The organism is Streptomyces sp. SID5469 (genome assembly GCF_009862865.1).
GTDB lineage: Bacteria > Actinomycetota > Actinomycetes > Streptomycetales > Streptomycetaceae > Streptomyces > Streptomyces avermitilis.
On the sequence record NZ_WWIN01000001.1, the window covers coordinates 5,035,952 to 5,093,622 of the forward strand.

41 protein-coding genes, 9 tRNA genes, 1 pseudogene and 1 riboswitch (2 of these 52 running past the window's edge) are annotated in these 57,671 nt (G+C 70.9%); of the genes and pseudogenes, 25 read left to right on the forward strand and 26 right to left on the reverse strand.

Going from position 1 to position 57,671, the window contains the following annotated elements; translation table 11 throughout:
- Positions 1-104, reverse strand: the 5' end (the start) of a protein-coding gene (locus GTY58_RS21450) for an NAD(P)/FAD-dependent oxidoreductase (RefSeq protein ID WP_037647602.1). 1,261 nt of this gene lie to the left of the window's left edge; only the first 104 of its 1,365 coding nucleotides appear in the window; its start codon is at positions 102-104; its stop codon lies off the left edge, out of view.
- A gap of 379 nt (positions 105-483) precedes the next feature.
- On the opposite strand from GTY58_RS21450, the gene GTY58_RS21455 reads away from it, so the two are divergent.
- On the forward strand, positions 484-1,242 hold the full coding sequence (locus GTY58_RS21455; RefSeq protein ID WP_010985539.1) for a TetR/AcrR family transcriptional regulator: 759 nt from the start codon (positions 484-486) through the stop codon (positions 1,240-1,242).
- Between the two features lie 285 nt (positions 1,243-1,527).
- Here the strand turns inward: GTY58_RS21455 and GTY58_RS21460 are convergent, their stop codons facing one another.
- Positions 1,528-4,905: a BTAD domain-containing putative transcriptional regulator gene (locus GTY58_RS21460; protein ID WP_037647604.1), complete on the reverse strand. Its 3,378-nt coding sequence runs from the start codon at positions 4,903-4,905 to the stop codon at positions 1,528-1,530.
- A gap of 169 nt (positions 4,906-5,074) precedes the next feature.
- Entirely contained in the window at positions 5,075-7,156 is a 2,082-nt protein-coding gene (locus GTY58_RS21465) for an asparagine synthase-related protein (RefSeq protein WP_037647606.1), read from the reverse strand.
- A gap of 681 nt (positions 7,157-7,837) precedes the next feature.
- Here GTY58_RS21465 and GTY58_RS21470 point away from each other — a divergent pair.
- From GTY58_RS21470 to GTY58_RS21485, 4 genes are all read left to right on the forward strand, one after another.
- Positions 7,838-9,262: a hypothetical protein gene (locus GTY58_RS21470; protein ID WP_010985542.1), complete on the forward strand. Its 1,425-nt coding sequence runs from the start codon at positions 7,838-7,840 to the stop codon at positions 9,260-9,262.
- Between the two features lie 169 nt (positions 9,263-9,431).
- On the forward strand, positions 9,432-10,640 hold the full coding sequence (lhgO, locus tag GTY58_RS21475) for an L-2-hydroxyglutarate oxidase (RefSeq protein WP_242432197.1): 1,209 nt from the start codon (positions 9,432-9,434) through the stop codon (positions 10,638-10,640).
- A 398-nt stretch (positions 10,641-11,038) separates the two neighbouring features.
- Positions 11,039-11,911, forward strand: coding sequence for a tRNA (guanosine(46)-N7)-methyltransferase TrmB (gene trmB, locus GTY58_RS21480; protein ID WP_010985544.1), 873 nt, complete (start codon positions 11,039-11,041; stop codon positions 11,909-11,911).
- A 64-nt stretch (positions 11,912-11,975) separates the two neighbouring features.
- A complete protein-coding gene (locus GTY58_RS21485; protein ID WP_010985545.1) occupies positions 11,976-13,337 on the forward strand; it encodes a PrsW family intramembrane metalloprotease in 1,362 nt (453 codons plus the stop codon).
- A gap of 39 nt (positions 13,338-13,376) precedes the next feature.
- On the opposite strand, the gene GTY58_RS21490 is transcribed toward GTY58_RS21485, so the two are convergent.
- From GTY58_RS21490 to GTY58_RS21505, 4 genes are all read right to left on the reverse strand, one after another.
- Entirely contained in the window at positions 13,377-14,321 is a 945-nt protein-coding gene (locus GTY58_RS21490; protein ID WP_010985546.1) for an aldo/keto reductase, read from the reverse strand.
- Between the two features lie 149 nt (positions 14,322-14,470).
- Positions 14,471-15,514 carry a M23 family metallopeptidase gene (locus GTY58_RS21495; protein ID WP_010985547.1) on the reverse strand — a complete coding sequence of 348 codons (1,044 nt, stop codon included), beginning with the start codon at positions 15,512-15,514 and terminating at the stop codon, positions 14,471-14,473.
- A gap of 11 nt (positions 15,515-15,525) precedes the next feature.
- Positions 15,526-15,683, reverse strand: a riboswitch (cyclic di-AMP (ydaO/yuaA leader).
- Positions 15,684-16,018: 335 nt separating this feature from the next.
- Positions 16,019-16,092, reverse strand: a tRNA-Met gene (locus tag GTY58_RS21500).
- 112 nt (positions 16,093-16,204) lie between these two features.
- A complete protein-coding gene (locus GTY58_RS21505) occupies positions 16,205-17,335 on the reverse strand; it encodes a dihydrofolate reductase family protein (RefSeq protein ID WP_010985548.1) in 1,131 nt (376 codons plus the stop codon).
- 51 nt (positions 17,336-17,386) lie between these two features.
- Between GTY58_RS21505 and GTY58_RS21510 the strand changes: the two genes are divergently transcribed.
- Both GTY58_RS21510 and ribA read left to right on the forward strand, forming a co-directional pair.
- Positions 17,387-17,887: a MarR family transcriptional regulator gene (locus GTY58_RS21510; RefSeq protein ID WP_010985549.1), complete on the forward strand. Its 501-nt coding sequence runs from the start codon at positions 17,387-17,389 to the stop codon at positions 17,885-17,887.
- 302 nt (positions 17,888-18,189) lie between these two features.
- The gene (gene ribA / locus GTY58_RS21515) at positions 18,190-18,897 is read left to right on the forward strand and encodes a GTP cyclohydrolase II (RefSeq protein WP_010985550.1); all 708 of its coding nucleotides are present in this window, start codon (positions 18,190-18,192) and stop codon (positions 18,895-18,897) included.
- 107 nt (positions 18,898-19,004) lie between these two features.
- On the opposite strand, the gene GTY58_RS21520 is transcribed toward ribA, so the two are convergent.
- The 5 genes from GTY58_RS21520 to GTY58_RS21540 all read right to left on the reverse strand — a co-directional run bounded on the left by GTY58_RS21520 (position 19,005) and on the right by GTY58_RS21540 (position 25,237).
- Entirely contained in the window at positions 19,005-19,319 is a 315-nt protein-coding gene (locus tag GTY58_RS21520) for a hypothetical protein (protein WP_037647610.1), read from the reverse strand.
- A gap of 218 nt (positions 19,320-19,537) precedes the next feature.
- Positions 19,538-19,610: transfer RNA gene (locus GTY58_RS21525), tRNA-Lys, on the reverse strand.
- Positions 19,611-19,753: 143 nt separating this feature from the next.
- A complete protein-coding gene (locus tag GTY58_RS21530) occupies positions 19,754-21,289 on the reverse strand; it encodes an amino acid permease (RefSeq protein WP_010985551.1) in 1,536 nt (511 codons plus the stop codon).
- A 226-nt stretch (positions 21,290-21,515) separates the two neighbouring features.
- Entirely contained in the window at positions 21,516-23,726 is a 2,211-nt protein-coding gene (locus GTY58_RS21535; protein WP_037647613.1) for a DEAD/DEAH box helicase, read from the reverse strand.
- Between the two features lie 1,160 nt (positions 23,727-24,886).
- The gene (locus GTY58_RS21540; RefSeq protein ID WP_010985554.1) at positions 24,887-25,237 is read right to left on the reverse strand and encodes a metallopeptidase family protein; all 351 of its coding nucleotides are present in this window, start codon (positions 25,235-25,237) and stop codon (positions 24,887-24,889) included.
- Between the two features lie 111 nt (positions 25,238-25,348).
- On the opposite strand from GTY58_RS21540, the gene GTY58_RS21545 reads away from it, so the two are divergent.
- The 8 genes from GTY58_RS21545 to GTY58_RS21580 all read left to right on the forward strand — a co-directional run bounded on the left by GTY58_RS21545 (position 25,349) and on the right by GTY58_RS21580 (position 32,624).
- On the forward strand, positions 25,349-26,986 hold the full coding sequence (locus tag GTY58_RS21545; protein ID WP_010985555.1) for a metallophosphoesterase: 1,638 nt from the start codon (positions 25,349-25,351) through the stop codon (positions 26,984-26,986).
- 149 nt (positions 26,987-27,135) lie between these two features.
- Positions 27,136-27,208: transfer RNA gene (locus GTY58_RS21550), tRNA-Glu, on the forward strand.
- Positions 27,209-27,255: 47 nt separating this feature from the next.
- Positions 27,256-27,330 (forward strand) — tRNA-Asp (locus GTY58_RS21555).
- 24 nt (positions 27,331-27,354) lie between these two features.
- A tRNA-Phe gene (locus tag GTY58_RS21560) sits at positions 27,355-27,428 on the forward strand.
- A 186-nt stretch (positions 27,429-27,614) separates the two neighbouring features.
- Entirely contained in the window at positions 27,615-27,938 is a 324-nt protein-coding gene (locus GTY58_RS21565; protein WP_010985556.1) for a hypothetical protein, read from the forward strand.
- A gap of 161 nt (positions 27,939-28,099) precedes the next feature.
- Positions 28,100-32,077 carry an ATP-dependent RNA helicase HrpA gene (gene hrpA / locus GTY58_RS21570; RefSeq protein ID WP_010985557.1) on the forward strand — a complete coding sequence of 1,326 codons (3,978 nt, stop codon included), beginning with the start codon at positions 28,100-28,102 and terminating at the stop codon, positions 32,075-32,077.
- Between the two features lie 94 nt (positions 32,078-32,171).
- Positions 32,172-32,246 (forward strand) — tRNA-Asp (locus GTY58_RS21575).
- A gap of 186 nt (positions 32,247-32,432) precedes the next feature.
- Positions 32,433-32,624, forward strand: a complete 192-nt coding sequence (locus tag GTY58_RS21580) for a DUF6274 family protein (protein WP_010985558.1) — start codon at positions 32,433-32,435, stop codon at positions 32,622-32,624.
- Positions 32,625-33,141: 517 nt separating this feature from the next.
- Here the strand turns inward: GTY58_RS21580 and bldC are convergent.
- Complete coding sequence (gene bldC, locus GTY58_RS21585; protein WP_003949541.1) at positions 33,142-33,348, reverse strand: developmental transcriptional regulator BldC; 207 nt, start codon at positions 33,346-33,348, stop codon at positions 33,142-33,144.
- 600 nt (positions 33,349-33,948) lie between these two features.
- Positions 33,949-34,794: a hypothetical protein gene (locus tag GTY58_RS21590; RefSeq protein ID WP_010985559.1), complete on the reverse strand. Its 846-nt coding sequence runs from the start codon at positions 34,792-34,794 to the stop codon at positions 33,949-33,951.
- Positions 34,795-35,021: 227 nt separating this feature from the next.
- Between GTY58_RS21590 and GTY58_RS21595 the strand changes: the two genes are divergently transcribed.
- Positions 35,022-36,107 (forward strand): Glu/Leu/Phe/Val dehydrogenase dimerization domain-containing protein, encoded by a 1,086-nt coding sequence (locus tag GTY58_RS21595; RefSeq protein WP_010985560.1) that lies wholly within the window; start codon positions 35,022-35,024, stop codon positions 36,105-36,107.
- 299 nt (positions 36,108-36,406) lie between these two features.
- On the forward strand, positions 36,407-36,658 hold the full coding sequence (locus GTY58_RS21600; RefSeq protein WP_010985561.1) for a DUF3073 domain-containing protein: 252 nt from the start codon (positions 36,407-36,409) through the stop codon (positions 36,656-36,658).
- A gap of 147 nt (positions 36,659-36,805) precedes the next feature.
- Here the strand turns inward: GTY58_RS21600 and purM are convergent, their stop codons facing one another.
- The 7 genes from purM to purS all read right to left on the reverse strand — a co-directional run bounded on the left by purM (position 36,806) and on the right by purS (position 44,811).
- Positions 36,806-37,900 carry a phosphoribosylformylglycinamidine cyclo-ligase gene (gene purM, locus GTY58_RS21605; RefSeq protein ID WP_010985562.1) on the reverse strand — a complete coding sequence of 365 codons (1,095 nt, stop codon included), beginning with the start codon at positions 37,898-37,900 and terminating at the stop codon, positions 36,806-36,808.
- Positions 37,901-37,932: 32 nt separating this feature from the next.
- A complete protein-coding gene (gene purF / locus GTY58_RS21610) occupies positions 37,933-39,459 on the reverse strand; it encodes an amidophosphoribosyltransferase (protein ID WP_037647620.1) in 1,527 nt (508 codons plus the stop codon).
- An 85-nt stretch (positions 39,460-39,544) separates the two neighbouring features.
- On the reverse strand, positions 39,545-40,420 hold the full coding sequence (locus GTY58_RS21615) for an META domain-containing protein (protein ID WP_010985564.1): 876 nt from the start codon (positions 40,418-40,420) through the stop codon (positions 39,545-39,547).
- Positions 40,421-40,576: 156 nt separating this feature from the next.
- Positions 40,577-41,374: a maleylpyruvate isomerase family mycothiol-dependent enzyme gene (locus GTY58_RS21620; RefSeq protein WP_010985565.1), complete on the reverse strand. Its 798-nt coding sequence runs from the start codon at positions 41,372-41,374 to the stop codon at positions 40,577-40,579.
- Positions 41,375-41,588: 214 nt separating this feature from the next.
- Positions 41,589-43,847 carry a phosphoribosylformylglycinamidine synthase subunit PurL gene (purL, locus tag GTY58_RS21625; protein ID WP_010985566.1) on the reverse strand — a complete coding sequence of 753 codons (2,259 nt, stop codon included), beginning with the start codon at positions 43,845-43,847 and terminating at the stop codon, positions 41,589-41,591.
- Entirely contained in the window at positions 43,844-44,548 is a 705-nt protein-coding gene (gene purQ, locus GTY58_RS21630) for a phosphoribosylformylglycinamidine synthase subunit PurQ (RefSeq protein ID WP_010985567.1), read from the reverse strand. The genes purL and purQ overlap by 4 nt, the downstream gene beginning before the upstream one ends.
- Positions 44,545-44,811: a phosphoribosylformylglycinamidine synthase subunit PurS gene (gene purS, locus GTY58_RS21635; RefSeq protein ID WP_010985568.1), complete on the reverse strand. Its 267-nt coding sequence runs from the start codon at positions 44,809-44,811 to the stop codon at positions 44,545-44,547. Before purS ends, purQ begins: the two co-directional genes overlap by 4 nt.
- Positions 44,812-45,170: 359 nt before the next feature.
- Between purS and GTY58_RS21640 the strand changes: the two genes are divergently transcribed.
- The 8 genes from GTY58_RS21640 (at position 45,171) to GTY58_RS21675 (ending at position 49,903) form a co-directional block, all read left to right on the forward strand.
- A complete protein-coding gene (locus GTY58_RS21640; RefSeq protein WP_010985569.1) occupies positions 45,171-45,488 on the forward strand; it encodes an Lsr2 family protein in 318 nt (105 codons plus the stop codon).
- A gap of 200 nt (positions 45,489-45,688) precedes the next feature.
- Positions 45,689-45,760 (forward strand) — tRNA-Gly (locus GTY58_RS21645).
- Between the two features lie 79 nt (positions 45,761-45,839).
- A tRNA-Gly gene (locus GTY58_RS21650) sits at positions 45,840-45,915 on the forward strand.
- A 170-nt stretch (positions 45,916-46,085) separates the two neighbouring features.
- Positions 46,086-47,099 (forward strand): ATP-binding cassette domain-containing protein, encoded by a 1,014-nt coding sequence (locus tag GTY58_RS21655; protein ID WP_010985570.1) that lies wholly within the window; start codon positions 46,086-46,088, stop codon positions 47,097-47,099.
- Positions 47,096-47,875: an ABC transporter permease gene (locus GTY58_RS21660; RefSeq protein WP_010985571.1), complete on the forward strand. Its 780-nt coding sequence runs from the start codon at positions 47,096-47,098 to the stop codon at positions 47,873-47,875. The genes GTY58_RS21655 and GTY58_RS21660 overlap by 4 nt, the downstream gene beginning before the upstream one ends.
- A gap of 28 nt (positions 47,876-47,903) precedes the next feature.
- Positions 47,904-49,160, forward strand: coding sequence for a histidine kinase (locus GTY58_RS21665; RefSeq protein WP_010985572.1), 1,257 nt, complete (start codon positions 47,904-47,906; stop codon positions 49,158-49,160).
- A complete protein-coding gene (locus GTY58_RS21670; RefSeq protein WP_042493364.1) occupies positions 49,157-49,804 on the forward strand; it encodes a response regulator transcription factor in 648 nt (215 codons plus the stop codon). Before GTY58_RS21665 ends, GTY58_RS21670 begins: the two co-directional genes overlap by 4 nt.
- A gap of 23 nt (positions 49,805-49,827) precedes the next feature.
- Positions 49,828-49,903: transfer RNA gene (locus GTY58_RS21675), tRNA-Gly, on the forward strand.
- Between the two features lie 51 nt (positions 49,904-49,954).
- Here the strand turns inward: GTY58_RS21675 and GTY58_RS21680 are convergent.
- The 5 genes and pseudogenes from GTY58_RS21680 to GTY58_RS21700 all read right to left on the reverse strand — a co-directional run.
- Complete coding sequence (locus tag GTY58_RS21680; RefSeq protein ID WP_010985574.1) at positions 49,955-50,854, reverse strand: phosphoribosylaminoimidazolesuccinocarboxamide synthase; 900 nt, start codon at positions 50,852-50,854, stop codon at positions 49,955-49,957.
- Positions 50,855-51,057: 203 nt separating this feature from the next.
- Positions 51,058-52,602, reverse strand: coding sequence for a N,N-dimethylformamidase beta subunit family domain-containing protein (locus GTY58_RS21685; protein ID WP_010985575.1), 1,545 nt, complete (start codon positions 52,600-52,602; stop codon positions 51,058-51,060).
- 162 nt (positions 52,603-52,764) lie between these two features.
- A complete protein-coding gene (locus tag GTY58_RS21690; RefSeq protein ID WP_202498211.1) occupies positions 52,765-54,738 on the reverse strand; it encodes a hypothetical protein in 1,974 nt (657 codons plus the stop codon).
- 406 nt (positions 54,739-55,144) lie between these two features.
- Entirely contained in the window at positions 55,145-56,398 is a 1,254-nt protein-coding gene (gene purD, locus GTY58_RS21695) for a phosphoribosylamine--glycine ligase (RefSeq protein WP_010985577.1), read from the reverse strand.
- Positions 56,399-56,573: 175 nt separating this feature from the next.
- Positions 56,574-57,671 (reverse strand): annotated as a pseudogene (locus tag GTY58_RS21700) (DNA polymerase III subunit gamma and tau); it runs 1,348 nt beyond the window's last position.

Below are 57,671 nucleotides of genomic sequence, written 5' to 3' on the forward strand. Positions count from 1 at the left end.
CCCCGCTGGAGTTCCGGTTTGAGCTTCCGTTGCAGGCGCAGAGCCGTGTACAGCCCCACGTAGCCGCCGCCGACGATGAGAATGCGCACAGGTTCCTTCACCATCCCATGACGCACCCGCCACCGGCGTTTGTCCACAGGCCCGGCAATTTGTGTGACGGGGCGCGGGGGCCGCGCAGGGTTGGCCGAATTGCCGGGCTGCGGGGAAGGTGCGCAGGTCAGTGGCCGTGAGCAGGGGGCCATCGAGGGGAACGATCGAGACATAAACGACTCGTACTCCGATCGGGGGGCGCTCTGTGCGGAACCTGCCCCTTCTGAATTGACCCCCTCTCAACTATGTTCGTGTGACGACGGGGTGTAGGGGGATGCACTCGACGGGTCCGCGACGGGCGGCCTCGTTCGTGATCCATCTCGTTCCTTGCGCTCCGGCTTCCAATGGCGGGGAGAGTCTCCGGGGGGAGACGTCATTACCGGGGGAACGCTTATGCACATTCAGGAATCTCATTGGTCTACCGCGTCTGCCGTCGCACCCGGCGGAGTGGTCGGCGCGGCGGCGGGCAACGGACGCGGGGACAGCTCGCGTACGACGCCGCTGCGCGTGGACGCACAGCGCAATCTGGAGCACGTACTGCGCGCGGCGCGCGAAGTCTTCGGCGAGCTGGGATACGGCGCGCCGATGGAGGACGTGGCGCGGCGTGCCCGGGTCGGTGTCGGCACGGTGTACCGGCGCTTCCCGAGCAAGGACGTCCTGGTCCGGCGGATAGCCGAGGAGGAGACCTCCCGGCTGACCGACCAGGCCCGGACGGCGCTCGGCCAGGAGGACGAGCCGTGGTCGGCGCTGTCGCGCTTCCTGCGCACCTCGGTGGCCTCGGGCGCGGGGCGTCTGCTGCCGCCGCAAGTGCTGCGGGTCGGCGTCGCCGACGAGGGCCTCGGCGAGGCCGTCGCGGACGAGGCACGGGTGCCGCAGCAGCGGCCGGCTCCGGACCTGCGGCTCGTGGAGCAGCGTCCGGCGCCGGAGGCGGAGCAGGACGACGTGGGTGCGGCGACGCTGCTCGAGGTCGTCGGGCAGCTCGTGGACCGGGCGCGCGCGGCGGGCGAGCTGCGGGCCGACGTCACCGTGTCGGACGTGCTGCTCGTGATCGCGACGGCGGCACCGTCGCTGCCCGACGCGGCCCATCAGGCGGCCGCCTCGGCCAGGTTGCTGGACATCCTGCTGGAAGGGCTGCGGTCGCGGCCGGTGTGATCGACACAGGTCGGCCGGTCTGTCGGTCGGCCTGTGTGTCGGTCCGCCTGTGTGTCGGTGGGCCAGCCGGTCGGTCGGTCGAGTGTTCGGTTGACCTGTTGGTCGGTTGGCCGGCCGGATCGTGGGGCAGCCGGTATGCCTGTCTCCTGGGCGTGGGCGCCGCACCGCCCACGTGCGGGGGATGCGCGTCGGCTTCCCCCGATCGAGTGACCGCCCGTACTCCTCTGCGGCGCCGGAATCCCGGTTCACCTGTCGGTGAGGGTGCCTGCGCGCCGCCTTCCCGCTCTACCCGTCGACGGGATACTCCTCGATCGCCTCGGCCAGGTCCCGTAGGACGTCCTCGGCGGTGAAGGACGTGCCCAGGGTGCGTTCGGACGCGAAGCGGTCGGCCCCCAGGGCCTGGCGGGCGGCGGCCTCGGCCCGGTCGGCCTCGGCGCGCTCCGGCATGGCGCGCGGGTGACCGCCGCGCCAGTGACAGGCGGCGGCCAGCAGCCGGACGGTGCGCGGATGGTCACCCAGCTGGGCGAGGACGCTCGCCGCGATGTCCACGAGCCCCGCCGTCACCGGCTCCGCGCACCGGCCCCGCACGGCCCGGCGCAGGGCGTCGGCCGCCCTCGGCAGACCGCGCTCCGGGCCGGACTCGGCGAGCGTCACGAGGGCGTCCATGCCGTCGAGCGCGGCGACGAAATGCGGCGGCGGTGTACCGCGCAAGGTCTCCGCCCGCGCCTCCTCCCACCACACGCGCGCGTGGGCCGTCTCCCCCGCGTCCAGCGCGATCTGCGCGCGCAGCAGCCGGACGTATGCGCGGGAGTCCGTCACCCCGTAGCGGTCGGCGGCGTCGCTCGCTTCCTCCAGCGCGGTCAGCGCCCCGGCCCGGTCCCCGTCGCGGAACGCGATCTCGGAGAGCCGGGCGATGAGGAACGGTGTCTCCGCGTACGCGCCCACCTCGTAGGCGAGCCGCAGCGCCTCCTCGTACTCGCTCTTCGCGTCCCCGAAGAGGCCGCGCGCCATATCCGTCTCGCCGGCCGCGCTGCACACCTGGGCACGCATCCAGCGGTCGCCGACCCGGCGGCTGAGCGTCCGCAGCTCCGCCAGGTCGCCGTCGATGCCGTGCAGTCCGCCGGGGGAGTCGACGACTATGTGCGTACGGAGCATCAAGGTCACGCCGATCTCCCAGTCGCCGCCGTACGCACGGCAGTTGGCGACCACCGCGTCCAGCTGGGGCCGCATGTCCACGTGAGGTGGCCTGTCCTCCACCGCGCCTATGTAGTACTCGGTCAGCGGCCAGACCAGGCCTGGCAGGGTCGCCGCGTCCGGGCCGCCCTTCGCGAAGGCGGACCGCACCCGGGCGACGTACGCCCGCGACCGCTCGTCCTGCATGGCGCCCACCGGCTGCGACTCGGAGAGCAGAAACAGTTGCAGCAGACGGAGCTTCATCCGCGTTCGGTGCAGCGGGTGGTCCTCCTCGGCGTCGGCGAGGTACGCGGCGACCGGATCTATCGTGGCCAGTTCGTCAAAAACGTCGGCGGTCGCGGGAGCGGTGCAGGGGTGCGACCTCCCGTTCACCGCCTCGGGGTCCGGGTTCGCCGCCGACGCGTCCAGGGCCACGCCCAGACGCAGCACGTGGTCCACCCACTCCGCGCCCTCGCGACAGTAGTTGCGCAGCCACCAGAACCAGCCCATGGCCAGGGCGAGGGCACTGCTCTGCTCCTCGTCGCCGGAGACCACCGCGTGGTACAGGGCCGCCCTGATGTTGTCGAGCTCCGTCTCCAGGCGCCGGATCCACGGGAGTTGCCCGGCGGAGCGCAACAGGGGTTCGGCCTCCTCGACGAGGGCGCGGGCCCACGCGCGATGGCGGCGCTCGGCGGCGGCGCGCAGCTCGGGAGCCTCGGCGGCGCGCTCGGTGGCGTACTCGTGGATCGTCTCCAGCATCCGGTACCGCATGCCGTCGCCGTCGTCCGCGCCGTACGGGGTCGCGACGATCAGGGACTTGTCGACGAGCGCCCCGACGAGATCGGCCGTCGGCCCCGTGCACACCGCCTCCGCCGCCGCGAGGTCCCAGCCGCCCGCGAACACCGACACCTCGCGCAGCACCGTCCGCTCCCGCTCGTCGAGCAGGTCCCAGGACCAGTCGACGACGGCGCGCAGGGTCTGCTGGCGGGGCAGCACGGTGCGGCTGCCGGAGGTGAGCAGCCGAAAGCGGTCGTCGAGGCGGCCGGCGATCTGCCGGGGCGTCAGCATCCGCAGCCGGGCGGCCGCCAGTTCGATCGCGAGGGGCAGTCCGTCGAGCCGCCGGCAGATCTCGTCCACGGCGTCGGACTCACGCAGGACGGTCTCCGGATCGGGGCGGACGGCTGCCGCGCGCTCCATGAACAGACGGCGCGCGGGATCCGGCGGCAGCGGCTCGACGGGCCGCACCGACTCGCCCGGCACACCCAAAGGTTCGCGGCTGGTGGCCAGGATCGTGAGCCCTGGGCAGTGCGTCAGCAGGGTCTCCGCGAGTTCGGCCGCGGCGTCGATCACATGTTCGCAGTTGTCAAGGATCAGGAGCTGCTCGCGCGGAGCGCAGTACTCGACGAGCAGGGCGACCGGATCGTCGAGCGGGGACGCCATCTCGCTGCCGATCAGGACGGTCTCGCGCAGGCCGAGGGCACTGACCACCGCGCCGGGCACCGCCTCCGGCCGGTCGAGCGGGGCGAGCTCGGCCAGCCACGCCTGCGGCAGCCCGGCGGCGGCTTCCTCGGCGAGACGGGTCTTTCCTGAGCCGCCCGGTCCGGTGAGGGTGACGAGGCGGGCCCTGTGCATATCGGAACGGATCGCGGCGAGTTCGGGTTCCCGCCCGACGAAGGAATTCAGCCGGGGACGGAGGTTGCCGGTGCGCTCCGCCGCCCGTTGCGCACGGATCCCCCCGGCCGGTGCGGCGGCGCGGGAGGCGCCGGCAGGCGTCTCCGGGGACAGCAACTCCGCGTGCAGGGCCTTGAGCTCCGGACCGGGATCGGTGCCCAGGTCCTCCGACAGGGCACGGCGTACGTTCTCGTACGCGGCCAGCGCGTCCGCGCCACGGCCCGTGTCGCGCAGGGCGCGGACGAGGAGGGCGTGGAGCGGTTCGTCGTACGGGTGTGCCGTGGTCAGTTCCTTCAGCTCCGGCAGGGCGTCCTCGGCGCGGCCCAGGCGCAGTTCGGCCTCCACGCGCGCGCGGGTCGCGTCCAGCCGGAGGGCCTCGGGGCGGGCGGCGGCGGTGCGGTCGGGGAGGTCCGCGAAGGCGGGACCGTGCCACAGGGCGAGGGCCTCGCCCAGGTCGCGTGCGGCGGCCCCCGCGTCGCCGCGCTCGAGGGCTGCCCTGCCGCGCTTGACCAGGTCCTCGAAGCGGAAGAGGTCGACGCTGTCGCGGGCGGTGGCAAGCCGGTAGCCGCCGGGTTCGGAGACGACCGCGTCCCTGCCTATGGCTCGGCGGAGCCGGCCGACGAGGGCCTGGAGGGCCGCCGGCGCGTCGAGCGGCGGTTCCTCCGACCAGACCTCGTCGATCAGGGTCTGCGGGGCGCTCGTGCGGTCGGGGCGCAGGGCCAGCGCCGTGAGCAGCGCACGGACCCGGGGGCCGCCGATGGGTACCAGGGCCCCCTGGTCGTCCTGAGCCTGGGTGACGCCCAGGATTCCGTACCGCACGCACCTATTCTCTCCGGGGCGCACGGCGGGGGCACCGGGTTTCGCACCGCGCGCTGCGGCGCCCCCCCGGCCCCCACTGCTGAAGCGGCTGCCGAGACGGCCCGCAGCCGAGTACGGACGCAAGGGGCCGTGTCGCGGTGCCCGCCCCCGGCCCCCGACGCACCGCGGCTCAAGAAGACGCCGCCCCCAACGCCCGTCCCTGCGGCGCGATCCCCGCCGGCACCGCCCGCTGCCGCGCCGGCGTCCCCGTCCAGCACGTCCCCCGCCGCGCCAGCAACCGCCGCAGCCACAACTCCAGCGAAACCAGGTCCGCCAGCCCGTCCAACGGCACCGGCTCGCCCTGCGCCGCCGCCCGCACCGCCTTGCGCACCACCCGCGCCTCGACCAGCCCCGCCTCCGCCAGCAACGGCGTGTCGAACAGCGCGACGAGAGAATCCACAGCGACCCGCAACCCCGTCCGCGCCGCAACCGCCGACGACGCGTGCGAGGGCGCACCCCAGCCCGGCGGCAGATCCGCCACCCCGGCGCCCTCCAGGACCGTACGCAAGATCGCCGCTCGCGCCCCCGGCTGCACCCGCAGCGCCTCGGGAAGCGCCCGGCACGCGCGTACGACCTGGTTGTCCAGGAACGGCGCGTGCAGCCGCTGGAAGCGGATCTCCGCGGCCTGCTCCAGCACCCGCAGATCCGCCGCATGCCTGGTCAGCGCCGCCCGTGCGCGGAAGTCGCCCGGCCGCTGCCCCGGCCCGACCCCCGGCCGCCCGGTGGCCCCCTGGAGGCGAACCGATACTTCAGCGAGGGCCTCACCGGTCAGCCACCGCGCCGCCGGCCCCGGTCTGGCCCAGGTGAGCGCGGCCAGCGACGCGCCCACCGCACCGCCCGGCTCCTCGAACCGCCGCCGCATCAGCCGGTCGGCCAGCCCGTCCACCCCGGTCCGGTACGGCGTGCGTGCCAGCTTCCGCGCCGCGCCGTACACGCGCGCGGGGACCATCACCGAGCCGTCCGCCTTCGCGAGCGCCGCCACCGGGCGTACGAGATGGCGCCGCTTGCGGTCCATCAGGAGATCCGCGAGCCGCGCCGGGTGCGCGTCCAGGACCTGCCGGGCGCCGTACCCGGTGAAGTGGTCCGCGCTGCCGGAGGCGAGCCGCGCGCGGTGCCGTGCCGCCGTCACCAGGGACGGGCCGGGCTCGTCCGTCAGCGGGCCGTCCAGGTCGGCGTACGGGAGCATCTCCTCGCCGCCGGCGACCACCACGTGGTGCAGCCGGGGGTTCGCGGCCAGGGTCCCCGCGCGCTCCAGTTCGGCCTCCCGCCCGCCGACGGCAAGGTCGTTGAAGGTGACGGCCAGCAGCCGCTCCCCCGCGCCCGTGCCGTGCCCGAGCACCGTCCCCGGCCTGCCCGGCAGCCCCGCCGCGAGCAGCACCAGCGTCCCCGACGCCGGTCCCCCGGAGAGGTCCGCGCCGATGCCGGGCACCGGCATGCCCCGGGCCGCGCGCCGCTCCGCGGGCCCCATCCCCGGGACGGGTCCGGGGTCCACGTCCGGTACGTGCCTCGGCGCGGCCAGACGCGCGCGTACCGCGTCGATGAGGGCGTCGCGTACGGCGTCGACCGCGCGCCCCGGGTCGGCCGGGGGCGCGGCCACGGCGAGGGAGGCGACCGGCTCGTAGCCGGCGATCTCCCGCGCTCCCGCGCGCAGGATCAGCGCATGCCCCGGCGGAATACGTCGCACGCCGTCGTAAGGGGTGGAGTCGTGGACGGCCGCCGGGACGTCGGGGGCCGCGAGCAGGGCCGCCAGGTGCCCGAAGTCCAGGTTCGCCTCGATGAGGTCGGCGAGGGGGAGCGCGGCGGTCGCATACGCCGTGCCGCCCGCCCAGGGGGTGTAGAACACCGGCCTGGCGCCCGCCAGATCGCCGCAGACGGTCACCCGGCGGCCCACCTGGACCACGGCCGTGTAGCTGCCGGACCAGTTGGTCAGATGGCGAAGCGCGCCTCCCCTGGCGGCGAACAGACCGACCCGCAGCTCTTCGTCGGAAGCCCCGCACGTACCGAGGACCGCGATCCGGATCTGCGCGTCGGCCTTCACGACGCGGACCTCGTCGGGGCGCCAGTCGCCGACCGCCCACAGCGGATCGGGGTCGCCCCACAGGAGTTGGGAGCCCACCGGGTGCACGGTCTCGCCGTCGCTTCCGGTCGATCCCGCAGAGCCGATCTCAGGGGCCCTGGCGGTGGTACTGCTCCACCCCACCAACCACCGCATCGTCGCCTCCACAGGCTGTGGACAACCAGTGCACCGTACGAACTCGGCACCATGCTGCCACGAAGAATGCGTGCGGGAGGGGCTCCGCCACCGCTTCCACACACGGGAACGCACCGTCTTGAGGATGCCCGCAAACAGCTGAACGCACCCGTCGGGCAGGCCAGTCGGGGTGAAACAGCGACGCGAATGCGCCCCCGATGCACTCCCCAAAAACACCTAACGCGCCCTCAAGTAGCGTGGTAGAGGCGGTAATCGCCCTCAAAGGGCACCGTCGAAAATCAGCCAAATCGACCGGTCGCCGCCACGGCCGAGCACGCTCCGTACAGGCTCTGCGCACCGTATGCACAACGCACAGTCCGGGAGGCGGAGTTCGCCTCCCGGACCGGTCCGCCGCCCGCGGGGATGTAGGCGGCGGTGTCCCCCAGCCCACTGGATCCAGTACAGCGGGCCGACCCACGCAGGTCCATGGAACCGCTCCCGCGATGGCCGGAGAAGAGCGCACGGACAGGCGCACAGCCACACAGCGGGAGCACGCCGCAACACTCCGTACTGTCGTGCGGACCACAATCCCGCCATCCGGAAGTACAGCCCTTAACGCTTGGGATCGGGCGAACTACGCTGGGTTTACGAATGCCGCATGGTTATGCCAGCGCGGCAGCCGTCTGTGTCGAGGGGTGGCGCATGTCCAGGGAGCAACGCGGGCCGAACGAAAAACTCGGCGCCGTTCTCGCCCTCGCGGGAATCAGCAACGCAGGACTCGCTCGTCGCGTCAACGATCTTGGCGCTCAACGCGGGTTGACTCTTCGCTACGACAAGACGTCCGTGGCGCGCTGGGTGTCGAAGGGAATGGTGCCCCAGGGCGCCGCCCCGCACCTCATCGCCGCGGCCATCGGCCAGAAGCTCGGCCGCCCGGTGCCGCTCCACGAGATCGGACTGGCGGACGCGGATCCCGCACCGGAAGTGGGTCTCGCCTTCCCCCGGGACGTCGGCCAGGCGGTGCGCTCGGCGACGGAGCTGTACCGGCTCGACCTCGCCGGACGCCGGGCCGGCGCCGGCGGCATCTGGCAGTCGCTCGCCGGATCGTTCGCGGTGAGCGCATACGCAACTCCCGCTTCACGGTGGCTGATAACCCCGGCCGACAGTTCGGTGGCGCGCGAGGCGAACCCTGGTGAGGAGGCCGGAGCACCGCTGAAAGTCGGCCACAGCGATGTGCAGAAGCTCCGTGAGGCGGCGGAGGACGCCAGGCGCTGGGACTCCAAGTACGGAGGCGGCGACTGGCGTTCGTCCATGGTGCCGGAATGCCTGCGGGTGGAGGCGGCACCGCTGCTGCTCGGCGCGTACTCGGACGAAGTCGGCAGGGCCCTCTTCGGAGCGAGCGCCGAGCTGACCCGCCTCGCGGGCTGGATGGCCTTCGACACGGGCCAGCAGGAGGCCGCTCAGCGGTACTACATCCAGGCCTTACGTCTCGCCCGCGCGGCGGCGGACGTGCCCCTCGGGGGGTACGTCCTCGCGTCGATGTCGCTCCAGGCGACCTACCGCGGCTTCGGCGACGAGGGCGTCGACCTCGCCCAGGCCGCCCTGGAGCGCAACCGCGGCCTGGCCACCTCCCGCACCATGAGCTTCTTCCGTCTCGTCGAGGCACGCGCCCACGCGCGCGCGGGTGACGCCCAGGCGGCCGGTGGCGCCCTGAAGGCGGCCGAGGGCTGGTTGGAGCGGGCCCGCGACGGGGACAACGATCCCTCCTGGCTCGGCTTCTACTCGTACGACCGTTTCGCGGCCGACGCGGCGGAGTGCTACCGCGATCTCAAGGCGCCGCGCCAGGTCCGCCGCTTCACCGAGCAGGCCCTGTCGAAGCCGACGGAGGAGTTCGTACGCTCCCACGGCCTGCGCCTGGTCGTGTCCGCGGTCGCCGAGCTGGAGTCGGGCAACCTGGACGCGGCATGCGAGCAGGGCGTACGGGCGGTGGAGGTCGCCGGGCGCATCTCCTCGGCCCGCACCACCGAGTACGTGAAGGACCTGCTGCACCGGCTGGAGCCGTACGGCGACGAACCGCGCGTGGTGGAGCTGCGGGAGCGCGCACGGCCGCTGCTGATGGCTCCGGCCTGAGAGCCCGGGCCGGCGCGGGCCGCACGTCCGCGCCGGACCCCGGCTCGCACCGTTCCCGGGTGCCCGACGTGACCGCGTGACCTGCTCGGCCCTCCGGGCGCCTCCACCAGGGTTTGAGGGCATTGTCAGTGGCGCAGTGCACTATCGAAGCCGGGAGGTGGAGCAGGTGGTGCAGAAGATCGCTTACGACTGCGATGTGCTGGTGATCGGTGGCGGGATCGTCGGCCTGTCGACGGCGTATGCGATCACGCGTGCCGCGCCGGGCACGCGGGTGACGGTGCTGGAGAAGGAGCAGGGCCCGGCCCGGCACCAGACGGGGCGCAACAGCGGGGTCGTCCACAGCGGGATCTACTACCGGCCGGGCTCCCTGAAGGCGCGGTACGCGGTGCGGGGCGCCGCCGAGATGGTGAAGTTCTGCACGGAGTACGGCATCGACCACGCGGTCACCGGCAAGCTGATCGTCGCGACGGAGCGGGCCGAGCTGCCCCGCCTGCACGCACTCGTGCAGCGCGGCCGGGAGAACGGGATTCCGGTGCGAGAGCTGGGCCCGGCCCAGATCGCGGAGTACGAGCCGGAGGTCCGCGGCCTCGCGGCCATACATGTGGGCACCACCGGGATCTGCGACTTCGTCGCGGTGGCCCGGCAGCTCGCGGAGTCGTCCGGCGCCGAGATCCGCTACGGGGCGAACGTCCTGCGCATCGACCGGCGCCCCTCGCTCGGGGTCGCCGTCCGCACGGGTGACGGAGCGGTCGTCCGCGCGCGCGTGCTGGTCAACTGCGCGGGACTGCACTGCGACGAGGTGGCCCGGCTCACCGGGGACGACCCCGGGATGCGGATCGTGCCCTTCCGGGGCGAGTACTACACGCTGGCACGCCCCGAGCTGGTGCACGGGCTGGTCTATCCGGTGCCGGATCCGGCGTTCCCGTTCCTCGGGGTGCACCTCACCCGCGGCATCGACCGCAGCGTGCACATCGGCCCCAACGCGGTACCGGCGCTGGCCCGCGAGGGATACGGCTGGGGGACAGTGCGGCCACGGGAGCTGGGCGCGACGCTGGCGTGGCCGGGCTCGTGGCGGATAGCGCGGCAGCACTGGCGGTACGGCGCCGGGGAGCTGCGGCGGTCGGTGTCGAAGGGAGCCTTCACCCAGGCGGTACGGCGACTGCTGCCGGCGGTGACGGAGGACGACCTGCGACCGGCGGCGGCGGGCGTACGGGCCCAGGCGGTGCTGCGGGACGGGACGCTGGTGGACGACTTCCTGATCCGGGAGGGGGCACGGGCGGTGCACGTACTGAACGCGCCTTCGCCCGCGGCGACGGCGTCGCTGCCGATCGGGCGGGAGGTGGCGCGGCGAGCGCTGGCGGCGCTGGCCGACACCTGAAAGCCGCGCCCTGCTCGGGGGTCGGCGTCGGGATCGGGGTCGGCGTCGGGGTCGGGGTCGGCGCGGGCGTCAGGGTGGCCGCCGCCGGTCACCGCTTGAAGGTCGCCCCGAGCCAGCGTCGAGGTGCCCCTCCGACCAGCCCCCGAAAATCCCCCAGGTCCGGCACCGGCACCGGCATCGCCAAAAGGGCCCCTGCCCCGCGCATCCCGAACCGAGCACCCCTGATGCCGCGCATCCTGAACCTTGATACCGCGCATCCCTGATGCCACCTCCCGAATCCCGCCCGGGATACCGCCTCCCGGATACCGCCCGCTCCGGGACGGGCCTCGCCCCCCGGCGGCAGCCGTCCCCGGTGGCAGCCGTCCCCGGCTGGGACAGCCCGTAAAATCGACCTCACTGTGTCTGACTCTCTCCACACCCCCGAAGAGCCCCGGCCCGGCCCCGGTGAGCAGCTCGCGCACGCCCACGACGGCTCGCTCCGTCACACCCGTGCCAAAGGCGAGCCCCGTTTCCCCGACGGGCCGAAGGCCGATCCCGCCGGATCGCACTTCGAGCGCCGGATCCGGAGTTTCCAGCCCCGGCGGAGCCGGGTGACGGCCGGGCAGGCCGACGCCCTGCAACGGCTGTGGCCCAAGTGGGGCCTGGACATCGACGGACACGCCCTCGACCTCACCGAGCTGTTCGGGAACACCCACCCCGTCGTGCTGGAGATCGGCTTCGGCATGGGCGAGGCCACCGCGCGGATGGCCGCCGAGGACCCGGACACCGGAATCCTCGCCGTCGACGTGCACACCCCCGGCCAGGGCAATCTGCTCAACCTCGCCGACCAGCACGGCCTGACCAACATCCGCGTGGCCAACGGGGACGCGATCATCCTGCTCCGCGAGATGCTCCCGCCCGACTCGCTCGACGGCCTGCGCGTCTACTTCCCCGACCCCTGGCCCAAGAAGCGGCATCACAAGCGCCGCCTGATCCAGCCGGAGTTCCTCACCCTCGCCGCGACCCGTCTGAGGCCCGGCGCGCTCGTGCACTGCGCGACCGACTGGGAGCCGTACGCCGAGCAGATGCTCGACGTCCTCACCGCGCACCCCGACTTCGAGAACACGCAGCCCACCGGCGGTTACGCGCCACGTCCAGGCTTCCGCCCGCTGACCCGTTTCGAGGGCCAGGGACTGGACAAGGGTCATGTCGTGAACGATCTGCTGTTCCGGCGCGTACAGCCCAGGGATCAGCACCGAGACCTGCCCCCGTCGGCGACCGAGGCCGACTGAACCAACCGCAGTCGGCGCCAGGCACCGTCGCGGGCAGCGCCCATCCCTCGTTAGGGTCGATGCCGTGGCCACCTGTCCCCCCTATCCGACGCACCCCACCGGCCCCGCCGGAGGTGTGCTGCGACGGCACACCCACTGGTGGCAACGGAGATGGGTGCGGTACGGGGCCCTGGTCACCCTCCTCGCGCTCTCCGGCCTCGTCATCCTGGCGCTCGTACGACAGCAGACGGGCACCGAGGGCTTCCTGGTGGGCCTGGGCCTCGCGGTCCTGCCGGTCCCGCTGCTCATAGCCGCGTTCCGCTGGCTGGACCGGGTGGAGCCCGGCCCCTGGCGCAACCTCCTCTTCGCCTTCGCCTGGGGTGCCTGCGCCGCCGCGCTCATAGCGATCGTCGCCAACAGCTTCGCGACGAGATGGATAGCGACCGCGACCGCCGACCCGACCAGCGCCGACACCCTCGGCGCGACCGTCATAGCGCCCGTCGTCGAGGAGTCCGCGAAGGCGGCGGCCGTACTGCTGGTCTTCCTGTTCCGCAGGCGGGACTTCACCGGGATCGTCGACGGGGTGGTGATAGCCGGGGTCACGGCCACCGGCTTCGCGTTCACCGAGAACATCCTCTACCTCGGCACCGCCTTCGGCACGGACCAGCTGAGCGGCGAGCGCGGCCTCGCCTCGGTGACCGCGGCGACGTTCTTCGTACGCGTCGTGATGTCCCCCTTCGCGCATCCCCTGTTCACCGTGCTCACCGGCATCGGTTTCGGCATCGCCGCGCTGTCGGCGGAGCGCCAGCATCTGCGCCGGGTGCTGGTCCCGCTCGCGGGACTGCTGCTCGCGATGGGCATGCACTCCGTCTGGAACGGCTCGTCCTCGTTCGGGGAATACGGTTTCTTCGCGGTGTACGCGTCCTTCATGGTGCCCGCGTTCGCGTTGCTGACCTGGCTGGTCATCTGGACGCGGCAGCGGGAGCTGCGGACGGTGCGCGAGGAGCTGCCGGCGTACGCGGCCGCCGGCTGGCTGTCCCTGCCGGAGCCGTTCCTCCTCAGCTCCATGCGGGCACGGCGGCTCGCCAGGGAGCACGCCGGGCACCACTTCGGGAAGGCCGCGGCCAGGTCCGTGGCGGAGTACGAGGCGTACGCGACGTCGCTGGCGTTTCTGCGGCACCGGGCGCACCGCGGTCGCGCGGAGGCGAATTTCGCCGTACGGGAGCGGGAGTTGCTCCACGAGCTGTGGAGCCGGCGGGGGGTGGCGCGGCCCGCGCTGGCGTATGCGGGGCGGGCGATGACGCCGGTGGCGGTGCAGCCGCCCTGGCCGGTCTACGGGTACACGGCGCGGTATGGGCAGCAGTCCCGCTACGGGCATCCGGGGTACGGGCAGCCGCCGTACGGAGCGGCGGCGCCGTATCCCGCGTACAACCCGTATCGGGTGTAGCGGGTACGGCACCGCCGAGGCGCGCCGGTGGGCCGTGTCTCAGGCGGAAGCCTGCGTCAGCTTCGACAGCTCCGCGTCCGTCAGGGTCAGCTCGCCCACCGCGAGCAGGGCGGGCAGCTGGTCCACCGTGCGGGCCGAGGCGATCGGGGCCGCCACCGTCGGCTGGGCCGCCAGCCAGGCCAGGGCCACCGTGGCGGCCTCCGCGCCACGCGCCCCGGCGATCTCGTCCAGGGCCGCCAGGACGCGCACGCCCCGCTCCGTCCCGAGGTGCTTGCCCGCGCCCTCCGCGCGGGCGGAGTCGACCTTCGTGCCCGGGCGGTACTTGCCCGTCAGGAAGCCGGAGGCGAGGGCGTAGTACGGGACGGCCGCGAGGCCGTTGCGGGAGGCGACGTCCTGGAGCTGGCCCTCGTACGTGTCGCGCGAGACCAGGTTGTAGTGCGGCTGGAGGGCGACGTACCGCGCCAGGCCCTCGCGGTCGGAGAACTCCAGGGACTCCTGGAGCCGCTCGGGGGAGATGTTGGAGGCCGCGATCGCGCGGACCTTGCCCTCGCGCACCAGCCCGTCGAGCGCGGTGATGATCTCCTCCACCGGCACCGACGGGTCGTCGTAGTGCGTGTAGTAGAGGTCGATGTAGTCCGTGTCCAGGCGGCGCAAAGAAGCCTCCGCCGCCGCCTTGATGTTGGCCGCGGCCAGCCCCTTGAACCGCGGGTGCGCGCCGACCTTCGTGGCGAGGACGACCTCGGAGCGGTTGCCGCGCGCGGCGAACCACCTGCCGATGATCGTCTCCGACTCACCGCCCTCGTTGCCGGGCACCCACGCCGAGTAGGCGTCGGCGGTGTCCACGAAGTTGCCGCCCCCGGCCGTGTACGCGTCCAGCACGGCGAAGGACTGCGCCTCGTCGGCGGTCCAGCCGAAGACGTTGCCCCCGAGGGAGAGCGGGAAGACCTCGAGGTCGGACGGGCCGAGCTTGCGAAGAGAAGTCATGCTCGATATCAACGACCGTGATGGAGCCACGTATTCCGGCCATCCGGCCGAAACGCCCGGCCGCCGAAGGGCCCGCTGAGGCATCCGGCCGAGCGCCCGTCTCCCGGTCACCCGGACTCCCGGACTCCCGGACTCCCGATGGTGGTGCCCTACGGGTTGAGCCCCTTGCTCTGGAGCCAGGCCGTCGGGTCGATCCCGGTGGCGTTGCCGCCGGGGTGCACCTCCAGGTGCAGATGCGGCCCGGTCACGTTGCCGGTCGCGCCCACGCGCCCGATGACGTCGCCCGTGGCCACCTTCTGCCCCACGCTGGCGCTGATCGAGGACTGGTGGCAGAACCACAGCTCGGTGCCGTCGTCGAGGGTGAGGATGGTGCGGTAGCCGTACGAGCCGGCCCAGCCCGCCTCCGTGATGGTGCCGCTGTGGATCGCCTTGATGAGCGTGCCGGTGGGAGCGGCGAAGTCGAGGCCGGTGTGGTAGCCGGAGGACCACATGGAGCCGGAGTCACCGAAGCGCGAGGTCAGCGTGTACGAGGAGGTCGGCAGCGAGTAGCTCTTGGCGAGCTGGGTCAGCCGCGCGGCCTCCTTCTCCGCCTCGATCTCGTCCTCCGCCTTCTTCTTCGCGGCGGCTTCCTTGGCCTTGGCGTCGTCCTGTGCCTTGGCGGCGGCGTCGGCGGCCTTCTTGGCGGCGGCGGTCTCGGCGGCGCGTGCGGCCGCCTGGTCGACCTGGTCCTGCTGCGACTCGGCCTGCTGGATGATGCGGGCGCGCAGGGCCTCACCGGCGTCCGCGCTGCCCGCGACCGTGTCGGCGGTGGTCAGGCCCGCGCTGGTGAGCGGGGTGGACGAGCCCTTGGGGGTGCTGGATTCGGCGCCTACGAAGGCCTTGGCCGATTCGGTGACCGACGACAGGTCGGGCATCGATATGGAGACGGGCGGCTTGCCGGTCTGCGCGGTGGCCATGCCGCCCGCGCCGACGGCGGCGATGACGCCGACGCCCAGAACGGTGGAGCTGCGCGCGAGTCCGCCGCCGCGCTGCTTGGCGACGCGGTGCCGGCCGCGCACGGGGCGAATGGACTCCGCGGTGGGATTCCACTCCTCCCAGGGGCCCTCGTCACCCCGGAAACCGAAGGTCTCCGACTCGTACGACTTCTCACTCGGTGCGAACGAGGTTTGCTGGGCAGGCCGGTTGGACGCCACGTGGGCGCGCTCCTTTCCTTCCTTCTGGCCTACCGGGTTAGCTGACGGGTTCGGAGCAGGAAGGTCTCCTACGCGCGTATACCTGCCGTGTTGCCACGGCGGCATCCGCGTGATTCACCCCAAGTTGATGGTTCCCCGGTTCCCTTGCAGGATTCGGCACACGCGCACGGAGCCATCTCTGGTGACGGCTGGGACAACCGCGCTGCGTTATCGAACGTTAATAGACACGGGCGTGGTATTCCAAGCGCTTCTTACTGATCGTTAACTACTTTTGGCCTGGACTTACGGGTCATGACCGGTGAAAAACGGGCGAGTTGATCGCACCTCAGGAACCCCACAGGTTTTGACGGTGCGTCAGCCGCTCCGCGGAGCGACACCCTTCGCTCACACCTGGTGACAATGAGCGAGAACGCCGTACGGATGCCGGGGCAAACGGCGTCGTACGGATGCCGGGGTACACGACTGAGGGCCGGAATCCATTGGATTCCGGCCCTCGGCCTTCAGTAGCGGGGACAGGATTTGAACCTGCGACCTCTGGGTTATGAGCCCAGCGAGCTACCGAGCTGCTCCACCCCGCGTCGTTGAAACCAGTGTACGCCATCCGCGGGACAGGAAGCACACGGGTTCACGCCCACGGGCCTTCACCACTGGTTTCCCTTGGGCGACCGCCGATCCCGGCCGGGGGCGGGGTCAGCCGAGCAGGTGCCGATTGGGTGCCGTCGCCCTGGCCTCGTACTCCGGAAGGACGACCACATCCGCCCCCTCCGCCACAAGAACCCCGCTCCCGTCCGCCGCCGCCACGAACGTGTCCGGCTCGCGCCACGCCGTGACGACCCGGCGTACGCCCGCGTCGAGGATCAGGCGGGCGCAGGGCCGCGGCCGTGAGGTCCGGCGGGCGCACGGCTCCAGGCTGCTGTAGACCGTGGCGCCGGCCAGCCGGGGATCCTCGGCGTCGAGCTTCGCCAGCGCGGCCTCCTCCGCGTGGACCACCGGGTCGCCGCCCTCCCGGGAGTGGCCGCGCGCCAGCTCCGTACCGTCGGCCGCGACGATCACCGCCCCCACGCTGAACGCGGTCCGGGACGGCGGACACCGGTCCGCCAGTTCGCAGGCGAGCGCCAGCCAGTGCCGGTCGGCGGCGGTGGCGAGCCTCCCGGTGCCCGGTGCCGTGGGGACGTACCGCATGAGGACGACGTCCCCCACCGGCCGTGTCTCCACGAGCCGCATCCGGCCGGGCGGATACCCGCCGGACCCGAACATCCGCGGCGCCTGCGCCTGTCCGACGAACAGCGGCGCGACGGCGAGCTGGAGTTCGTCCGCGAGCCCCTGCTGGAGCAGCTGCGTGTGGACGCGGCCGCCGCCCTCGACCATCAGCCGCCGTACGCCCTTCACCCTCCCCAGGTGGTCGAGGACCGCCCGCCACTCCAGTTCGGCACCCACGGCGACCACATCGGCGGCGATCCCCAGCTCGCGCAGCCGCTCCGCGCCCTTGTCCGTCGTGTACACGGCCTTCTCGCCGCCGGTGTGCCAGAACTGCGCGTCCGGGTCCAGGTCACCGGACGCGGTGACCGTCACCTTCAGCGGATACTCCGGGAGCCCCTCGGCGACCCGGGCCGCGCGCCGCTCCGCCGAGTTCACCAGCAGCCGTGGGTTGTCGGTGCGCAGGGTGCCGGCACCGACCAGGATCGCGTCGCTGGCCGCCCGCACCTCGTCGACCCGGTCGAAGTCGGCCGGCCCGGACAGCAGCAGCCGGTCGGGGCCGGTGTCGTCCAGGAATCCGTCGAGGGAGACAGCGGCGGACAACAGGACGTAGGGGTGGGGCATGTGTGTGCTCTCCATACGGTTCAAGTTTTAAACAATAACTACACTGACGGCATGACGACCCGCTGGCTCACCCCCGAGGAACAACGCGCCTGGCGCGCCTACCTCGCCGCCTCGTCGCTCCTGGAGGACGCGATCGACCGGCAGCTCCAGCAGGAGGCCGGCCTGCCGCACCTCTATTACTCCATCCTGGCCAACCTCTCCGAGGCACCCGACCGCCGTCTGCGCATGACCGACCTCGCCGAGAAGCTGAAGATCACCCGCAGTCGGCTGACGTACGCGGTGACCCGTCTGGAGAAGGACGGCTCCGTATGCCGCGAGGGCTGCCCCTCGGACCGGCGGGGCAGCATCGCGGCGCTGACGGACGCGGGAATGGCCGTCCTGGAGCGTACGGCGCCGGGCCACGTCGAGACGGTCGCCGCCTCGGTCTTCGACCACCTCACTCCGGAGCAGGTGGAACAGCTGGAGACGATCTGTGCGGCCATCGCGCGGACGATCCAGGGGGACGAGCGGCGGCCGGCGTGCGACGAGCTGCCGTGGCGGCGGCGTTCATAGACGGCGCAACCGCTCCCCCCGTTCTCCCCCATCGAGCGTTCTTCCCAATCGGGCGTTCTTCCCAATCGGGCGTTCTTCCCAATCGGGCGTTCTTCCCAATCGGGCGTTCTTCCCAATCGGGCGTTCTTCCCAATCGGGCGTTCTTCCCAATCGGGTTGCTTGAACTTTTAAGCACGAGCTAGAGTCTCGGTCCCACGATGTGCTTCAAATCTGAAGCACGATGGGGCGCGCACCCACCTCACGCACAACCCGTCGGCGCCCCCGTACACCAGCCACCCGCCCGACCGAGAAAGCCGACCGACATGCGTGATCTTCCGAGCGCCACCGTGCGCACCCGCGTCACCGTCCCGCTGCGTTTCGGCGACGGCTACACGGTCACCGGCGAACTGGTGACCTTCCACGGCCTGGCCGACGGCCAGGAACACGTGGCCGTCGTACTCGGCGAGCCCGGCCCGAACCCATTGGTGCGACTGCACTCCGAATGCCTGACCGGAGACGTCTTCGGCTCGGCCCGCTGCGACTGCGGCCCGCAGCTGCGCGAGGCGGTGGAGCGGATAGCCGACCGCGGCGGTGTCCTGCTCTACCTCCGCCAGGAAGGCCGGGGCATCGGCCTCTACAACAAGCTCGACGCGTACGCCCTCCAGGACCAGGGCCTGGACACGTACGAGGCGAACGCGGCCCTCGGCCTGCCCGAGGACGGCCGCGACTACACGGCGGCCGCGCAGATGCTCGGCGCCCTCGGCATCGACGCCCTCGACCTGCTCTCCAACAACCCCGACAAGGCGGGCCAACTGCGCGACCTGGGCCTCACGGTCACCGACCGCGTCCCGACGGGCGTCTTCACCACCGCCCAGAACGTCCGCTATCTGCGCGCCAAGGTCGTCCACACCCAGCACACACTGCCGCTGACGGAACTGACGGAGCTCACCGAGCGCGCGGAGCGGGCCGGACTGGCGAAGCTCACCGAACGGACGGGCCTGACGGAGATGACGGAACTGACGGCAGGCTGAGCACACGTGCTGCGGGCAGCCTGCCGGTAAGCGCTTGAGCCGGCGTCACTCACGTGCCGAGCCGCGGAACACCCGTCCGCGCCTCACCCGTTGATCCTTCGGCAGGCTCAGCAGTACCGCCGTTCGGCCCTGGAATAACCGGAGCTGAAGCCATCGCCGTAGCCACGGGTGTAGTCATCGTTGCTGAAGCTCTGGTGACTGTTCCTGTTCCGGTGGCAGTTGTCCCTGGCGTCGCCCCAGCCGTCCCGGAAGCCGTCCCGGTAGCCCTCCCTGTAGTCGTTTCGGTTGGAAGGGGCTGTGGACGCACTCGCGTGGGTCTCGCTCGGCGCGGCCGCCGAAGCCTGCTGGAGGCCGATCGGGGCAAAAGCGAGGACGAGGGCCGAGCTCAGGACGACGGGTCGCTTCCAAAGGCTGGCGTTCATGACCGTTCCCCTTAGCCACATAGGTCACATACAGGTGATTTCCACTCTAATCACCCAGATGGACCTTGCAACTTGCGGTACGTCAGGAGCCCATGCACCCCATGGATGCCCCGCCCGGCCATCAGGCCGACCGCTCCTCGCGGCCGGCCAACGGTCACCCAGCCCCGAAAAACCTGAAGCCCCCACCTCAGATTGCCTCTGAGCTGGGGGCTTCGCGGTAGACCCTGTGGGACTCGAACCCACAACCAATGGATTAAAAGTCCACTGCTCTGCCAATTGAGCTAAGGGTCCACACAGCGGCTCGCGCCGATGCATCCCCGAGCATAGCCCGCCGCGGCCGGGACTCCGATCGGGTATCGGTGACCCGGCCGCGCCGATGACCGGAACGGGCGGAGGTCAAAGACCAAAACGGGCGGGGAGAGTTGCGAGGAGCGTTACGGATCGACCGGTTCCGGCGCCCCCGCGCGCGCCGTCTCCCGGGCGATGGTCCGTTCGTGCTCGGGGTTGAGGAACCAGTGCCGGGCCGACGCCACCCACCACGCCGCGGCGAAGCCCAGCACGACGAGCACCGCCACCGGTGCGTAGTTGAAGGTCTCCCAGGTGACCGGCGAGACCTGCGGCAGCATGAACAGGACCGTGATCACCCCGACCCAGATCACCGAGACGATCCCGATCAGCCGGGACCAGCGGCCCAGGTGCCAGGGCCCCCGTTCGAACGCCGCCCCCTTGCGCAGCCGCAGCAGCGTCGGGATGACGTACGCGACATAGAGCCCGATGACGGCGATCGACGTCACGGCCGCGTAGGCCGTGTAGTTGATCAGATACGGCAGACCCAGCACCAGGGCCGAGAGCGCGGCCAGCCACACCGCCGCGACCGGTGTCCGGGTCCGCGGGCTCACCGTGTGCCAGACGTGCGAGAGGGGCAGCGCCCCGTCACGCGAAAAGGCGTAGATCATACGGCTGTTGGCGGTCACGGACGCCATCCCGCAGAACAGCTGCGCGCCGATCACCACGAGCAGCAGCAGCTTCCCGGCCGTCGCCCCGAGCGCGTCGAGGAGGATCTGGGCGGGCGGGGCACCCGTCGGCGAGTTCAGCTCCTTGTCGTAGGACTGGATGGCGAAGGTGAAGCCGAGCAGCAGCACGAACCCCGCGATCCACGACGTCCAGATCGACTGCACGATGCCCTTCGGGCCCGCCGTCGCCGCGTCCCGGGTCTCCTCCGTCATGTGCGCGGAGGCGTCGTACCCGGTGAAGGTGTACTGCGCCATGAGCAGGCCGATGAGAACGACGTACGGCCCGCTGCCCCATCCGGTGTTGTCGACGAACTCGGTGAACACGAAGGACGCCGACTGGTGGTGGTCGGGCACGAAGGCGAGTGCGCCCACGATGACTCCGACGCCCAGGACGTGCCACCACACGCTGACACTGTTGAGGAGGGCGACGATCCGGACCCCGAAGGTGTTCAGCAGCCCGTGCAGCACCAGGATCCCGGCGAACAGCAGGATCGTCCGGCCCGGGGTGACCTCGAAGTCGAACTGGAGGTTCAGGTAGGCGCCGAGGAACGACGCGGCGCCGAAGTCGATGCCGGCGGTCACCGCGACCTGCCCGAGCACGTTGAACCAGCCCGTGAACCAGGCCCAGGCCGCCGCGTTCTTGGCCGGCGCGAGCCGGTGCGCCCAGAAGTACAGGCCGGCGGAGGTCGGATAGGCCGAACAGATCTCGGCCATGGACAGGCCGACGAACAGCGTCATCAGTCCGACCGCGACCCACCCCCAGGTGATCACGGCGGGACCGCCGGTGTTCATGCCGAACAGATACAGCGTCAGACAGCCCGACAGGACCGAGATGATCGTGAAGGAGACCGCGTAGTTGGAGAACGCCGACATGCGGCGGGCGAGAACCTGCGTGTAGCCGAGCTGGGCAAGCCGTTCTTCGTCCGACAGCCCACTCGCCATGGCGTCATCTGTCATGCCCCCAGCGATTCCCTCGTCGGGGGCATGACATGCGCCAACCGATTGGCCAAAAAGGGTCCTTACGCCCGGTCGGCCCGTGGCGATCTTCCCGCGCGACGACCCCGTATTTCCCGTGCGAGGTCCCCTGGACGCGTTTCCCGCGCGACGCCCCCGTGGGCGAAAACCGACGTGGCCCCCACCCGAACCGGGTGGGGGCCACGTCGCTTCACTGCTTCAGCCGGCGTCAGCCGTTGCGCTTCCAGCGCGGCTTGTCGTCGCGGCGGCCGAAGGAACCGGTGCTGGTTCCCGTGCCGGTGGTGCCACGGTGGTCGTCACGACGGGCGTACGGACGGTCGTGGCTGCCGGAGCGGGCACCGCTGGAGGGGCGGTTGTCCTGACGGTCACGGTTGAAGGGACGGTCGCTGCCACGGTGGCCGCCACGCTCGTCACGACGCTCGAAGGTACGGCCGCCGCGGTCGTTGTCCCGACGGAACCCACCACGGTCGTTGTCACGACGCTCGAAGGAACGGCCGCCACGGTCGTCACGGCCGGCGCCGCCGCGGTCGTCACGGCGGTCGCGGTTGAAGCCACCCCGGTCGTCACGGCCGGCACCACCGCGGTCGTCACGACGCTCGAAGGAACGGCCACCGCGGTCGTCACGGCGGTCGCGGTTGAAGCCACCACGGTCGTCACGGTTGAAGCCACCGCGGTCGTCACGACGCTCGAAAGAACGGCCACCACGGTCATCGCGACGGTCGTCACGACGGAACCCACCACGGTCGTTGTCACGACGGTCGCGGTTGAAGCCGCCCCGGTCGTCACGACGCTCGAAGGAACGGCCACCGCGGTCGTCACGGCGCTCGTAGTTGCCCCGCTCGTCACGACGCTGACGCGACTGCTCGTACGCGGGACGCTCGGCGGGCTGCTCGGAGACCGGGGCCTCGGCCGGAGCCTGGGCCACGACGGCCTGCTCGGCGACGGCCTCGGCGGCCGCGGCGACGGCCGCCTCCGGGTCCTCGCCCCGCTCGCGCGCGGCACGGGCGACCAGACGGTCGGCCTCACCGCGCAGCTCGGCCGCACGACGCTGCGCGCGCTCCAGCTCCTTCGTGAGCTGCGTGACCTCACGCTCGGCCTGCTGGGCGGCGTCGCCCGCGGACTGGGCCTGGACCTCGGTCATCGAGCGGGCGCCGGTGATCTCGGCGACCTCGGGCTCGAAGGCCGTACCGGAGTTGATGATGTGACGCGCGGCGTCGACGCCCGCGTCCTCCATCAGCCGGAAGATCTGGCGGCGCTGGTGCGGCAGGGACAGCGACACGACGGTGCCGGAGCGGCCCGCGCGAGCGGTACGGCCGGAGCGGTGCAGGTAGTCCTTGTGGTCGCCGGCCGGGTCCACGTTCAGGACCAGGTCGATGCCGTCGACGTGGATACCGCGGGCGGCGACATCGGTCGCGACGAGCGCGTTGACGTAGCCGTCCTTGAAGTCGGCCAGCGTCCGCGTCCGCGCGCCCTGGGTCATGCCGCCGTGCAGCGCGTCGGCCTTCACACCGGCGTCGCGCAGCTGCTCGGCGATACGGTCGGCGCCGAGCTGCGTACGGACGAAGATGATCGTGCGGCCCTTGCGGGAGGCGATCGCGGCGGTGACCGGCGCCTTGTCCTTGGGCTTCACGACGAGGATGTGGTGCGACATCGTCGTGACGTTGCCCTGGGCGCTGTCGACCTCGTGCGTGACCGGGTTGGTCAGGTAGCGCTTGACCAGCGTGGAGATCTCGTTCTCCATGGTGGCCGAGAACAGCATGCGCTGACCGCCGGCCGGGATCTGGTCGAACAGTTCGGTGACCTCGGGCAGGAAGCCCAGGTCGGACATCTGGTCGGCCTCGTCGAGGACGGCGACCTCGACGTTCGCGAGCGAGCAGGCACCGCGGTTGATGATGTCGCGCAGTCGGCCCGGGGTGGCGACGAGGACGTCGACGCCGCGCTCCAGGGCGTAGATCTGGTTGCCCATCGACGTACCGCCGCAGACGACCTTCATCTTCAGGCCGAGGACGTCGCCGTACGGCTGAAGCGCGTCCGCGACCTGCATCGCGAGCTCACGGGTCGGGGTGAGGATGACGGCGCGCGGCTTCTTCTTGTCGGTGTGGCCGCCGGCGAGTCGCGCCAGGGTCGGCAGACCGAAGGAGAGGGTCTTGCCGGAGCCGGTGCGGCCGCGGCCGAGGATGTCCTTGCCGGCCAGGGCGTCCGGGATGGTCGCCGCCTGGATCGGGAAGGGGGCGGTCACACCGTTCTGCGCGAGCTTGCGGACGACGCCCTCGGGCAGGCCCAGGTCGCCGAAGGTGAGCTCGGGAGCGGACTCCACGGTCTCAACGATCTCGACGGTCTCGATGGCCTGGACGCCCTCGTTGGTGTCGCCCTCGTTGTTCTCGGGCACGACGATGTGATCAGTACTGGAAACAGACATGCGAAATGCGAACCTTCCGGAGTTCTTCGGCACGCGCCCAAACTCCGTGAAGTCGCAAACGACCGCCTCTATGCGGTCCGGCCACGGCAAGGGAGAGTACGCGCCACGCGGCGCTCTCTGCGTTGGCGCCGGGCAAATGGGATCAAACGATCTACCACCATACGCACCCTCCCCCTCCGGAGGCAAACCGGTCACGAAAGTGCAGGTGGGGACGGGTGCGCAACCTGCGCGGAGGCCAGGAACCGACACGCGGAGGGCACCACGCCCTTGCGAACGGACACCGGCACGCCCACCCGCAACGAGGACACCCCACACGGGCCGACCGACGCAAGGGGCCGTGTTTCCCACCACACCGTCCCACCGTCACCCGCTGTCCCCCACCGCCCCCGTCGTCACGCACGTCACACACGCCACGCACGCAAACGCCTCCGGCACCAGCTCCCGCTCCCGCTCCCGCTCCACCGACTACGTGCTCTGCTCATGTGCCGACGACGACGGCTCCGCCGTGGTCGGATCGGGAGACGACGGCTCCGCGCTCGGCGTCGGCTCCTCCGTCGTATGCGTAGGACTCGGCTCCCCCTTCGAGGGCTCAGGCTGCTCGCCCCCGCCCGCCGGACCCCCCGCCCCGCCCGTGCCGCCCTTGCCGTCCTTCGACGTGGCCTTGGCGGACGGCTTCGCCCGCCCGGATGCCGACGCGTCCGGCGAAGCCGAACCCGACACGGACTTCCCCGGCTTGGGCGACCCGCCGTGCGCGCCCCGCCCCCCGGGAAACCCGCCATGTCCACCGCTGCCCGCCGCCCTCCCGTCCGGCGCCTCACCACCGTGCCGTCCCGCCGAGTGCGACGCCCCGGGCTTGGCCCCGTCGTCCCCCACGCTCATGCAGCCGGCGGCCGCAACGATGGCCATGACCGTGGCAACCAGACGAACAGGTACGTACAAGGCGCGCACGGGCAGCCACCTCCGACGGCGGGATCGAGAAGTCCCCCTGCCCAACTCCCAGCGCCCACAAGAAGACACGCGCGCCCTACGACCCGACGGCACCGGCGAAGCCACCCGCACCCGGGAAGCGGACGCACCCGACCGCGCCTACACCCGTACCCGCACCCGACGCAGGAAGCCGGGCCGCACCCGCACCCGCCCAGGACGCGGGAAGCCGAACCTCACCCGTACCCCAGCGCATGCAGCCGCTCGTCGTCGATCCCGAAGTGATGGGCGATCTCGTGCACCACCGTCACCTCGGTCTCCGCGACCACGTCCTCCCGCGTCTCGCACATCCGCAGCGTCGGCCCCCGGTAGATCGTGATCCGGTCCGGCAGCACCCCCGCGTACCACTCCCCGCGCTCCGTCAGCGGAGTCCCCTCGTACAGCCCGAGCAGCTGGGGGTCGGACGGGTCGGGCTCGTCCTCGACGAACACCGCCACGTTGTCCATCAGCCGCGTCAGCTCCGGCGGGATCCGGTCCAGCGCCTCGGCAACCAGTTCCTCGAACTCCTCGCGCGTCATCTCCAGCACACGGCCATTGTCAGGTACGACACCCCGCAACGGCGGCCGGAACCGGCACCCACGGCGGCGCACCCGTGGCGACACCGCATATCCGCCCCGGTACGTGGGCAGACGGGACCAATGGCCCGCGTCCCCGCCGCCAAGAGCACCGCCGAGACCACCACCGAGGGCACTGTCACGACCACCGCCACGACCACCGCGCTCCGCCGCACGCTGCACCGCGCCCTGCGCCGCACGGGAAAGACCCCCGGCGCCCTGGCCCGCTACTACCGCGCGCGCCGGGCGCAACCGCGACCGGTCACGGAGCTCACCCCCCAGCCCCACCCCTGGACCCGGGCCCTCGGCCTCGTCGCCGTCGTCCTCCTGGGCGCCTGGCTCGGCCTGCTGGTCGTCGGCAACGTACGGGCCCCGGTCGGCCCCATGAACACCACGATGACCCTGCGCCCCTCCCTCACCGGCGGCACGAAGATCAACGTGTCCCCGCTCGGCGCCCTGGAGCTGCACAGCCACGAGGCCCCCGTCCGCCTCGACGTGAACGTCGACCAGCTCGACCCGGTGCGCGCCCAGGCCCTGGTCGACCACCCCGAACGGATCTCCGGCCTCCAGGACGAGATCACCCAGGACGTCGAACACGGCACCCTCGACCTGGCCGTACGCTCCTGCGCCGCGGTCGTCTCCGGCGCCACGGCGCTCGGCCTCGCCGTCTACCGCCGCCCCCGCCGGGCCCTCGCGGCCGGCGGCCTGGCCCTCAGCCTCCTCGCCGCCTGTGGAGCCACCGCCTACGCCACCTGGAACCCCAAGTCGGTCCTGGAACCGAAGTTCTCCGGACTGCTCTCCTCGGCCCCCTCCCTGGTCGGCGACGCCCGCAGCATCGTCACCGAATTCGACGTCTACCAGAAGGAGTTGGCGCGCCTGGTGACCAACGTGACGAAGCTCTACGACGTCACGTCCACGCTCCCCGCATACCGGCCGGACCCGACCACCATCCGCGTCCTGCACGTCTCCGACATCCACCTCAACCCGGCGAGCTGGAAGATCATCGCGTCGCTGGTGCAGCAGTACGACGTCAACGTCATCGTCGACTCCGGCGACACCATGGACCACGGCACCGCGGCCGAGAACGGCTTCCTGGACCCGATCGCGGACCTGGGAGCCCCGTACGTCTGGGTCCGCGGCAACCACGACTCGCACGCCACCCAGCGCTATCTCGAGCGCATGAAGAACGTGCACGTCCTGGACGACGGCCGGGCGGTCACGGTGGCCGGGCTGCGCTTCGCCGGCATCGGCGACCCGCAGTTCACCCCCGACCGCGCCATCAAGGCGGCGGGCGACCCGGCGGAGGAGCTGGCGGGGGCGCGACTGGCGGCGGCCGTCAGCGACCAGCGGACGGCGGGCACCCCGGTCGACATCGCCGTCGCGCACGAGCCGGCGGCGGCCCGCGGGACGGACGGCGAGGTGCCGCTGGCCCTGGCGGGGCATCTGCACCACGCGTCGATGGAGGTCATGAAGTACGGCACGCGCCTGCGGGTCGAGGGGTCGACGGGCGGCAGCGGACTGCGCGCGGTCGAGGGCAAGTACCCGGACCCCATCGAGGCCTCGATCCTGTACTTGGACCGGGACACCCGTCGCCTCCAGGCCTGGGACGAGATCAAACTCGGCGGTCTGGGCCTGACGACGGCGGAGGTCAGCCGCCACCTGCCGAAGGAGAACACCCCCGGGGCGACCGGCTCCCCCACCCGCACGCCGAGTGGCCGGTGACCACGCCGGTGACCGCGCCGACGCCCCCGCCCGTGGCCACGAATGTGGCCCTCCACAGGCCCCCGGTAAACCGTTTTGGCGATCCCTCCCCCCATCCCATATGCTTCTCACGTCCCCGACGCGCTGAGAAGCGCCCAGGCGGGCCGATAGCCCTCATCGTCTAGCGGCCTAGGACGCCGCCCTTTCAAGGCGGTAGCACGGGTTCGAATCCCGTTGGGGGCACGCAACACCGTGTGCGACACTGTTTTACGCGTCGTACGCAACAGCTTGGTCCTGTGGAGCAGTTTGGAGTGCTCGCCACCCTGTCAAGGTGGAGGCCGCGGGTTCAAATCCCGTCAGGACCGCTGAGGTTTCTCCGGAGACCTCGTGGCTGGGTAGCTCAGTTGGTACGAGCGATCGCCTGAAAAGCGATAGGTCGCCGGTTCGACCCCGGCCCCAGCCACAACCCCGAAGGCCCCGTCCAGCAGGACGGGGCCTTCGTCGTGCCCTCATCCGTTCGACACCTCGACCTCGTTCGTTCGACGCCTCATCCGTTCGACCACCTCATCCGTTCGACTTGGCAGCGCCCGGGTCCGGCGCTACCTTCTGGCTGGCCGAGGCAGTGGCGGGGGAACGGGGCGGGGGAACCATGTCGAAGGGTCAGGGCGGGCCGCGGTCCGGCGAGGACAGCGACCTGGAGCGGGCACGCGCGCGGTACGGCCTGCTCGCCGTCGTCCTCAGCAACCTGGCGATCGTGGTGGTCACCGTCGTCGGCGTGTGGCAACTGGACGGCGACAAGTCGGTGATCGTCGGCGTACTGACCGCCTCCTTCACCGCGGTCAGCAGCATGACGACCGCCTACCTGGGCATCAAGGCCGTCTCGAACACCGCCAAGTCCCTCGCCCAGACCGAGGCCACCCGGCGCGACCGCCCCCAGCAGCCCCAGCTCCCCTCCCAGACAGCCGGCAGCTGAGCGCCCACGTCACGCGCGGAGCCGCAACGGACCCCCGCCCACGCACCGACCCCACCCCAGCCGCCCGGCCCGCGCACAAACCCGCAGCTCAGCCCCGCCTCCGCCGCCACGCACAAAAGCGTTCGCCAGTCATTTCGCCGAGGTGAGATCCTGGACCGCGTATGTCTACGCATCCTGCCCCCGTTCTCGGCGTCCTCGCCCCCCGTCTGGCCGAGCTGTCCCTGCGCGACGCGCACCGGCTCGGGCGCAGGCTCGAAGGCGCGCGCAAGATCCGCAAGCCCGAGGCCCGCGCCGCCGTACTCGCCGAGATCGAGGCGGAGGTCGCCAAGGGCGAGCAGCGGATGGCCGAGCGCCGCGGCCGCCTGCCCGGGATCACGTACCCGGAGCAGCTCCCGGTCAGCCAGAAGAAGGACGCGATCGCCGACGCCATTCGCGACCACCAGGTCGTGATCGTCGCCGGCGAGACCGGGTCCGGGAAGACGACCCAGATCCCCAAGATCTGTCTCGAGCTCGGACGTGGGGTCCGCGGCATGATCGGGCACACCCAGCCGAGACGGATCGCCGCCCGCACGGTCGCCGAGCGCGTCGCCGATGAGCTGGACACCCCGCTCGGCGAGGCCGTCGGCTGGAAGGTCCGCTTCACCGACCAGGTGAACCAGGACTCGACCTTCATCAAGCTCATGACGGACGGCATCCTGCTCGCCGAGATCCAGACGGACCGCGAGCTGCGCGCGTACGACACGATCATCATCGACGAGGCCCACGAGCGGTCCCTCAACATCGACTTCCTGCTCGGCTACCTCGCCCAGCTCCTCCCCAAGCGGCCCGACCTCAAGGTCGTCATCACCTCCGCGACCATCGACCCGGAGCGCTTCTCCCGGCACTTCGGCGAGGCGCCGATCGTCGAGGTCAGCGGACGTACGTACCCCGTGGAGGTGCGTTATCGCCCGCTGCTCGAAGAGGACGGCGACGACGCCGACCGCGACCAGATCACCGCGATCACGGAGGCCGTCGAGGAGCTGGCGGCGGAGGGCAAGGGCGACATCCTCGTCTTCCTCTCCGGTGAGCGGGAGATCCGGGACACCGCCGACGCGCTGACGAAGAAGAACTACCGGTTCACCGAGGTACTGCCCCTGTACGCCCGCCTCTCGCATGCCGAGCAGCACCGCGTCTTCCAGCCGCACACCGGCCGCAGGATCGTTCTGGCGACCAACGTCGCCGAGACCTCGCTCACCGTCCCGGGCATCAAGTACGTCATCGACCCGGGCACCGCCCGCATCTCCCGCTACAGCCACCGTACGAAGGTGCAGCGGCTGCCCATCGAAGCGATCTCCCAGGCCAGCGCCAACCAGCGCAAGGGCCGCTGCGGCCGTACGTCCGACGGCATCTGCATCCGCCTCTACAGCGAGGACGACTTCCTCGCCCGCCCGGAGTTCACGGACGCCGAGATCCTCCGTACGAACCTCGCCTCCGTCATCCTCCAGATGACCGCGGCCGGGCTCGGCGACATCGAGAAGTTCCCGTTCATCGATCCGCCGGACCACCGCAACATCCGCGACGGCGTCCAACTCCTCCAGGAACTGGGCGCGCTGGACCCGACGGAGAAGGACGTACGCAAGCGGCTCACGGAGACCGGCCGCAAGCTCGCCCAGCTGCCGGTGGACCCGCGCCTTGCCCGCATGGTCCTGGAGGCCGACAAGAACGGCTGTGTGCGCGAGGTCATGGTGATCGCCGCCGCGCTCTCCATCCAGGATCCGCGCGAGCGCCCCGCCGACAAGCAGGCCCAGGCCGACCAGCAGCACGCCCGCTTCAAGGACGAGACGTCCGACTTCCTCGCGTACCTCAACCTCTGGCGGTACGTACGCGAGCAGCAGAAGGAGCGCGGCTCGTCCTCCTTCCGGCGTATGTGCAAGCAGGAGTACCTGAACTTCCTGCGGATCCGTGAGTGGCAGGACATCTACTCGCAGCTGCGGACCGTCGCCAAGCAGATGGGCATCCATCTGAACGAGGACGACGCGCCCGAGCAGCACGTCCACATCTCCCTCCTCGCCGGACTCCTCTCCCACATCGGCATGAAGGACGTGAAGGAGACCGGAGGGGAGAGCGGGAGAAGCACCGGCAAGAACGAGTACGTGGGCGCCCGTAACGCCAAGTTCGCGATCTTCCCCGGCTCGGCCCTCTTCAAGAAGCCCCCGCGTTTCGTGATGTCCGCCGAGCTGGTCGAGACGTCGCGCCTGTGGGCGCGGGTCAACGCGAAGATCGAGCCCGAGTGGGTCGAGCCGCTGGCCGGCCATCTCCTCAAGCGCACGTACAGCGAGCCGCACTGGGAGAAGGACCAGGCGGCGGTGATGGCGTACGAGAAGGTCACGCTGTACGGCGTGCCGATCATCGCCCAGCGCAAGGTCAACTACGGGCGGATCGACCCGGAGGCGTCCCGCGAGCTGTTCATTCGCAACGCGCTCGTCGAGGGCGACTGGCGTACACACCACAAGTTCTTCGCCGACAACCGCAAGCTCCTCACCGAGGTCGAGGAGCTGGAGCACCGCGCCCGCCGCCGGGACATCCTGGTCGACGACGAGACGCTGTTCGACTTCTACGACCAGCGGGTGCCCGAACACGTGGTGTCCGGGGCGCACTTCGACTCCTGGTGGAAGCACAAGCGCCATGAGGAGCCCGAGCTTCTCGACTTCGAACGCTCGATGCTCATCAATGAGCGCGCCGGGGACGTCAGCAAGGACGACTATCCCGACTCGTGGCGCCAGGGACGGCTCAAGTTCAAGGTCACGTACCAGTTCGAGCCGGGCGCGGACGCCGACGGCGTCACCGTCCACGTCCCGCTCCAGGTCCTCAACCAGGTCACGGACGAGGGCTTCGACTGGCAGATCCCGGGGCTGCGGGGGGAGGTCGTGACGGAGCTGATCCGCTCCCTTCCGAAGCCGATCCGCCGGAACTACGTCCCGGCCCCGGACTTCGCGAAGGCCTTCCTCGACCGGGCGGCCCCCCTCCAGGAACCGCTCACGCTCACGCTGGCGCGCGAGCTGAAGCGCATGGTCGGCGTGCCGCTCACGGCCGACGACTTCGACTGGAGCAGGCTCCCCGACCACCTGAAGATCACCTTCCGGATCATCGACGAGCGGCGCCGCAAGCTGGCCGAGGACAAGGATCTCGAGGCGCTGAAGCTGCGGCTGAAGCCGAAGGCGCGCCAGGCGATCTCGCAGGCCGCCGCGGCGACGGCGGAGCGCACGGGCGGGGAGTCGCTGGAGCGCACGGGCCTGACGGACTGGACGATCGGCTCCCTCACCCGCGTCTTCGAGACCCGCCGCGCCGGCCAGCCGGTGAAGGCGTACCCGGCCCTGGTCGACGACGGACCGACGACGAACACGGTCTCCGTCCGTCTCTTCGACACGGAGGCCGAGCAGGCGCAAGCCATGTGGAAGGGCACGCGCCGGCTGATCCTCCGCAACATCCCGGTCAACCCGGCGAAGTTCGCGTCGGACAAGCTGACGAACGCGCAGAAGCTGGCGCTGTCGGCCAACCCGCACGGCTCGGTCCAGGCCCTGTTCGACGACTGCGCGATGGCGGCGGCGGACAAGCTGATCGGTGACTTCGGAGGTCCGGCCTGGGACGAGGAGTCGTACCGGAAGCTGTACGACAAGGTGCGTGCGGAGATCGTCGACACGACGGTGCGCACGGTCAACCAGGTGCAGCAGGTGCTCGCCGCCTGGCAGGCCTGTGAGCGCCGTCTGAAGGGCGTACGGAGTCCCACGCTGCTGGCGAACCTGACGGACGTACGCACGCAGCTGGACGCGCTCGTGAAGCCGGGGTTCGTCACGGCGACGGGGCTGCGGCGCCTTCCGGACCTCATGCGCTACCTGGTGGCGGCCGACCGCCGGTTGCAGCAGATGCCGACGGGCGTCCAGCGGGACACCAGCCGTATGGAGAAGGTCCACGAGATGCAGGACGAGTACGCGTGGCTGCTCGAGCAACTGCCGCAGGGCCGTCCGATCCCTTCGTCGGTCCTGGACATCCGCTGGATGATCGAGGAGCTCCGGGTGAGCTACTTCGCGCACGCGCTGGGCACGGCGTACCCGGTCTCGGACAAGCGCATCGTGAAGGCGATCGACGCGGCGGCCCCGTAACGTCCCCGGTACGGTGGGTGAGTTCGACCCGGGGCTCACCCTCCTGTAGAGTCTCTTCTCGCAGCGCAACGCACGAATAAGCGCCGCGAAACCTGGTCCTGTGGAGCAGTTTGGAGTGCTCGCCACCCTGTCAAGGTGGAGGCCGCGGGTTCAAATCCCGTCAGGACCGCATTGATCAGTCGGGCCCCGCATCCGGAACGGATGCGGGGCCCTTCTCATGCCGCCACTCCGCCCCGCCGCTTCCCGGCCCGCCCCGCCGCTTCCCGGGCCGGCGCCGCGTCTTGACGGCGTCACATTCCGCCGGTACTTCAGAAACCAGGGCCCTCGACCCTCGTGGGGCCGCTGGAGGTGACACATGGCGGTGTCCGCTAGGCACGAGACGCGAGCCCTGCTCCGCGCCCATCTGTCGGCCGCTTCCGGGTACCGCCATCTGACCCGGCACTGCCCGATCTGCCGCCAACTCCTGCGGCTGGCCATGGAACCCGCCCCGAACGGCGAGGACGGCCCCGAGACGGCCGCCGAGGAGGAGATCCTCTCCAAGGCGTGATCGACGCCCGTACGCGCCCCAGTCGGGCCACAGAAGCCCGCACACCCGCCCGCACACCCGCACGCCCGATCGCGTGCGTCCGCGCGCCTCCGTGAACGTACGCCCCCCAGACGTACGCTCCTTTAGCGCAGATCAGCAGGACGCAACAAGGACTGCGGCGTGTGACGGGAGTCACCGCATAAGTTTTGGAAAGTGCGGAACTTACACCTCACCTACAACAGGTCAATTTAATATGTGCAATTGCACCGCCCTCCGGGGTGTCCCCACAACAGATCCGACACCCCTCCCCAGACTCCGACAAGCCCGCTCACAGGACGTCCTGCCAGTCCGTCATCAGGGCACAAAAAAAATCGCGCTGGACCCGGCGGAGTCCAGCGCGATCGACGACGCACCCTTGTCGCTTGTGTAACTGGGTCGGGCGTGGGCCCTGTTGGGGCAGAACCCGCGTCGCTTGGAGCTTTGGTCGGGCGTCGCACCAGGTTGGGGGACCTGGTGAAATGCCCCGTTATTCAGTTGTTCAGGCCTCGCTGCGCTGCTGCGGGATGCCCGCGAGCAGTGCGCGGACCTCTGCTTCGCGGTAGCGGCGGTGCCCGCCGAGCGTGCGGATCGAAGTGAGCTTTCCGGCCTTCGCCCACCGCGTGACCGTCTTGGGGTCGACACGGAACATGGTGGCGACCTCAGCCGGGGTCAGCAGCGGCTCGGCATCAGGGGTGCGAGCGGTCATGAGCGGCCTCCTCGGGAGAACCGAACCTTCTCGGTTCTTTCCTCTAAATTCTGCACCTTGACCCGCGTTGCCCGAAATGGCGGACGCGAGTCGAGTCGGTTATAGGACGAACGGCTTGTCCTCGGCACTACAACTACACCATCCGTCCAGCCGCGTAGGCCAAACCGATGGAATTGCCCTCCCAGGTGTTCATCAGCGACGGAAGCCGATGGACCATGCCATAGCGGACAGTCACGCCACTGTGACGATCAGTCACAGGGCGATCAGGAGTCCTAAGACCCCCCATAGCGTGCAATGCTGAGATTCCACCCATAAGTAGGCAGAGGGAGCTTCCCCCGGACTCCTTGTCCTATTTTGGCATGAGGAGGGGCCTACGAGGCAAGACCCACGTAAGTGCGTTCCGTCACGCTTGGGACAAAAGCCCGGATCGGGACCTACGTCCCACCCCACCGAAACTTCGGTACGTCAACCATGGGCCAAGGGTTGCGACTTCACCATGGCTCAGAGGTCACGATTCGTAGAATTCCGGCGCACACGTCACACGCCACCCGTCACGGGCAGGCCGCACCCCGGCCGTGGGTCACACGTCACCCGCCCGGCTCAGTTCGCCGAGCGCCGGTCCCGTACCGACCGCCAGCGCTCCACCAGCCGGCCGTACGCCTCGCCCGCCGCGGCCCCGTCCCCGATGCGCAGCGCCTCGATGCCCGCCGCGACGTCCGCCGCCGAGTGGTCCCCGTCGAGGTGCCCGGCCGGCAGGACATGCACGAGCCCCCCGTAGTCCAGCTCGACCAGTGAGCGCGGGTGGAACTCCTCCAGCCACCGGCCGACGTCCAGCAGACCGTCGATGAGCGGACCCTCGTCGATCGTGTCCTTGAGGGTCCTCAGGCCCCGCGCCACCCGCCGCCGCGCCTGCACCATCGGCGTCCGGTAGCGCAGCACCGGCGGCACCTCGCCCGCCCCCTTCTCGTACTTCCGCTCCTCGTCGGAGACCAGGACGAACCAGTTCAGCGGCACCTGCCAGGTCGACGTGCGGATCCACGGCCGTGCGTCGGGGTTGCGGGCCAGCCAGCGCTCGTAGTCCTGGGCGGCCTGACGGCGTACGAGCGGCGGCAGAACCGCGTCGAGGACCGGTGCCGGAAACTCCTCCGCCAGCTCCCCCAGGGCCTGCCAGCCGCGCAGCCGGGTGCGCCAGGGGCAGACGCAGACCACGCCCTCGACGTCGAGGACGAACGCGTCACCGCTCTCGTGGACGGGCACCGGGATGGGTGGGGTGGGCAGCAGGTCGGCCAGGGACCGCCGCAGCTCGTCCTGGTAGGAGGGGCGCTCCCGACGCCGCGCGTAGCGCGCCCAGTGGCCGCGCTCCGGCTCCGGGAAGGCCGCCAGCGGCTCGTACACGCGCAGGTACGACGCGTACGGGACGATCACCGAGGACACCTTCTTGGGCACGCCTGCTCCCTCCCCCACGGACCCGGCACGAAACCGTCCGCTCCCTGGCCGAGGGAGCGGGAAACCGCTGCAAATCGTCCCACGTCCCGCCCGGACGTACTCCGGAGGAGGGTGATCCTGAGCACGGCGCGGTTGGCAGGCGCATACACGCTCTACCCTCGTGCCACGAGGCCCGCCACCCGTACGGGACTCACCCCTTCAACCGCCGCTACCTGGGAGTCACCACCGTGACCGATGTATCCGACGGCGTCCTGCACACCCTGTTCCGCTCGGACCAGGGGGGGCATGAGCAAGTCGTGCTCTGCCAGGACCGGGCCACTGGTCTCAAGGCCGTCATCGCCATCCACTCCACCGCCCTGGGCCCCGCCCTCGGCGGTACGCGCTTCTACCCGTACGCGAGCGAGGAGGAGGCCGTCGCCGACGCGCTGAACCTCGCGCGCGGGATGTCGTACAAGAACGCCATGGCCGGCCTCGACCACGGCGGCGGCAAGGCCGTCATCATCGGTGACCCCGAGCGGATCAAGACCGAGGAGCTGCTGCTGGCCTACGGCCGGTTCGTGGCCTCGCTCGGCGGGCGGTACGTCACCGCGTGCGACGTCGGTACGTACGTCGCCGACATGGACGTCGTGGCGCGCGAGTGCCGCTGGACGACCGGGCGCTCCCCGGAGAACGGCGGCGCGGGCGACTCCTCCGTGCTGACCGCCTTCGGTGTCTTCCAGGGCATGCGGGCCTCCGCCCAGCACCTGTGGGGCGACCCGACGCTGCGCGGCCGCAAGGTGGGCATCGCGGGCGTCGGCAAGGTCGGCCGCCACCTGGTGCGGCACCTGCTGGACGACGGCGCGGAGGTCGTGATCACGGACGTGCGGACCGACTCCGTACAGCGGATCCTCGACCAGCACCCGACGGGCGTCACGGCCGTCGCGGACACCGACGCGCTGATCCGGGTGGACGGGCTCGACATCTACGCCCCGTGCGCGCTCGGCGGGGCCCTGAACGACGACTCCGTCACGGTGCTCACCGCGAAGATCGTGTGCGGCGCGGCCAACAACCAGCTCGCCCACACGGGCGTCGAGAAGGACCTCGCCGACCGCGGGATCCTCTACGCGCCGGACTACGTGGTGAACGCGGGCGGGGTCATCCAGGTCGCCGACGAGCTGCACGGCTTCGACTTCGACCGGTGCAAGGCGAAGGCCGCGAAGATCTTCGACACCACGCTGGCCATATTCGCACGTGCGAAGGAAGACGGCATTCCGCCGGCCGCCGCGGCCGACCGGATTGCCGAGCAGCGCATGGCGGAGGCCCGCCGGGGCTGATCGCGGGCCGCCGGTACGCCCTTGTCAGGGACTCGCCGACGGGCGCGGGGAGAGAACTCTCACGTCGGTCGGCGGGTCGGGCGCCAAGAAGAGGTTAAAATCGCGGTTGACCAGCGGGGAAAGGGCACCTCGCGGGTTCTGGGCATCGGCACGTGCTGCGGGCGACGTACCGTATGGGCGTGGGCTCAGGTACCGTGGAAGCCCTACGGACCGGTCTCTCCACGGAGAGCCCGTTCCAGATCATGAACGCGTGTCAAGACTCTGGGGCCGTCGAGCCCCGTATCTGAGGGGGTCGAGCCATGGGGCGCGGCCGGGCAAAGGCCAAGCAGACGAAGGTCGCCCGCCAGCTGAAGTACAGCAGCGGCGGGACTGACCTCTCGCGTCTGGCCAATGAGCTGGGCGCTTCGACTTCGAGCCAGCCGCCGAACGGCGAGCCGTTCGAGGACGACGACGAAGAAGACGACCCGTACGCTCAGTACGCGGATCTTTACAACGACGACGAGGACGAGGACGACGAGTCCGGTCCCACGTCGCAACGCCGCGGCGCTTGACCGCGCGGCCTTCGCAGTTCTCATAGCGACTGCACCTCACCCGGTCCGGGGCCTCTGCGCCGGACCGGGTTTCGTGCTGCCCTGCTTCGTGACTGCTTCCTGCCTTGCTTCGCGGCGCCTTTTTCCGCCGGCGCTGCGGTTCGCGCGTCAGTTCGCGTACGAGCCGATGAGCGCCGCGCCCGTCTCGTGGTCGCCGCGGTCGGTGATCTCACCGGCGACCCAGGCGTTCACACCGCGGTCCGCGAGGGTGGCGAGCGCGACGTCCGTGGACTCCTCGGGGAGGATCGCGATCATGCCGACGCCCATGTTCAGCGTCTTCTCCAGCTCCAGGCGCTCGACGTCGCCGGTCCTGCCGACCAGGTCGAAGACCGGGTCCGGGGTCCAGGTCTCGCGGTCGACGACGGCGTGCAGGCCGTCCGGGACGACCCGGGCCAGGTTGGCCGCGAGGCCGCCACCGGTGATGTGCGAGAAGGCGTGCACCTCGGTGGTGCGGGTCAGCGCCAGGCAGTCCAGCGAGTAGATCTTGGTGGGTTCCAGGAGCTCCTCGCCGAGCGTGCGGCCGAACTCCTCGATGTGCTGGTCCAGGCTCAGCTTCGCCCGCTCGAAGAGGACATGCCGGACGAGTGAGTACCCGTTCGAGTGAAGCCCGGAGGCCGCCATGGCGATCACCGCGTCACCCTTACGGATACGATCCGCGCCGAGCAGGCGGTCGGCCTCCACGACGCCCGTACCCGCGCCCGCGACGTCGAAGTCGTCCGGACCGAGGAGGCCGGGGTGCTCGGCCGTCTCGCCGCCCACCAGGGCGCAGCCCGCGAGCACACAGCCCTCGGCGATGCCCTTCACGATGGCGGCGACACGCTCGGGGTGAACCTTGCCGACGCAGATGTAGTCGGTCATGAAGAGCGGCTCGGCGCCGCACACCACGATGTCGTCCATGACCATCGCGACGAGGTCGTGCCCGATGGTGTCGTACACACCGAGCTGCCGGGCGAGGTCCACCTTCGTGCCCACGCCGTCGGTGGCGGACGCGAGCAGCGGGCGCTCGAAGCGCTTGAGGGCGGAGGCGTCGAAGAGACCGGCGAAGCCGCCGAGGCCGCCGAGGACCTCGGGGCGCTGGGTCTTCTTCACCCACTCCTTCATCAGCTCTACGGCGCGGTCACCCGCTTCGATGTCGACGCCCGCGGACGCGTAGCTGGCACCGGTGCCAGGGGACGGAGTCCCCTGATCGAAAACAGCAGACATTGCCTGGGATCTTTCGGGTTGGTGAGGGGGCCTCAGGGGCGACGGATCGCGTCGGCCGCGGCCGTGGCGGCGGGACCCGCCGCCAGCTCGGTCTCCAGAAGCTGCTTGCCCAGCAGTTCGGGGTCGGGGAGATCCATCGGGTACTCGCCGTCGAAGCAGGCCCGGCAGAGGTTGGGCTTGGCGATCGTGGTCGCCTCGATCATGCCGTCGATGGAGATGTACGAGAGGGAGTCGGCGCCCAGCGAGGTACCGATCTCCTCGATCGTCATGCCGTTGGCGATCAGCTCGGCACGGGTGGCGAAGTCGATGCCGAAGAAGCAGGGCCACTTCACGGGGGGCGAGGAAATCCGGATGTGGACTTCCGCCGCACCCGCTTCGCGGAGCATCCGCACCAGCGCGCGCTGGGTGTTGCCGCGCACGATCGAGTCGTCGACGACGACCAGGCGCTTGCCCTTGATGACTTCCTTGAGCGGGTTCAGCTTGAGGCGGATGCCGAGCTGGCGGATCGTCTGCGAGGGCTGGATGAAGGTCCGGCCGACATACGCGTTCTTCACCAGGCCGGCGCCGAACGGAATGCCGGAGGCCTCCGCGTAACCGATCGCGGCGGGGGTGCCGGACTCCGGCGTCGCTATCACCAGGTCGGCCTCGGCGGGCGCCTCCTTGGCGAGGCGACGGCCCATCTCGACCCGGCTGAGGTACACGTTGCGGCCGGCGATGTCCGTGTCGGGACGGGCCAGGTACACGTACTCGAAGACACAGCCCTTGGGCTTCGCTTCCGCGAATCGGGAGCTGCGAAGGCCGTTCTCGTCGATGGCGACGAACTCGCCCGGCTCGATCTCGCGGACGTAGCTGGCGCCGCAGATGTCGAGGGCGGCGGACTCCGAGGCGATGACCCAGCCGCGCTCGAGGCGGCCGAGGACCAACGGGCGGATGCCCTGCGGGTCGCGGGCCGCGTAGAGGGTGTGCTCGTTCATGAAGACGAGGCTGAAGGCGCCCTGGACCTGCGGGAGGACCTTGGCGGCCGCCTCCTCGATGGTCAGCGGCTGGCCCTCGTCGTCCCGCTGGCCCGCGAGGAGCGCGGTGACGAGGTCCGTGTCGTTGGTGGCCGCGACCTTCGGGGAGCGCCCGTTCTCCTTGGGGAGGTCGGCGACCATCTCGGCGAGCTGCGCCGTGTTGACCAGGTTGCCGTTGTGCCCGAGCGCGATCGAACCGTGCGCGGTGGCGCGGAACGTCGGCTGGGCGTTCTCCCAGACGGAGGCACCGGTGGTCGAGTAGCGGGCGTGACCGACCGCGATATGACCCTGGAGCGAACCGAGAGAGGTCTCGTCGAAGACCTGGGACACGAGACCCATGTCCTTGAAGACGAGGATCTGGGAGCCATTGCTGACCGCGATACCCGCGGATTCCTGGCCCCGATGCTGGAGGGCGTAGAGCCCGAAGTAAGTGAGCTTGGCGACCTCTTCGCCCGGAGCCCAGACACCGAAGACGCCACAAGCGTCCTGGGGGCCTTTCTCACCGGGGAGCAGATCATGATTGAGTCGACCGTCACCACGTGGCACGCCACCGAGTGTAGGCGAGATCGTGCACCGTTCCGAATCCGGTGCGTTCTGCAACCAGTTGTCCGGACATCGGGGTGGACTGGGGTCACCTGTCGGCGATCGCTCCGATACCCTCGCCGTTTTCGCTGGTCAGCGTGATGGCGCGGTGGTCGATGCGGTAGCTCACCGTGCTGTCGAACAGCTTCAGCAGGCTTTTCTCGGTCGTCATGAGTGAGCCGGAGCACATCTGGCGGGTGGTGCGGGGGGCGCCGAGGGTGATGTGACTGCCGCGTACGGTGGCCATGGCGGAGACGCGGTTGCAGCCGAGGCTGCCGCTGACGGTGCCGACCTCCTTGTCGCCGCGCTCCTTTTCGCCGCTCTTCTTGTCGCCGCTCTCGCTCTTCTTGGTGAAGGTGAGCCAGGCCTTGCCGTCGGCCGCCGCGGGGAGCGACTGGGCGACGTCGCCGCCGATCAGGGAGTTGACCGTCCACTTGGTGCCGTAGAGCGGGGCGTCCTTCTCCTCGGTGAGGTGGACGCGGTCGCCCTTGGCCGTGGTGAGCGTCAGCTTTCCCTGGCCGGCCTCGGCGGTGAGCGGGCCGGCGGCGAGGGCGCGGGCGAGGGTCGTCTCGAACTCCATCGGACGCTTCTCGCAGGCCATCTCGGTGCTGAGCGTTCTGCTCAGGGTGATGCGGTCGCCCTTGAAGGTCGCGGTCGAGTGGAAGCTGTTGCAGCCGTAGTTGCCCGTGGCCCGGCCGTCCTCGGCGATCTCCACATGGGCGCCGTCGGGTGCCTGGTGGGTGGTGCCGTTCACGGTCACGCTGTCCACGGTCCAGTGGACGCCGGTGACGGACGGTTCGGTGTCCGCGCCGACGGAGCTGCTGCCCGTACCGCCGCCCTTCTCATTGCCGCAGGCCACGGCCAGCGGGAGCAGGGTCAGGGCGGTGAGGGTCAAGGCCGGGAGTGTCAGTCGCTGCCTGTACATGCCGGTTGGACGGGGCGGGTGGGGTGATTGGTTCCGCTCCGGGCGGCCACGCGTGCTCGGGTCAGCTTGTGGCCAGCTCGTGTCAGCTTGTGGCCGGCTCGGGTCAGCTTGTGGCCGGCTGGTGGCCGGCTCGGGTCAACTCGTGACCGGCTCGGGTCAGCTCATGAGGGGGAGCAGTCCGCCCAGGTCGGCCCGCTCGCCGCTCGCGCTGACCTGGGCGTCGTCGAGCGCGGTCGTCCAGTCGAGGCGGCCTGTCGCGAGCCGGATCCAGGTGAGCGGGTCGGTCTCCACGACGTTCGGCGGGGTGCCGCGGGTGTGCCGGGGGCCTTCGACACACTGCACGACGGCGTACGGAGGGATGCGCACCTCGGTGGAGGCGCCGGGTGCCTTCACGGCCAGCGCGTCGGCGAGCAGCCGGGTGCAGGCGGCGAGGGCCTGGCGGTCGTACGGGATGTCGAGGCCGGGGACGGACCGGTTGAGGTCGTCGGTGTGGACGACGAGTTCGACGGTGCGGGTGACGAGGTAGTCGCCGAGGCTCATGGGGCCGGTGCCCGTCAGGAGCAAACGGGTGTCGGGGTGCGCGGCCAGCCGCTCGGTGAAACGCTGCTCGGTGACGGCGAGGAAGGCGTCCAGGTCCGGGTGACCGGCGGCCGGCTCGCGGCTCGTGTCGGCGATCGCTTCGGCGTTCACCGCGGTCACGAACGGCCAGTCCAGCAGCGTGACTTCCTGTTTCGGTGGCGCGGGCCTGTCGATGAACTTGTTGACGGCCTCGATGGCCATCGTGGTGTGCGCGGCCAACTCCCGCACATTCCAGTCCCCGAGGTGCGTGGGCCGCGCCAACTGCTCGTCGTCAAGGGCCCTTACGCCCTCTCGTACGTTCCCGAACTGGGCCAGTACCGCCGCCCGGATCCTGGCGGGGTCGTAGGTGCGGGTGCGCTTCTTGGCCGGGGGCATGATCCTCAGCCTAGGCCCTGACCGCGTATCCGCTCAGGCCCTTCTTGGGTGGCGACCAGGAGATCATGCACCTGACGAGCGAACGGCTCCGGGTTCAACCGAGGGGTCGCGCCTCGCCCATCTCCAGGAACTGACGGCGTACGGCGTCCACGGCGGAGTACGGGCGAAGGCCCTGCCCGGAGTCCGGGCAGGGCCTTCGGCGACGTACCGAATCTCAGGCCAGCAGCGCCGGGATCGTCTCCTCGTGCGCCTTCCGCAGCTCGGCCAGCGGGAGCGTGAACTCGCCCTGCACCTCCACCGAATCGCCGTCGACGACACCGATACGGGTGACGGGCAGCCCGCGCGCCCCGCACATGTCGTTGAACCGGAGCTCCTCCGAGCGCGGGACGGCGACGACCGCACGGCCCGCCGACTCCGAGAACAGGAAGGTGAAAGCGTCCAGACCATCGGGAACGACCAGCCGCGCGCCCTTGCCGCCGAGCAGCGCCGACTCCACCACGGCCTGGATCAGACCGCCGTCGGACAGGTCGTGCGCGGCGTCGATCATGCCGTCGCGGGAGGCCGAGATGAGGATCTCGCCGAGCAGCCGCTCGCGCTCCAGGTCGACCTGCGGCGGCAGCCCGCCGAGGTGGTCGTGCACGACCTGCGACCAGGCCGAACCGCCGAACTCCTCACGCGTGTCGCCGAGGAGGTAGAGCAGCTGCCCCTCCTCCTGGAAGGCGACGGGGGTGCGGCGGGCGACGTCGTCGATGACGCCCAGCACGGCCACGACCGGCGTGGGGTGGATGGCCACCTCGCCCGTCTGGTTGTAGAGCGAGACGTTGCCGCCGGTCACCGGGGTGCCCAGCTGCTGGCAGGCGTCGGCGAGTCCGCGGATGGCCTCGGCGAACTGCCACATGACGGCCGGGTCCTCGGGCGAGCCGAAGTTCAGGCAGTCGGAAACGGCGAGCGGCTTGGCACCGGTCGTCGCCACGTTGCGGTACGCCTCGGAGAGGGCGAGCTGCGCGCCCGCGTACGGGTCGAGCTTCGCGTACCGGCCGTTGCCGTCGGTGGCGATGGCGACGCCGAGCCCGGACTCCGCGTCGATGCGGATCATGCCGGAGTCCTCGGGCTGGGCGAGAACCGTGTTGCCCTGCACGAAGTGGTCGTACTGGGAGGTGATCCAGGACTTGGAGGCCTGGTTCGGGGAGGCGACCAGCTTGAGGACCTGATCCCTCAGTTCCTCGCTCGAAGACGGCCTGGGCAGCTTGTTCGCGTCGTCGGCCTGGAGGGCGTCCTGCCACTCCGGACGGGCGTACGGGCGCTCGTAGACCGGACCGTCGTGCGCGACCGTGCGCGGGTCGACGTCGACGATCTTGCCGCCGTGCCAGTAGATCTCGAGGCGGTCGCCGTCCGTCACCTCACCGATGACGGTGGCGATGACGTCCCACTTCTCGCAGATCGCGAGGAAGCGGTCGACCTTCTCCGGCTCGACGACCGCGCACATGCGTTCCTGCGACTCGCTCATGAGGATTTCCTCGGGCGAGAGGGTGGAGTCGCGCAGCGGTACGTCGTCCAGCGTCACGCGCATGCCACCGGAGCCGTTGGACGCCAGCTCGCTCGTCGCGCACGACAGACCGGCCGCGCCCAGGTCCTGGATGCCGACGACGAGCTTCTCGGCGAAGGCCTCCAGGGTGCACTCGATGAGCAGCTTCTCCTGGAAGGGGTCGCCGACCTGGACCGCGGGGCGCTTCGACGGCTTGGCGTCGTCGAAGGTCTCGGAGGCCAGGATGGAGGCGCCGCCGATGCCGTCGCCGCCCGTACGGGCCCCGTACAGGATGACCTTGTTGCCGGCACCGGACGCCTTGGCGAGGTGGATGTCCTCGTGCCGCATGACGCCGATGGCACCGGCGTTGACGAGCGGGTTGCCCTGGTAGCAGGCGTCGAAGACGACCTCGCCGCCGATGTTGGGCAGGCCGAGGCAGTTGCCGTAGCCGCCGATGCCCGCGACGACACCGGGCAGCACGCGCTTGGTGTCGGGGTGGTCGGCCGCACCGAAGCGCAGCGGGTCCACCACGGCGACCGGCCGGGCGCCCATCGCGATGATGTCGCGCACGATGCCGCCGACGCCGGTGGCCGCACCCTGGTAGGGCTCGACGTACGAGGGGTGGTTGTGCGACTCGACCTTGAAGGTGACCGCGTACCCCTGGCCGACGTCCACCACGCCCGCGTTCTCACCGATACCGACGAGGAGGGCGTCGCTCTGCGGGGCCTTCTCGCCGAACTGGCGCAGGTGGACCTTGGACGACTTGTACGAACAGTGCTCGGACCACATGACCGAGTACATGGCGAGCTCGGCACCGGTGGGCCGGCGGCCGAGGATCTCCACGACCCGCTCGTACTCGTCCTTCTTCAGGCCGAGTTCGGCCCAGGGCAGCTCGACGTCGGGGGTCGCGGCCGCGTGCTCGACCGTGTCCAGAGGCGTGCGGCTCATGCGTTGACCAGCTTCTTGAGGATCGAGGTGAAGAAGGGGAGGCCGTCGGTACGGCCCGTACCGATCAGCGGCTCGACGGCGTGCTCGGGGTGCGGCATGAGACCGACGACGTTCCCGGCCTCGTTGGTGATGCCGGCGATGTCGCGCAGCGAACCGTTCGGGTTGCCGTACCCGTCGGCGGCCGCGCCACCGACCACGTACCGGAAGGCGACCCGGCCCTCGGCCTCGAGCATGTCGAGGGTCCGCTCGTCGGCGACGTACCGCCCGTCCATGTTCTTCAGCGGGATGTGGATCTCCTGGCCGGCCTCGTAGTCGCTGGTCCAGGCGGTGTCCGCGTTCTCCACCCGCAGCTTCTGGTCGCGGCAGATGAAGTGCAGATGGTTGTTGCCGAGCATCGCGCCGGGGAGGAGGTGGGCCTCGGTGAGGATCTGGAAGCCGTTGCAGATGCCGAGGACCGGCATTCCCGACTTCGCCTGCTCGATGACGGTCTCCATGACCGGCGAGAAGCGCGAGATGGCGCCAGCGCGCAGATAGTCGCCGTACGAGAATCCGCCGGGCAGCACCACGGCGTCGACCTGCTTGAGGTCCTTGTCCTTGTGCCAGAGAGCGACAGGTTCGGCGCCGGCGAGCTTGATCGCGCGCTGGGTGTCCCGGTCGTCGAGGCTGCCCGGGAAAGTGACGACGCCAATACGAGCGGTCACTTTCCGGCCTCCACCTTCTCGTCCTCCACCTTCACGGTGAAGTCCTCGATCACGGTGTTGGCGAGGAAGGATTCCGCAAGTTCACGGATGCGGGTGAGCGCGGCGTCGTCCACCGGTCCGTCCACCTCGAGTTCGAATCGCTTTCCCTGACGTACGTCGGAGACACCTTCGAAACCGAGACGCGGCAGTGCACGCTGCACCGCCTGGCCCTGGGGGTCGAGGATCTCCGGCTTGAGCATGACGTCGACTACGACGCGTGCCACTGGCACTCCCGGTGTGTGGTGCTGAGCAGGTCCCTTCAGACTACCCGCACAAAATTTCTACCCGCGTAGATTCGTAGAATCCTACGTGACCGCCATCACGATCACGCATCGACGCGGGGGCCCACACGGAAAATTCTGGGAAAAACCGCAGAAGACCGGTAGGACTCCATTGCACGCAGACACGCTGAGGTATTCAGTCGGTCTTCACAATGCAATGCCGGGCACTGTACAAAGGAATTGGCAATAGCCGATACTTTCCCAATTACAGCCGGACAGTCGACATCTCCCCGACATCTCCATGCCGTCTCAGCACGTCGTGGTTGTGATCACGGAGGTGTCGCACGAAGGGACCGATATTCGTGGCGCAGCGTGTCGTGGTCACTCTCTCCGACGACATCGACGGCTCAGAAGCGGCGGAAACGATCGTCTTCGGACTGGATGGCAAGTCGTACGAGATCGACCTCAATCAAGCCAATGCGAAGAAACTGCGTAAGGCGCTGGCGCCCTACGTCGAGGCCGGCCGCAAGAAGGCGAAGTCCGGGAAGGCGTACACGCACACCGCGTTGACCCCCGATCCGGCCGCCGTCCGGGCCTGGGCCCGTTCCAACAAGCTGGAGGTTCCGCCGCGGGGCCGGATTCCGAAGAAGGTCTACGAGGCGTTCGCCGAGGCGCACTGACTTCGCGCCGGGGCGCACCGGCTCCGCGCCGGCCGTGCACCGGCTCCGTCCGCGGGGCACGCGTGGGCCGTCGGAGGGGGCTCGCCGACGGCCGGTCATCCACCCCCGCAGAGAACCGACTTGCGCTGCCCCCCTGCTGATCAGCTAGAGTCTGGAGCACGCCGAGGGGCAAGGCCGAAAGGCCCGGCTCCCGGAGTCACGCGGGTGTAGTTCAGTAGTAGAACATCCCCCTTCCAGGGGGAAGGCGCAGTGTGCAATTCCTGTCACCCGCTCTGCATCCCTTACCGACCACTCTTGTGGATCAGGTAGGGTGGTGCTCGCGCCGATCGGTGAGAGCCGGTCGGAGGCAATGCGGACGTAGCTCAGTTGGTAGAGCGCAACCTTGCCAAGGTTGAGGTCGCGAGTTCGAGCCTCGTCGTCCGCTCCAGAAAGTGAAGGCCCCGGTCAGTCGACCGGGGTCTTTCTCGTGTTCAAGGCGTTCCTCAGCTCATCCGCGGGCAGGCATTCCCCCGGGGGCTCCGCGCATCTGACATTTGTCATGCGGAGTGATGACACCACGCACTGCTGCGGCGCCTCCCCCGCGGGGACGCTGATTTCATGAACACGAGCGAGCACGAGCGTGAGCACGATCATGTGATTGAGGTCACTGATCTGCGGCGCGTGTACGGGGGAGATTTCGAGGCGGTCCGCGGGATCACGTTCTCGGTGGAGCGCGGGGAGCTGTTCGCCCTGCTGGGGACGAACGGCGCGGGCAAGACGTCCACGGTCGAGCTGCTGGAGGGCCTCGCGGCCCCGTCCGGCGGTCGCGTGCGCGTCCTCGGCCACGATCCGTACGAGGAGCGGGCGGCCGTCCGGCCCAGGACCGGCGTGATGCTGCAGGAGGGCGGCTTCCCGTCCGAGCTGACGGTCGCGGAGACCGTGCGGATGTGGGCGGGTTGTACGAGCGGCGCCCGGCCGGTGGGCGAGGCGCTGTCACTGGTCGGCCTGGAGCGCCGGCCCGACGTACGCGTGAAGCAGTTGTCGGGGGGCGAAAGGCGGCGCCTGGACCTCGCGCTCGCGCTCCTCGGCCGCCCCGAGGTCCTCTTCCTCGACGAGCCGACGACCGGCCTGGACGCCGAAGGCCGCCAGGAGACCTGGGAGTTGGTCCGCGAGCTGCGCGACGGTGGTACGACGGTACTGCTGACCACGCACTATCTGGAGGAGGCGGAAGGCCTCGCCGACCGGCTCGCGATACTCCACGAGGGGCGCATCGCGACCGCCGGTACGCCGGCCGAGGTGACCGCGGCCCAGCCGTCCCGTATCTCCTTCGACCTGCCCGACGGCTACTTCCTGGGGGACCTGCCCCCGCTCGCGGACCTCGGCGTGAGCACCCACGAGACGACGGGCCGCACGGTCCGGCTCCGCACGCACGAACTCCAGCGCACGGCCACCGCTCTGCTGCTGTGGGCACAGCGCGCCCAGGTCGAGCTGCGGGGGCTCGACGTGCGATCGGCGTCGCTGGAGGAGGCGTTCCTGCGGATAGCCCGGGAGGCAGCCGGAGACCGTCCGGGCCGGCCGGGACGCACGGACGTGTCAGGGACCACCGCGAGCGGCAAGGAGGCCGTGGCATGAGCACCGTCGCGCCCACCACCCCGGCAGGGCGGCTGCGCGCCCTGGCGCGGGCCGAGACGATGCTGCTGACCCGCAACAGGGGAGTGATCGTCACAGCCCTGTTCGTCCCCCTGGCCCTGCCGTTCAGTGCGAAGCCGGCAGCCGACCAGATGGACCTCAAGTCCGAGGGATTCACCTTCGGCACGGTGATGCTCACGGCCGCGATCGGCTTCTCCCTGCTCTTCGCGGTGTATTCGGCCCTGGTCAGCGTCTATGTCTCACGCCGGGAGGAACTCGTCCTCAAGCGGCTGCGCACCGGCGAGCTCAGCGATCCCGAGATCCTCGTCGGCGCCGCGCTGCCCGCCGTCTGCATCGGCCTTGCCCAGTCCGTGCTCCTGGCTGTCGGCTGCATGGCGCTCCTCGACGCCGGCGCGCCCCGAGCGCCCCATCTCGTCGTCCTCGGCCTCTCGCTGGGTCTCATACTCTGCGCGGCTCTGGCGGCCGTCACAGCCGCCTTCAGCAGGACCGTGGAAAGTGCGCAGGTGACGGTGCTGCCCATGCTGTTCGTGTCCATGCTGGGCTCGGGCATCACGATCCCGCTGGAGGCTCTGCCCGACCGTGCCGCCTCGGTCTGCGAGTTGCTGCCGCTCTCCCCGGCGATCCGGCTGCTACGCGCGGGCTGGACCGGCGGCCTCTCGATGTACGACACCCTGGGCGCCGTCTGCACGGGCGTGGCCTGGATCGTGATCGCGGTGTTTGCTGTACGACGGTGGTTCCGGTGGGAGCCGAGGCGCTGAGCGCCGCAGTGATGGGGGGAGGCAGAAGATGAGCACACCCAGGGCCTGGTGGCGGGGGAAGACCACTCCGGCGAAGGTCGAGACGTATACGCGGTGGTCGTTCCACTTCTTCGGACTGATCGAGATCTCCGCGATCGGGCTCGTGGCCTTCGGCAGCGTGCCGGAGCCGTTCTCGGTGCTGGTGCTCGTTGCTGTGTGCGCGCACGCCGCCCTGTGCATGGCGACGGCTTCCCAGGCGCTCGACTGGACGCGCGGCCGCCGGGAACAGCCGATACGCATGCTCGGCGCGCTGGGCGCGGCCACCGCGCTGATCGGCATCGGCGCGCTCCTCCTCGCGTCACACGGTCCCGGCGGCACGGACGCGGCGGGCGCGGCGGGCACGGTCTTTGTGGCGGTGCTGGGGTTCGGCGCCGGCACCATGGCGCTCGGCATCCGTAACAGGCGGCGCATGCTGTCGATGGTGGCGGGCTTCGCGGTGGGTGCCGGGAGTGTGTCGTTCCCCCTGGGCCTGTCCGGGCCGGTGGCGCTGGCCACGGCCATCGCGGTACTGGTGACCACCGGGTTCCTCGCCTTCAGCTCGGCGTTCTCCGTCTGGCTGCTCGACGCCGTCTACACACTGGACGAGGCCCGCGAGACCCGGGCCCGGCTCGCCGTCGCCGAGGAACGGCTGCGGTTCGGGCGTGATCTGCACGACGTGATGGGGCGCAACCTCGCGGTGATCGCCCTCAAGAGCGAACTCGCGGTCCAACTCGCCCGGCGCGAGCGGCCCGAGGCGGTGGAGCAGATGATCGAGGTGCAGCGGATAGCGCGCGAGTCACAACGGGAGGTGCGCGAGGTGGTGCGCGGTTACCGCGAGGCCGATCTCGGCACGGAACTCGCCGGCGCGCAAGGCGTGTTGACGGCCGCGGGCATCGACTGCGAGGTCAGCGGATCAGCGGCCGGGCTGCCCGCGCCGGTCCAGTCGGCGCTCGGCTGGGTGGTGCGCGAGGCGACCACCAACGTGCTGCGGCACGGGAACGCCGCACGCTGTGTGGTGACCCTGCGGACGGTGGAGGGCCATGTCGTGCTCACCGTGGAGAACGACGGGGTACCCGACTCCGCGCCGGGCGGCGGATCCGGGCTGGCGGGTCTGCGGGAGCGGCTGTCCGTGGTCGACGGCACGCTGCGGGCCGCGCCCTCCGGGGAGGGGCTGTTCCGGCTGACCGCGCGGATTCCGCTTCCGGCACCGCCCGCGCCCCCACTGTCCACGCCTGTCCTGCCCTCGGTGAGTGAGGTCACTCCATGACGTCCGTTCCGTCCGCCCCGCACTCGTCGGCCCAGGCTCCGGTGCGGGTGCTGCTCGCCGACGACGAGCATCTGATCCGGGGGGCGCTGGCCGCGCTGCTCGCGCTGGAGGAGGACCTGCTGGTGGTGGCCGAGGCGGCGACCGGCCCGGAGGCGCTCGCGATGGCGCGGGCACATGCGCCCGATGTGGCCGTGCTGGATCTCCAGATGCCGGGGGCGGACGGTGTGAGGGTGAGCACATCTCTGCGCGCCGAACTGCCCGGCTGCCAGGTGCTGATCGTGACGAGTCATGGGCGGCCGGGGCATCTGAAGCGGGCGCTTGAGGCGGGTGTGCGCGGGTTCGTCCCGAAGACCGTCAGTGCCCAGCGGCTGGCGGAGATCATTCGTACGGTGCACGCGGGAAATCGTTACGTGGACCCGGAGTTGGCCGCCGACGCGATCTCCGCCGGGGACTCGCCGCTGACCGTGCGGGAGGCGGAGGTGCTCGAATTCGCCGCCGACGGGGCGCCCGTCGCGGAGATCGCCGAGCGGGCCGCCCTGGCGGAGGGGACCGTGCGGAACTATCTGTCGTCGGCCGTGTCGAAGCTCGGCGCGGAGAACCGTCATACGGCGGTGCGCCTCGCGCGTGAACGAGGTTGGGTATAGTTGCTCTCGCGCCACGGCGCCGTGCGGACGTAGCTCAGTTGGTAGAGCGCAACCTTGCCAAGGTTGAGGTCGCGAGTTCGAGCCTCGTCGTCCGCTCCACGAAGAAGCCCCCGACCTCAGGTCGGGGGCTTTTCGTTGTGCCGTTGCGGGCTACGACCAGTTCGCGCCCGTGAGGCGCTCGTACGCCTCCACGTACTTCGCGCGGGTCGCGTCCACGACGTGCTGAGGCAGGGGCGGCGGGGGCTGCTCGCTCTTGCGGTCCCAGCCGGACTCCGGCGAGGTCAGCCAGTCGCGGACGAACTGCTTGTCGAACGAAGGCTGCGCGCGGCCCGGCTCCCACTGGTCGGCCGGCCAGAAGCGGGAGGAGTCCGGGGTGAGGACCTCGTCGGCGAGGACGAGGGTGTCGCCGTCGAAGCCGAACTCGAACTTGGTGTCGGCCAGGATGATGCCGCGGCGGCGGGCGATGTCGCGGGCGCGGGCGTAGACGGCGAGAGTCGTCTGGCGCAGCTTCGCCGCCGTCTCGGCGCCGACCTGGCGGGCGACCTCCTCGTACGAGACGTTCTCGTCGTGCTCGCCGACCGCGGCCTTGGTGGCGGGCGTGAAGATCGGGCCCGGGAGTTCCGAGCCGTCGACGAGGCCCTCGGGGAGGGCGAGGCCGCAGACGGTGCGGGTCTCGTTGTACTCGACGAGGCCCGATCCGGTGAGGTAGCCGCGCGCGACGCACTCCACGGGCTCCATCTTCAGGGACTTGCAGATGAGGGTGCGGCCCTGCCAGTCGGCGGGGGCGCCGGGCGGGAGCTCGGTGCTCAGGACGTGGTTCGGGGCCAGGTCGACAAGCCGGTCGAACCACCAGAGGGACAACTGGGTGAGAACGCGACCCTTGTCGGGGATCTCGGTCGGCAGCACCCAGTCGAATGCGGACAAACGGTCGCTGGCGACCATCACGAGGTCGCCCGCCTCGTTCTGGTACAGGTCGCGCACCTTGCCGGTGTGCAGATGTACCAGACCCGGCACCTGAAGGGGCTCGGGCTTTTCGACGAATCCGGACACGGTTCCTCCCCGTGGTTCTGTCCAAGTGGCTCAATTCTCCCGTATGCGGGGAGTGATCTTGGCCAGGAGCGGATGCGGAGGCGTGGCGGTCGTACGGGCGGGGTCCGGTGGACGTGCGCGGGCGGGGCCTGGTGGTCGTGCGCGGGCGGGGTCCGGTGGACGTGCGCGGGCGGGGCGGGGGCGGTCGGGTCGGAGCCCCGTCGTCAGTCGTGTTTGCAGATGCGGTCCAGGAGGTTGGCCGTGGCCCGCTGGATTCGTGTGTCGACGTGGCCGGGGCGGTCCAGGGCCGGGGACCAGGCGAAGGTTCCGGCCGCGAAGACCAGGGCGCCGGACGGGGCCCGGTAGAGCGAGGTCTCCTGGTGGCGGGTGCTGCCCTCGCTGTCCTGGTAGGGGGAGTGGGAGAGCAGGATGCGGTCCTGGTGCTCCGGGAGCGCGGTGCGCGGGAAGTAACGGTCGGCCTCACCCGCGACCAGGCCGCCGATCTCCTCCCCCTCGTACGCGCCGGACGCCTCCCACAGCCAGTGGTCGGCGTTGCGGACGATCATGGGGTGGGGTTCGGGGACCCGTCCCGCGTACTGGATGCCGATCAGCTGCTGCTCCGGGCGATCGATTTCGCGCCACAGGGCGGGTTTTCCGGGGCCTCGGCGCTTGCGGCAGGTCAGCAGGCGGTCGGTGACGCCGGACGGGGACGGGCCCAACTCCACCTGCCAGTACATGGTGTTGGCGGAGAGGAAGACGAGGGACGTGCCGTGTTCGCGGGCGAGTTCCACGGTGCGGCGCATGTGCGTCGACCAGTACTCGTCGTGGCCGGGGAAGACCAGGCCGCGGTAGCGGGTGGGGTCGACGCGGCCGGCGTGCAGGTCGCGGGCGTCGGCGTAGGCGAGGTCGTAGCCGTAGCGCTCGGCCCAGCGGATGAAGTCGTAGGCGTGGCCGACGTGGAGCGGCAGGCCCGCGCCGGCGTACGGGCGGTCGAAGGAGACCGTGGTGGCGGCGTCGGCCTCGCCGAGCAGGCGGCCGGTCTCGTCCCAGGCGTGGTAGAGGCTGGCGCCCGTGTGGCCGTCCTCCGGGTAGAGGTTGTACGCCTGCCAGGTGATGTCGGGGAGCAGGAGGAGCAGGTCCGCCGGGTGGTTGTCGCGGACCGTGAAGGGGACGTGGGAGCGGTAGCCGTCGGCGGTGGTGAGGACGGCGACGTACGCGCCGATGCTCCAGTACGTCGGGATCTGGAGCCGCCAGGACAGCCACCAGTGGTGGCAGGAGACCGTGCGGTCGGCGGTGAGCGGGGGTGGCTGGACGATGCCGGAGAGCCGGGGGCTGGTGGTGATCTTGCATGCCCCGTCGCCGCCGTAGTGGCCGATGCGGTAGATGTCGACGCTGAATTCCTGGGGCGGGTCGACGGTGATGTGGAAGTCGATCGCCTCGCCGGGGGCGGCCGCGCCGGTGGCGGTGAAGCCCTTGATCTGGCGGTGGACGTCGTCGGCGGAGCGGGGGCCGCCGGCGCGGGGGTGGGGGATGGCGCGTGCTGCGCTCCCCGTGCGGGATGTCCCTCGGCCGTTGTCGCGGGCCGGGGTGTCGCCCTGGAGAGCGGTGGCTCCCGGGGCCGGGTCGATGTACCAGGGGACGACCTGGCCGGTGTCGTCGAAGTACTGCTCGTCGCCGCGCAGCCAGGGGACGGGGCCCTGGCCGAAGGGGTCCGTCACGGCGTGCGCCAGCGCGCCCGACTCCCAGCGGCGGATCTGCTCCGATCCCATGCGCCGTCCCCTCCCTCGTGCCCCCGTCAGCCGTCGTATGCCATTTCCATGTACGCGATCGGTCCCAGCACATCACATTACGCACCCAGTCCGTCACCGTTCGTCGCGAATTGACGTGACCGGAACCGCGGGCTCCGCCTCGGAGCGTGTGGCCCTGGGCCGTCAGACCAGGCGGACCGGCTTTTCCGGGCGGATGCCCGAGTGGTGGAGCCAGGATCGGAGGGGTGTGGGGTCGCCGTCCTCTATCAAGGTGAGGACTCGGGGGGTCAGGTCCGCGGCCCGTTCACCGTTGATCAGGAGGGTGGGGCCGTCGAGCCAGTCGAGGCCGGGTGTCGCACCCGCCGTGTCCATCGCGGCGCAGCAGATCATCGCCGTCACGTGGTCGGCGAGGATTTCCCGGCCCGATCTCGGGGGCTGGAGGGGGAAGAGAGGAAGCATTCCGTCGTCCCAGAGGGTTCGGTCGGGGCCTGTCTGCTCCGTGCCGCCGCCGCGTACCGGGGCCGCCGCCTCCTCGCGGGCCAGTTCCGCGCTGAGACCGGCCGCCAGCGTCGCCGTGCGTTCCGTTCCCAGAGTGCCTTCGTCCCCGTCCCCGTCCCCGTCCTTGTCCCCGTCCTTGTCCCCGTCCCTGCCGCCATCCCTGTCCCCGGTCCCGGTCCCGCTTCCGACCCCGCCCCTGTCCCCGTCGTCTCCGTCCTCGCCGTCGTGGTGGTGCTGCTGGTGCTCGTCGTCGTGGCGCTCGCGCGCGTCGGTGGGGACTGCGGGCTCGGTGGGGTCCGCCGCCGGACCAGCCGCTCCGGTCTTTTCCGGTCGGCCCCCACGAGGAGCGGAAGGAGCGGCGTGCCTGTCCGCGGGGGTGACCGTCAAGTGGTCCAGTACCCGGGACAGGGTCGGGGCGTCGGCGTCCCGGGTCGGCGGATGCGTGGTGACGTGGACGCCCTGGGCGTCCAGGACGCGGTGGAGGCGGGCCGCGTCCGTGCGCCATGTGCGGTCGACGACCTCGTCCGGGTACTCCTGCCACCCCACCGGCGCCCAGTCGGGACCGCACTCGGCGGGCCCTCCGTGGAACAGACGGGCGGCGAGGAGCGAGGCCGCCTCGTCCACCACACCGGGCTCTTCCAACAGGTCACAGGCCGGACGCTCGCCGAGGCGCGAGGTGAAGCCCTCGGCGAGGCGGTCCCGGCGCGAGAGTTCCGTCAGGGCCGCGACCACACCCGCGTCCAGGCGCGACGGCCAGCGGCCCATCCGCCAGGCCGGCAGCGCCACCCTGGTGAGCAGGCGGTCCCAGCCCGCGTACGCCAGGCCCACCTGTTCCTGGGCGACGATCCGCACGCCGTAGTCCACAGTCTGTGCACGCTCGGCCGCCGCGGCCGCCACTCCCCGCTCCATCTCCGCCGCATGGCCCCGGCAGCTGCGCAGCAGCAGGCGGGTCACCCAGCCGACCCCGGCCAGCACCGTACGGGCGAGGGGGCCACGGGTGGGCGCCGCGGTGACGGCCACCGCCGCGTCCAGCCCGCGTACGAAACGGCGGGCCGCGGCTATGTCGGGGTGCGCCGAGGGACCCGTACCTGCGACGACCGGGGCGAGGACCGCCCGCAGCTCGCCGACCCGCATCCACCACAGGAACGGCGAGCCGATGACGAGGACGGGGGCGATGGGCGGGCGGCCGTGCCGGGGGCCCGCGAGGCCTCGTATCCCGTCCGTGTCGTCGCCGGATTCGGCGGCCGGCGGGCTCTGGGCGCGGTGGGTGCGGTCCTCCAGCCAGCTGTCGCAGTCCGGGGTGAGCGCTATCGCCGAGGGGGCGGGGACTTCCAGACGGTCGGCCAGGTCACGCACCATGCGGTACAGATCGGGGGCCGAGTCCTCGGCGATCTGGACCGTGGGGCTCACGGCGGGGCGGGCGCGGGCGACGACCAGCGCGACGCCCGCGGCACAGAGCAGGACGACGACGGCCACGCCTGTGACGATCCAGCGCGTGACGCCCCAGTGACCACCGCTGATGTGGCCGCTGGTGCCGCCGGCGATCAGCACGACGGCGACGGCCGCGGGCAGCAGGGCGACGGCCAGCGCCCTGCTGCGGATGCGCAGCACGGCGAGAGCCCGGGAGCGCGCTGCCTGCACGCCCACCTCCACACCCATACCGGTCACGACCGGAGGTCACCCCCTACTGTTCCGCGCGGCGTGCGCTGTGACAGTCACCGTCACAGCGGTCGCCGCCGGATGCCCTGGCGTTGTTCACTCCCCCACTGTGGCACCCCTCACTGACATCGCAATGCCAGTGGGCCAAGTGCCGGAACGCTTGCGCCGCACCCTAGTTGGGCCCTTCGGCCTCGTCAGCAGGATGGGCCATCGGTCACTCGATGGAATGGCTTTGGGGAAAGGTGGATGACGCAGGGCAATGATCAGGCCTCGGTTCCGGAAACCCGCCGCGACAGCGGCTCCGCCACGACGCAGGCCCCGAATCCTTGGACGGATTCGGGGCCTGCGGGGTTCGTCCTTCGGGGCCTGCGGGGTTCATCTTCGTTCGTCGTCGGCGGGAGGGGGATCAGGCTCCGACGGCGGCCTTCGCGGCGATGTCCGTACGGTGCTGGGAGCCGTCGAGGCCGATGCGGTCCACCGCCGTGTAGGCACGCTCGCGCGCCTGTACGAGGTCGGAGCCGGTCGCGGTGACCGAGAGGACCCGGCCGCCCGCGCTCACGACCGCGTCGCCGTCGTGCTTCGTCCCGGCGTGCAGGACGTACGCGTGCGGGGCGTCCTCGGCCGCGACCTCGTCGAGCCCGGTGATCGGGTCGCCGGTGCGCGGGGTGCCGGGGTAGTTGTGGGAGGCGATGACCACGGTGACCGCCGAGTCGTCGCTCCAGCGCAGGGACGGCAGGTCCGCGAGGGTGCCGTCGGCCGCGGCCAGGAGCACGCCCGCGAGCGGGGTCCGCAGCCGGGCGAGGACCACCTGGGTCTCGGGGTCGCCGAAGCGGGCGTTGAACTCGATCACGCGTACGCCGCGCGAAGTGATCGCGAGACCCGCGTAAAGAAGACCGGAAAACGGGGTGCCGCGGCGGCGCATCTCGTCGACGGTCGGCTGCAGGACCGTCTGCAGAACCTCCTCGACGAGTTTCGGGTCGGCCCACGGGAGGGGCGAGTACGCGCCCATGCCGCCGGTGTTCGGGCCCTCGTCGCCGTCCAGAGCCCGCTTGAAGTCCTGGGCGGGCTGGAGCGGGACGACGGTCACGCCGTCGGTGATCGCGAAGAGCGAGACCTCGGGGCCGTCGAGGAACTCCTCGATGACCACCCGCTCACAGGCCCTCGCGTGCGCCTTGGCGGCGTCGAGGTCGCTGGTGACGACGACGCCCTTGCCCGCGGCCAGTCCGTCGTCCTTCACGACGTACGGGGCGCCGAAGGCGTCGAGCGCCTCCTCGGCCTCTTCCGGCGTCGTGCAGACGTACGAACGCGCGGTGGGTACGCCCGCTCCTGCCATCACATCCTTGGCGAAGGCCTTGGAGCCCTCGAGCTGCGCTGCCTCCTTGGAGGGGCCGAAGACCGGGATGCCGGCCGCGCGGACGGCGTCGGCGACCCCGGCGACGAGGGGTGCCTCCGGGCCCACGATGACCAGATCGGCACCGAGCTCGGTGGCCAGCGCGGCCACGGCCGCGCCGTCCAGGGCGTCGACCGGGTGCAGCTCGGCCACCTCGGCGATACCTGCGTTGCCGGGGGCGCAGTGCAGCGCGGTGACGTCGGGGTCGAGGGACAGGGAACGGCACAGGGCGTGTTCGCGGGCGCCACTACCGATGACAAGGACCTTCACGGGGTCAGCCTAACCGGCTGGGGCGGGTGCTTTTGTGGGGGCCGCCGAAGGGGGACGGCGCGATGGTTTGTGCGTTCGTCCTAGTCGAAGGGTCGGGCGAGGAACGGGCGGGGGCTGTGGGACATCCGCGACGCCGCGAGCCACACCCCTCCTCGCCGGGCCGCTGCCGGCGCCCTTACTCGTGGGAGAACTCCTCCATCACCGTCGCCCCGAGCTCCCGGACGATCAGTTCGTGGCCCGAGAGGGCGGACTCGTCGAGGTCGGGGTCGTCGTCCTCCCCCATGTCGTCCTCGGGGGCGATGTGCCGTGGCGGAGCGGGCGGTGGTGTGGATGCCGGGGCGGGCGCAGTCTGTCTGGCGGACGGGGCCGGAGCCACCGACGCGGCGGGGCCCGGCGCCGGTGGGGCGGACTGCTGCGGCGCGGGGCGCGGGGCGGCCGGAGCTCCGCCGTACCCGCCGCCGAAGCCGGAGCCGCCGCCCGCGTTGAACCCGGCACCGCCGCCGCCGAACCCGGGGGCCGGAGCCCCCGCCCGCCGCTTGGGCCGAACCGCCCGACGGGTCGACGACCGCCTCGATCTTCCACTGCACGTTGAACTGCTCGGCCAGCGCCTGCCGCAGTACGTCCTCGCTGCCGCTGCTCGCGAAGTTGTCCCGCGCGCCCGCGTTGACGAAGCCGATCTGGAGCGTCGTGCCGTCGAAACCCGTGACCTGCGCGTTCTGGCTGAGCAGGATCCAGGTGAAGCGGCGCCGGTTCTTCACCGCCTCCAGGATGTTCGGCCAGAGCATGCGGGGGTCGGGCCCACCGGCAGCCGGGGCGTAGGCCGCGGCGGGAGCGGGCGCCGGGGCTGAGGGCGCCGGAGCGGAAGCCGGGGCAGGGCCGGAAGCGGGGGGAGCGGCAGAGGCAGCGGCGGCCGGAGTCTGCGGCTGTCCCCCGCCCGCGGGCGTGGCCGTCGGCCAGCCACCCGGACGCCGGCCGCTGCCCGCGGCGCTCGCGGTGGGCCAGGCTCCCGGTGCGGGCGCGGGCGCGGCGGCGGGAGCCTGCGGCTGGGTATGAGGTTGTGGCTGTGCCGGTGGCTGGGGCTGGGGCTGCTCAGCGGTCGGCTGGGAAGCGGGCGGCGCAGCCTCCGCGGGCGCCTCCTGGACGGGCGCCGAAGCCGCGCCCGAGCCGGCCACCCCGGCGTCGACATCCCCGTACGCGGCCTCCGCACCCGGTACGCCCTGCCCGGCGGCAGGACCGCCCGCCCCACCGGGCCCGCCCCGCACCGCGGCCCGAG

What these genes read in the sequence shown, in the direction of transcription:
- GTY58_RS21600 (WP_010985561.1), top strand. Translation starts at nt 36,407, where the DNA reads ATGGGGCGCGGCCGGGCAAAGGCCAAGCAGACGAAGGTCGCCCGCCAG.
- GTY58_RS21490 (WP_010985546.1), bottom strand. Translation starts at nt 14,321, where the DNA reads ATGACTTCTCTTCGCAAGCTCGGCCCGTCCGACCTCGAGGTCTTCCCG.
- GTY58_RS21620 (WP_010985565.1), bottom strand. Translation starts at nt 41,374, where the DNA reads ATGCCCCCGGCCAAGAAGCGCACCCGCACCTACGACCCCGCCAGGATC.
- GTY58_RS21465 (WP_037647606.1), bottom strand. Translation starts at nt 7,156, where the DNA reads ATGCGGTGGTTGGTGGGGTGGAGCAGTACCACCGCCAGGGCCCCTGAG.
- GTY58_RS21505 (WP_010985548.1), bottom strand. Translation starts at nt 17,335, where the DNA reads ATGCCCCACCCCTACGTCCTGTTGTCCGCCGCTGTCTCCCTCGACGGA.
- GTY58_RS21530 (WP_010985551.1), bottom strand. Translation starts at nt 21,289, where the DNA reads ATGACAGATGACGCCATGGCGAGTGGGCTGTCGGACGAAGAACGGCTT.
- GTY58_RS21535 (WP_037647613.1), bottom strand. Translation starts at nt 23,726, where the DNA reads ATGTCTGTTTCCAGTACTGATCACATCGTCGTGCCCGAGAACAACGAG.
- GTY58_RS21455 (WP_010985539.1), top strand. Translation starts at nt 484, where the DNA reads ATGCACATTCAGGAATCTCATTGGTCTACCGCGTCTGCCGTCGCACCC.
- GTY58_RS21685 (WP_010985575.1), bottom strand. Translation starts at nt 52,602, where the DNA reads ATGGGATCGGAGCAGATCCGCCGCTGGGAGTCGGGCGCGCTGGCGCAC.
- GTY58_RS21665 (WP_010985572.1), top strand. Translation starts at nt 47,904, where the DNA reads ATGAGCACACCCAGGGCCTGGTGGCGGGGGAAGACCACTCCGGCGAAG.
- GTY58_RS21660 (WP_010985571.1), top strand. Translation starts at nt 47,096, where the DNA reads ATGAGCACCGTCGCGCCCACCACCCCGGCAGGGCGGCTGCGCGCCCTG.
- GTY58_RS21655 (WP_010985570.1), top strand. Translation starts at nt 46,086, where the DNA reads ATGAACACGAGCGAGCACGAGCGTGAGCACGATCATGTGATTGAGGTC.
- bldC (WP_003949541.1), bottom strand. Translation starts at nt 33,348, where the DNA reads ATGACCGCTCGCACCCCTGATGCCGAGCCGCTGCTGACCCCGGCTGAG.
- ribA (WP_010985550.1), top strand. Translation starts at nt 18,190, where the DNA reads ATGCGTGATCTTCCGAGCGCCACCGTGCGCACCCGCGTCACCGTCCCG.
- GTY58_RS21690 (WP_202498211.1), bottom strand. Translation starts at nt 54,738, where the DNA reads ATGGGTGTGGAGGTGGGCGTGCAGGCAGCGCGCTCCCGGGCTCTCGCC.
- GTY58_RS21670 (WP_042493364.1), top strand. Translation starts at nt 49,157, where the DNA reads ATGACGTCCGTTCCGTCCGCCCCGCACTCGTCGGCCCAGGCTCCGGTG.
- GTY58_RS21470 (WP_010985542.1), top strand. Translation starts at nt 7,838, where the DNA reads ATGTCCAGGGAGCAACGCGGGCCGAACGAAAAACTCGGCGCCGTTCTC.
- GTY58_RS21580 (WP_010985558.1), top strand. Translation starts at nt 32,433, where the DNA reads ATGGCGGTGTCCGCTAGGCACGAGACGCGAGCCCTGCTCCGCGCCCAT.
- hrpA (WP_010985557.1), top strand. Translation starts at nt 28,100, where the DNA reads ATGTCTACGCATCCTGCCCCCGTTCTCGGCGTCCTCGCCCCCCGTCTG.
- GTY58_RS21615 (WP_010985564.1), bottom strand. Translation starts at nt 40,420, where the DNA reads ATGTACAGGCAGCGACTGACACTCCCGGCCTTGACCCTCACCGCCCTG.
- GTY58_RS21545 (WP_010985555.1), top strand. Translation starts at nt 25,349, where the DNA reads ATGGCCCGCGTCCCCGCCGCCAAGAGCACCGCCGAGACCACCACCGAG.
- GTY58_RS21520 (WP_037647610.1), bottom strand. Translation starts at nt 19,319, where the DNA reads ATGAACGCCAGCCTTTGGAAGCGACCCGTCGTCCTGAGCTCGGCCCTC.
- GTY58_RS21565 (WP_010985556.1), top strand. Translation starts at nt 27,615, where the DNA reads ATGTCGAAGGGTCAGGGCGGGCCGCGGTCCGGCGAGGACAGCGACCTG.
- purM (WP_010985562.1), bottom strand. Translation starts at nt 37,900, where the DNA reads ATGTCTGCTGTTTTCGATCAGGGGACTCCGTCCCCTGGCACCGGTGCC.
- GTY58_RS21510 (WP_010985549.1), top strand. Translation starts at nt 17,387, where the DNA reads ATGACGACCCGCTGGCTCACCCCCGAGGAACAACGCGCCTGGCGCGCC.
- purL (WP_010985566.1), bottom strand. Translation starts at nt 43,847, where the DNA reads ATGAGCCGCACGCCTCTGGACACGGTCGAGCACGCGGCCGCGACCCCC.